The following is a 56,523-nucleotide window of genomic DNA, read 5'->3' as shown; positions in this document are numbered from 1 at the left end:
GCCAGTTGCGCAGGGTCGCGGCGGCACCAACAAGGGGGCCCATGGAAGAGCAGGCAATTGTAATCGCGCTGATTGGCGTGCTCGGAATCGGAGCGCAGTGGGTCGCCTGGCGAACGGGCTGGCCTGCGATCGTGCTGATGCTGGTGGCTGGTTTCCTGGTCGGCCCGGCACTGGGCATCATCGATCCCGAACATGCCTTCGGCGAGCTGCTTGATCCGATGATCTCGATCGGCGTCGCGCTGATCCTTTTCGAAGGCGGCCTGAGCCTCGATTTCCGCGAGCTGCGCCAGAGCGGCAGCGGGATCGGGCGGATGATCTTTCTTGGCGTACCGCTAGGGTGGTTGTTCGGGGCGCTGGCCTGCTACTATGTGGCTGGCCTTGTCTGGCCGGTGGCGATCCTGTTCGCAGGCATCCTCGTGGTGACAGGGCCTACCGTGGTCATGCCGCTGCTGCGCCAATCCGCCATCAAGCAGCGGCCCGCAACGCTTCTCAAGTGGGAAGCCATCGTCAACGATCCCATCGGCGCGTTATGCGCCGTCCTCGCTTACGAATACTTGCGCATCTCGCAGGCCGACGGCGGCCTTGCGGTCGAGGTGATCCCTCAGATCGTCTTCGCAGGCCTGCTGGCCGGCGCGCTTGGCTATGCCGCTGCCTGGCTGATCGCCTGGAGCTTCCCGCGCGGATATGTGCCCGAATTCCTCAAGGTGCCCGTGCTGCTCGTGGTCGTGATCGGCACCTTCGTCATCAGCAATTTGATCGAACACGAAGCCGGCCTCGTTGCGGTGACGGTGATGGGCGTGGCACTTGCCAATATGCAGGTTTCCAGCCTGCGCTCGATACATCCGTTCAAGCAGAACGTTGCGGTGCTGCTGGTGTCGGGTATCTTCATCCTGCTTTCGGCAGGTCTCGAGTTTTCCGACCTGAGGTTCTTCGACTGGCGCTCCGGGCTGTTCCTGCTCGCGCTGCTACTGCTGGTGCGCCCGGCAACCGTTCTCATCAGCCTGCTGTTCAGCGACGTGCCTTGGAACGAACGCCTGTTTCTGGCCTGGATTGCGCCGCGCGGTATCGTGCTGGTGGCAATCTCGGGTCTGTTTGCGCTGCGTCTCGGCGAGCTCGGCTTCGAGGATGGGTCGATCCTCATCGGGCTGAGTTTCGGTGTGGTGGTGGCCACTATCGTCACCTCGGGCTTCACCCTGAACCTCGTTGCTCGCCTGCTCAAGGTGAAGGGTGCGGAAAGGCCGGGGCTGCTGATTGTCGGTGCGACGCAGTGGACGATTGCGCTGGGCAAGATGATGCACGAGCTGAAAACGCCGGTGCTCGTGGTCGATTCGAGCTGGACCCGCCTCAAGCCCGCGCGTGCTGCGGGGCTCGACACCTACAACGGCGAAATTCTGAATGAGGCGACCGAGCACAATCTCGATCTCACCCCGTTCCAGGTGCTCGTCGCGGCGACCGACAACGAGGCATACAACGCTCTCGTGTGTTCCGAATTCGCGCCCGAAATCGGCACTGACAAGGTCTACCAGCTCGGCGACGGCGCGGATGACGAGAAGTACACCTTGCCCTCTTCTTTGCGGGGCCGCTCGCTGTTCGCCTCGGGCTATTCGGTCGAGGACGTGCATCAGCGCCAGCTGGAGGGCTGGGTGTTCCGCCGCACCAAGCTATCCGAACAGTACGACATCGATGATGCGCGCGACAATCTTCCCGATTCCGCGAATATTCTGATGTTGTTACGTCCCGATGGCGAACTGCTGTTTTTCACCCACGCCCGCACGCCCGAGCCTGCCCCGGGTGATATCGTCGTCTCGTTCTCGCCTCCGCGCGACCAGGTTGCCGACGCTGAGGCGCGTCGCAAGTCCTCGCGCAAGCCGACCCCTGCCTGAGGCCCAGCCAAGGATGCAGCCATGACCCGACCGATCAAGCCCGCCCCCGCCGCCCGCGTTGTCACAGCCGCGCTTCTGGCCTCGGCGCTGGGTGCCTGCGAGGTTCGCCGTGACGCGCCCGAAGAAGCAGAGCCGACGCCGACAGACACCACGAACCCGATCGACACGCCATCAGAAGTGCCGAGCGCGGGCGGGGCTTCGATCATTCGCGAGGAGATCGTCGAAACGGCCACGCCCACGCCCGAGCCGCCCGAGCCGCTCGATGTGGTGCTGCCTTTCCCCGACGGCACCGACATCTCACCGGATGCCGAGGAGCTGCTCGAACTTGTGCTGCAAAGCGATGCCGTTCGCGCGGGCTGGCCGATCGTTCTTGCCGGGCATACCGACAGCGTCGGCAACGATCAGGCCAATCTACGTGCATCGCGTTCGCGCGCCGAAAACGTCGCGGCCTGGTTAATCGAGCGCGGGATCGCGAACGAGCGAATCAAGGTCATCGCATTTGGCGAGCAGAACCCCCTGGTTCCCAATGCCAAGCCGGACGGTACGCCCGACGAAGTTGCCCGCCGCCGCAACCGCCGTGTGGAGCTCACGGTTGCAGCGCCTGTCGATAAGTCGCAGACGACCGCGAACGAGGGTGATACTACTAAGGAACCTTGACGAGGGCCACGTGCTGGTGGCAAGCGCATTTCTGGCCTGAGCGGGTATAGCTTAGTGGTAAAGCTCCAGCCTTCCAAGCTGGCTATGCGGGTTCGATTCCCGCTACCCGCTCCAGCCCCTTCCCTCATATTTGGACCCCTCTTCGCGTGGCTTCGTTTTTGCCGGTCCAACCGGTTGGCAGATTCACCGATAATGCCCGCACTCTTTGCGGCCAATGCTATTGCGAATTAATCTTATAAAAGTTAAGCGGCGGCAAATCTTCAGGGAGTTGCCTCATGTACCGCTATCTCGTCGGCGCGCTTGCGCTGGCACCGCTTTCGCCGGCCTTCGCGCAGAGCGTGGACGCTTCGGCAAGTGCATCTCCTGAAGAGACCAGCGATACCGCTATCGTCGTAACCGCCGCGCGCACGCAGTTGCCCGCCAGCGCACTGCCGCTCACGGTAGACGTGATCGATAGTGCCGCGCTCGACCGGCAGGTTCTTATCTCGGGGTCCACGGTCGATGCTGTTTCGGCCTTGTTGCCCTCGTTCTCGCCCACCCGCGAGAAGCTTTCTGGCGCGGGCGAAAGTCTGCGCGGCCGCGCGCCGCTCTATGCGATCAACGGCATTCCGCAGACGACACCAGTGCGCGATGGCTCGCGTGACGGCTACACCATCGACCCGTTCTTCATCGACCGCGTGGAGGTGATTTACGGCTCCAACGCATTGCAGGGGATCGGGGCCACGGGCGGCGTGCTCAATCAGGTGACGGTGGGCGCTCCGCAGCGGGACGGCCTTTCCATGCGCACCCTGTTCCAGCTTAGCTTTCCGGATGGTTTCGAAGGCGAAGGCATCGGCGCCAAGGCGGGCGCGATGGCGGGCTATCGCGATGGAGCCTTCGATGCGACAGTCGGCGGGACGTTCGAAAAGCGCGGCGCCTTCTTCGACGGCAAAGGCAACCGGGTCGGCGTAGATGGCACGCAGGGCGAAATTCAGGACAGCGACAGCTGGTCGGCATTCGGCCGCTTCGGCTACGATCTGGCTAGCGGGGCGCGCCTCGAAGTCGTGGCAAACCGTTTCGAGCTGAAGGGAAATGCCAACTACGTACAGGTCGCGGGCGACCGCGCGACCGGCGCTCCTTCCACCAGCGAGCGCGGCACAACCCCGGGCGATCCGCCCTCGAACACCGCCGAGCTGCTGTCTTTCTCGCTGACCGATCCGGATTTTGGCGCCGGCACCTTCGCCCTTCAGGGCTTCTACAGCCGGACCAGCGATGTGTACGGCGGCGGTGTCTACGGCACCTTCCAGGATCCGGCCATCGATCCCACTGGCACCCTGTTCGACCAATCGGCCAACCGCTCACGCAAGCTGGGCGGCAAGGTCAGCTACGAGCGCGAGATGCCGGGCCTCGAAGACCTGGTGCTGACCGCCGGCTTCGACGCGCTGTTCGACCGCACCGCACAGACGCTGGCGCAAACCGGCCGGGTGTGGGTGCCCGAGAGCGACTTCCGCAGCCTCGCCCCCTTCGTGCAGGGCAACCTTGCGCTGGCTGGCGGGCTGGTGCGTCTGGCCGGCGGTCTGCGCTATGAGAACGTCCAGCTCAAGGTGGACGATTTCACGACGCTGGCCAGCTATGGCGCGGTGAATGTCGCGGGCGGCTCTCCCTCGTTCGAAAACTTGCTGCTGAACGGCGGCGTTGTCGTCGAGCCGATCGACGGGCTGCGGGCCTATGGCAGCTATGCCGAGGGTTTCACCATCGCCGATGTGGGCCGCATCCTGCGCGGGATCACGCAGCCAGGCGTCGATGTTGACGATTACCTGTCGCTGGAACCTGTGATCTCCAACAACCGCGAACTCGGCCTCGAATGGAATCGCGGCGGGGTAACGGCCTCGGCCAGCTATTTCTGGTCGTCGAGCGACTTGGGATCGCTGCTGGTGTTGCGCAATGACGTGTTCGAAGTGATGCGCCAGCCGATCGAGATCGAAGGCTTCGAAGCGAGCCTCGCCTGGCAGACGCCCGTTCCCGGCCTGTCGCTCAGCGGCGGATATGCCGCGCTTGAGGGCAAGACCGATGCCGACGAAGACGGACAGATCGACGACGACCTCGACGGTGCGAACATCTCGCCCGACCGCGTCAACCTCGCGGCGGACTACAGCTCGGGCCGGTTCAGCGCGCGGGCGCAGGCGCGCATGTATCTGGAGCGGGAATTCAACGATGCGGCAACAGATACCGATTTCGAAGGCTATACCCTGCTTGACGCGTTTCTTTCCTATCGCGCCGATTTCGGCGAGATTTCGCTCGCGGCCCAGAATCTGACCGACAAGTTCTACATCAGCTATGATAGCGACACGGTGCGGGTGACCGACAACAACCGCTTCTTCTCGGGACGCGGCCGTACCTTCACCGTGAGCTTGCGCAGCGAATTCTGATGAAGGCGCTCTCGCTCCTGCACCGCTGGACAGGCGGCATCGTCGGCCTGTTGCTGGCTGTGATCGGCCTGTCCGGCACCGCGTTGTTGTGGGAGGATAGCTGGATCCTGCTCGAGGGCGCGGATGATGCTCCGATCAGCAGCCCGGCCGATCTGGGCGCGGCAGTCGAAGTGGCGATGCAGGCGGCGCCCGGCCTGTCGCGCATCACCTTCGCGGGCGAGGATATAGGGCTGCATCAGGCTGTCTATTCCGATGGCAGCGGGGCCTATATCACGCAGGACGGGACCGTGGTGGAGCGCTGGTCGGGCATGTGGGAGCGGCCCGAACTGTGGCTGTTCGACCTCCATCACTATCTGCTGCTGGGCGACAATGGGAAGACCATCACGGGCATTCTGGGCATCGTAATGCTGGTCTTCACCATTACCGGCCTGATCCTGTGGTGGCGCACCAGGAAGACCTTCCGCTTTCGCCTCTGGCCCGCGCGCTACACGGCGAGCGCGATTATCCGCCACCATCGCGACCTTGGCGTGGTCGCTTCGCCGCTGCTTCTCGTCGCGGCTGCTACTGGGACACTGATCGTCTTTCCGGAGATCTCCTCGTTTCTCTTGGCCCCTGTTTCGGGGGAGCGCGCGAAGCCTGACTTGCCGAGCGATCTTGCTCCCGTGGCCGAGACGACCGATTGGGCGCGCGTGATGGCCAATGCCCAGGCGGCCTATCCAGAGGCGGCGGCGCGGCGGTTGATGATGCCCGCCGCGCCCGGAGAACCAATTGCGATCCGCTTCCGTCAAGGCTTCGAATGGACGCCGAACGGGCGCAGCTACGTCTGGGTTGTGCCTGACACTGCGGCCGTGGCCGCCAAGGACGATCCGTCAGGGCGCGACATGGCCTCTGCCATTACCGAGAAATACTACCCGATCCATGCGGCCAAGGTTGGCGGACTGCTCTGGCGGCTCGTCATGACCTTTGCGGGCTTTGCCCTCGCCGTGCTCGGATCACTTGCCACCTGGAGCTTCTGGCGAGGCAAGGTCAGCTCGCCATCGGTAAGGGTCGTGCAGCCCAGAAGAGCGGCCAGCTAGCTTTTCCCACGCGGCAGAATGGCTACAGGCAGTTGCGGTCGCGTATACGGTCTCCATGGCGCGCAGAACCTGAAAGCCTCTCAGGCGGGGGTGGGATTCGTCGGCAGGGCGGGGTGCTCGTGCTTGGGAATAAACCGCCGAACCAGTTTGGCGGCCCGTTTGCCGATCTTCAGCACCGCCTGATCGAGCGCGCCCGTTCCCGCATGGTGCTGCCACCACAGCAGCAGCGCCACCACCAGCGCCCAGCCGGCCAGAACCAGCAGAGCCATCGGCGCCGGATTACCGCCGCTGGCGGTTTCCACCAGGCTGATCGACTTGAGGAACGAGACCAGCAACGCCAGCCCCGCGATCAGCCCGATCGGGCTCGACGAGCGCATCGGCGGGCGCGCCAGCGCATAGGCCAGCGCCGGGCTGGCCAGCGCCAGCGCCACCCACAGCAGCCGCCCATAGGCCACCGCGCGCGCGCCGGCATCCTCGGCAAACATCAGCTCCTCTAGCGGCACCTTCTTGTAGTTTGTCGTTTCGACCGGGGCAGTGGTGCTGACGCCGTCGCCGCTGAGATAGAAGGACAACTGGCTGAAGTTCAGCACTCCGCCATCGGCGCCGACGATGGTCTGGCCATCGATCAGCGTGACCTTGCCTTCGCCCTCGCGCGACAGCGATAGCGTGCCGCTGGCGGCGTTGTAGACATTCTCGCCATCCACGAAGATCAGGCCCGCCAGCAGCCCCTCGTGCTTGTCGACGCTATCGAAATAGAGCGAAAAGCCCGAGCCGAGATCGGTGAACTCACCGCTCGCGAGGCGATAGCCGAACTCGCCGCGCTCCATCTTCTGATAAATCTCGTCGAACCGTTTTTCGCCCGAAGGCAGCAGCCAGCCCTGATTGGCGAAGACGAACAGCGCCCCGAGCGCGCTCAACAGCAGCGGCATCCGCATCCAGCGCGCGGGCGAGGTGCCGGTCGCCTCGATCACCGCCAGCTCGCCGCGGGTGGAAAGCTTGCGGATCGCCATGGCGACCGCAAGATAGAGGCCCACCACCATGCCGATCCCGGCATATTCGGGCAGCAGGCCGAGGACAGTCTGGCCGAGGATATAGCCCCTTTCGCCCGATAGCCGCGTAACCTCGACCAAGCGGGGGATGTTCTCCAGCACCATCAGCGACATCAGCACCGCGATCACTCCGCCAAGCGTGCCGATGCTCAGTTCGAGCAGATAGCGATCAAGTCGGCCCAGCCGCACGGCAGCCGGGCTCAGGCTGCCACGGATGCGCGCCGCGACTGCTGCTCGTACAGCGCAAACAGTTCGCGGAAATGCACTTCCATGCTGCGCGGCACGGGCGTCGGCAGTTCGGGCCGGCTGCCTTCTGGCAGGGCCAGGATCGCGCGCACCGCATCGGCGGTGTCGGTCGGTCGGAAGCCGTATTGCGGGTGATGGCGCACGAAGTCGCTCGCGCCGCCGCCTTCTGGCGCGACCACCGGGATGCCGCTGGCATAGGCCTCGGCCGCGGCCATGCCGAAGGTTTCGGCCTCGCAGCCGTGCAGCAACGCGTCGGCGCTGGCGAGGATGGTGGCAAAATGTTTGCGGTCGTTGATCGGCCGCAGCAGGCGGATGTGCGGGTTGCCGTCGATCGCTTTCATGATCTTCTTGTGGCTGCGCCCTTCGCCGAAGATCACCAGCCCAATCGGGCGGCTGTGCCCTGCAATGGTAGCCGCCTCGACCAGCATCGGATAACGTTTTTCGGTTGCCAATCTGCCCGCACTTACGAGCAGCGTGGCGTCCTCGCCCAGATCGCAGGTGGCGAGCAGCGCGGCGCGCAGCGCTTCGGAGCGTAATTCGGGCGAAAAGCGGTCCGGCTCTATCCCCATCGGCACGGTCGCGCCCGTGGCAAGGCCGGGGCCGTTGACAACATCGCCCTTGGCCAGCCGCTCGGTGAGGCTCGAATTGGCCGAGACCACCAGATCGAACCGGCGGCCGTGGCGGCGCAGACGCTGCCAGAACCAGTCGAACGCCTTGTCGACCGAGGAAGGCTGGGCGATCCCTTCGAACCAGCGATAGGCGTGGGCGGCCAGCGGATCGGAATGCATGACCAGCGCGCGCGGAATAGCCGGGGCGTATTCGCCCACGAAATCGGCGCTTTTCCAAGGCGAGCTGGCCTCGATGAAATCGGGGCTCAGCTCGTCCAGAGCCTCATGCACCACCTCCTTGTCGACGAAGGAAAAGTACTTCTTGTCGAGCGGGAAGGGCGGCTGTTCGAGCGTGACGATGCGCGCCTGCGAGGAAATCTCACGGGTGCCCGCTTCGGCGCCCGGCGCCAGCACGGTGATGTCGTGGCCCAGCCGCTCTGCCATTTGCAGCTTCTGATCGACATAGGTGCGAATGCCGCCCCCATGCGGAGTGTAGAAGCCGCAAACGTCGACGATCCGCATGGGGCCTAGTCCAGCGGCTGCATACCGCGCAGACCGCGCAGATAGTTGAGCGTGATCGAAATGCGCGTGCGCCCGCTGCCCGCTGTGGCAACGGTCTGGTGCCATTCCGGCTGGCTCATGCCGAGGCTCGGATTGCTGGCAAAGCCCACGCCATCGCGCTGCCAGTTGAAGCGGTGGTTGGTATCGCGGTCGTGCAGCAGCACCACCGAATAGCGCCCCGGCCTGGGCACGCGGATGCACAGCTCCGGCGTTGCTCCGGCGGGAACGGGAACCTCCACCCGGCGGAAGGTCTTGCCTGCATTAAGCAGAACATTGTCGTCGGCCAGATAGTCCTGCTCGTTGGCGGGATAGACTTCGAGCTTCAGATTGCCCGTCCGGTCCTTCAGCCCAACCGCCGAAACGATGAGCGCGGGGCCTTGCTCGTTCGCGCGGCAGCGGCCCTCGGCCTTGCCCAGATCCGGGCCGGTTTGCAGCGCGCCCTGCGCGAGCAACGGCAGGATGGCGAGGCTAGTCAATAGCGTCATTGCGTGTCACTCCTTTCAGCAAGTCGTACAGCGCGAGTCCTGAACCGACGATGAGGTTCGTTGCAAGGATGAGTCCAGCCATCATCGCCAGCAGCTCGTCGATCTGCAATTCCGGGCCGACCGTCAGCGCGGCGACACCGGCGAAAACGATATCCTTGTTGGGCACGAAGGGCAGGCGGCTGATCAGCAGCCGGATCGCGGCCAGCAGCAGCCAGTAGCCGATCGGCGTATTGGGCAGCACGAAGGCCCACAGCAGGCCCGAAATCGAGGTGGTCACCACGATGCGGCCCATGTGGACCCAGAACACCATGTTCAGCTCGCTGCGGGTGAGCGAGAACAGCGACTTGCGCCAAAGCATGATAATCAGCGAAGTGCCGACCACAAAGGCAAGCGACCAGGCAACCGCATCGGTGTGCGCGCCAAGGTCGAGCATGCCGAGGAACGGCGCGGCCACGGCCATCAGCACCAGCGTCATCAGGTTGCCCGACATCGCTGATAGCACGGCCACGTCCTTCACCGCGCCGAAGGGGGCGGTGGTGATCTGGCTGTTCTTGCGCGCCCAGGCATAGAACCAGGCCTCGCCGAGGTAGCCCAGCAGCAGCTCGTTATAGATCAGCTTGCGCGTGAGCGCGCCGAGCGCGGGAAGCCCCACGCCCCACAGCCGCTTGAAGATAAAATATTCTGACAGCGGCCCCGCCATGAAGCCGAAGGCAAACAGTAGCCAGAACGCAGGCGAGACCGGCAGCATGCCGAGAATTGCGCGCGGATCGATCTCGCGCAGCGAATAGATCGAGGCGGCGATAACCAGCAGCGACAGCAGCAGGCTGATCGCCTTGGTCCAGCTGAACGACTTCTTCTGATCCTGCGGTTGCAGGGCAATCATGTCTCCGCCCACCGGAGCTAGGATCGGCTGTGGCATTGCTTGGCCTTCGTTCGGTTGGTCGTTCTCGGGCCGTTGCCGTTCGGGCCGATCCTCGGACGGGCTGCGCAGATCGGTCATGCAGCGGCCCTCCAGCTGGCGCGGGCCTGTAGCTCAGCGAGCGCTTTTCCGCAAGCAAGAGGCCCCTCAGTAGCAGCGCCCTTGCGGGCGCGCAGATGAACGCCGGGTGACTGGCCTATGCGATTTGTCATAGTCGGCCTGGGCCAGCCGCTCGGCCTAGCAACTCAGCATAGCGGCCAGCGCGGCGGCGCGCGGCGAAGGTGGCCAGCGTGGCTTCGATGCTGGAGAGAATTGAGCTCTTGGTGGTGTCACCAGGGTGGACGGCCACGCGCACCACGTCCAGCGGATGAAGCGCGGCGCGGGCCAGCGCGGCAAAGGCCAATGACGAGGCGGTCCGCATGGTCGAGCGGCTGGCCCAGGTGATCACTGGGCCGCGCGCCAGTTGGCGATTCGATCCGGGCTGCCATACGCGCATATGGTCTTCGGCCATGGCAAAGCCGCACTCGGCCAGAGCTGCCTGCGCACCCTCGCCATAGAGCCATGCCGGGGCGATGAACCCGGCCACGCCTCGTCCGATAATGTCTTCGATCAGCGCGCGCCCGTCGCGCATGCGGCGTGCGGCTTCGGCCTGACTCAGCCCGAGAAACTCGCCTTCGCCCGCGGTCATGTGCTTGGCCTTGAAGCTTGCGAGGCCCTCGTGTTGCGACTGGTCGCGGTGATACCAGCCGTGGACGAACATCTCGACGCCGCTATCCGCCCAGTCGCGCAGGCGGGTGGCAAAGGCGCTGCCCTGTGTGAGACGATGTGCGCCGTGGTGCTCGGGCACCACCAGCATGGCGAACCGCGCACTGCCGAGCTGCTTCTCGATCAGCGTGGCAAGCTGGTCCACCTGCCGTTCCGAACCCGGGCCGACATCATGGATCGAGGCGAGCAATAGCTTGCGCTCAGCCTTCACCGGGGGTTCCCGTCAGCCGCATGGATTGATGCAACGAGCGCATGGTCGCGACCATATAGGTAGCCATTTGCAATCCGTCACGGTTTGAACCGCCCGCCGCGAATATGGGTGAAGCGCGCGCCGTCATGCTCGTACCAGGCAATGGTTTCGACCACGCGGGTGTCGCCAGCTTTCGTGGGCCAGATTTCGAAGTCGGGCCAGTCGACGCGGGTGTTGAAGGTGGTGCGGCAATACATCGCGACATTCTTCGGCCCCACCATCACGCCGAGCGGCACCACCTCCTCATCGATATGCGCGGCCACCTCGCGGTAGAAATCGAGGATCGCCTCGCGGCCGACGATGCGCTTCATAGAACCGAGTTCGAACACCACGTTTTCGGCGTAGAACTGGCCGAAGCCGTCGAAGTCGTTGCCGTTGAACGCGCCAACGTAGCGCAGGAAATCGGCCTCGGTCATCGCTGTCTCTCTCCTTCGGCTGGCTCCACCGGCATATTGTCGATGAGGCGCGTGCCGCCGATCCGTGCGGCTACCAGCAGCCGGGCCGGACCCTGCGGGGTTTCTGCCAGGGGCACAAGGCTTGCGGCGTCGGCCAGTGTCACATAGTCGATAGGGCCGAAGCCCGCCTCGGCCAGCGCCGCGCGCAGCCGCATCAACGCGCCCGCCACGTTGTCGCCCGCTTCGATATCCTCGATGGCGGCACGCATCGCGCGCGGCAGGGTGACGGCGGCCTCACGCTCGGCAGGGGAGAGATAGGCGTTGCGGCTGCTCATCGCGAGCCCGTCGGCCTCGCGCACGGTGGGCACGCCGTGGATGTTGCGCGCCTCGGGCATGGCGAGATCCAGGTCGCGCGCCATGGTGCGGATGACGGCGAGCTGCTGCCAGTCCTTCTCGCCGAACAGCGCGTGATCGGGGCGAACCTGGTTGAACAGCTTGCACACCACCGTCGCCACGCCGTCGAAGTGGCCGGGCCGGCTGGCCCCGCACAGCCCCTCGCTCACGCCAGTCACCGAAACGCGAGTGGCAAAGCCTTGCGGATACATCGCCTCTACCGTGGGTGCCCACAGCAGCGCGACGCCCTCTGCCTCCAGCAAGGCGGCATCCTCGGCCAGACGGCGCGGATAGGCATCCAGATCCTCGTTCGGGCCGAACTGGGTCGGGTTGACGAAGATCGAGGCGACCACATGATCTGCGCGTTGGCGGGCCTCGCGCATCAGGGTCAGATGCCCTTCGTGCAGCGCGCCCATGGTGGGCACGAGGGCAATCGTGCCACTTTTGCGCAGGTCATCCACAGCCAAACGAAGGTCTAACAGTGTGCTGACGGTTTGCATGATCCATGGCCTAAGATACAACAAGGAGGCTGGGCCTAGCCGCCCGCAGCGATTTGAGAAAGGCTCACCGTGAGCGCACCCCACCGTATCGTCTTCGCCAACGAAAAGGGCGGCACCGGAAAATCGACCACCGCGGTCCACGTGGCCGTGGCGCTCGCCTATCGCGGGGCCAAGGTTGCCGCGCTCGATCTCGATGTGCGCCAGCGCACCTTCTATCGCTATTGCGAGAACCGCGCCGCCACGCAGGCGCGCCGCGGTGTTGCGCTGCCGGGGCCGAAGTTCGACACCTGCCACGCCAGCACGGTGGAGGAGCTGGAGGCCGAAGCGCAGGCCATTGGCGAGGGGATGGACTTCCTGATCTTCGATACGCCGGGCCGCGACGATCCCTTCGCCCGCCACGCCGCCACCCAGGCCGATACGCTGGTCACCCCGATGAACGACAGCTTCGTGGATTTCGACCTTATCGGCCAGGTCGATGCCGAAAGCTTCAAGGTCAGCCGCCTCAGCTTCTACGCAGAGGCGATCTGGGAAGCGCGGATCAAGCGCAGCCGCGCCACTATCGAACAGCAGCGCCGCGAGATGGACTGGGTGCTGGTGCGCAACCGCACCGGCTATACCGACGCGCGCAACCAGCGTCGCATCGAACAGGCGCTGACCGAGCTTTCCAAGCGGGTGGGTTTTCGCGCGGTGCAGGGGCTGTCCGAACGCGTGGTCTATCGCGAACTGTTCCCCTCGGGGCTGACCTTGCTCGACAAAGGGCACCTGGGCGATCTGGGCACAAGCCATCTGGTCGCGCGGCAGGAGCTGCGCAGCCTGCTTGCCAACCTCAACCTGCCGATTCCCCATGCCGAGGGCGACAAAACGATCGCGCCCCCCGTGACCGAAGCCGCCTGATCGCGTGACGCGCCTGCTGATCATCGCTGCGATAGGCATCATCGCCTATCGCTGGATCACCGGGCGCTGGCCGTGGCAAAAACGGATTTCGGCCCGCGCGCAGGCTGTGTTCAATGCCAGAAAAATGCTTGGCGTGAATGCAAACGCCAGTAAATCGGACATAATTGCCGCGCATAAGCGGCTGGTCGCCATGGTTCACCCGGATCGTGGCGGCTCGAGCAGCCAGGTTCACGAGGCCAATGACGCGCGCGACCTGCTGTTCGAAGAATTGCCAGACGATAGCGACCGAAGCTGAAGGAAACCCTTGATGACGTACACGTTCGATTCCACCGTTCTTCGAGAATACGACATCCGCGGGATCATCGGAGAGACCTTAGGTGCGGACGACGCGCGGGCGATTGGCAAGGGCTTCGGCACGCTGATCAAGCGTGCGGGTGGCTCGATGGTGGCGGTGGGCTACGATGGCCGTGTCAGCTCGCCGATGCTCGAACATGCGCTGGTGGAAGGGCTCACCAGCACAGGGGTTAATGTGCGCAAGGTGGGCATGGGGCCCACCCCTATGCTCTATTACGCCGAGGCCTCAGCCGAAGATGTGCATGGCGGCATCCAGATAACCGGCAGCCACAATCCCGCCAACTACAACGGCTTCAAGATGGTATTTATGGGTCGCCCGTTTTTCGGGGCGGACATCCTGAAGCTGGGCGAGATGGCTGAAGCGGGCGACTGGGACGTGGGCATCGGCGAGGTCGAGACGCTTGATGTCCTCGATGACTACATCGAGCGGATGCTGACCGCGCTCGCCGGGATCGACGAGGGCGCCCTGTCGAAGCTGCGCGTCGGCTGGGACGCGGGCAACGGCGCCGCTGGCCCCGCGCTCGAAAAGCTCGCCGCGCGTCTGCCGGGCGAACACCACCTGCTCTATACCGAAGTCGACGGGAATTTTCCGAACCATCATCCTGACCCCACTGTTGAGGCCAACCTCGAGGATCTGCGCCAGCTTGTCGCGGAGAAGAACCTCGATTTCGGAATTGCTTTCGATGGCGACGGCGACCGCATCGGCGCCATCGACGGCGAGGGCCGGGTGATCTGGGGCGATCAGCTGCTGATGATCTACGCCGAGGATCTGCTCAAAGAGCGTGCCGGGGCCACGATTATCGCCGATGTGAAGGCCAGCCGCGCGCTGTTCGACAGCGTTTCGGCCAATGGCGGCAAGCCGCTGATGTGGAAGACCGGGCACTCGCTGATCAAATCCAAAATGAAGGAAACAGGCTCTCCGCTGGCAGGCGAAATGAGCGGCCACGTGTTTTTCGCCGATACCTATTACGGGTTCGACGATGCGCTTTACGCCGGTATCCGTCTGATCGCCGCTGCGGCGCGGCTGGGCAAATCGGTCACCGAGCTGCGCGGCTCGATGCCTGACATGCTCAACACCCCCGAAATGCGCTTCCAGGTCGATGAAAGCCGCAAGTTCGCCGCGATTGACGAGGTGAAGGAGCGTCTCGCCTCTGCTTCCGGGGTCGAGGTCAACGCCACCGACGGTGTGCGCGTGAACACGCCGGACGGCTGGTGGCTGCTGCGCGCCTCCAACACGCAGGACGTGCTGGTCGCCCGCGCCGAAAGCGATACGCCCGAGGGCCTCGACCGTCTGATGGCGCAGATCGACGAGCAGCTTGCGGCCTCGGGCCTCGAACGCGGCCCGCAGGCGGGGCACTGAGGGCGAAGTCGATGAAACGTCTCGCCCTGCTCGTTGCGCTGCTTGCTGCACTGGCCATGCCTGCGCCAGCCCTGGCGCAACCTGCCGACCCCGATCTTATGGCGGAGCGGGCAGAGGAGCTGGGCGAGATGTTCCCCGTCGAGCCGCTCACTGCCGAACAGGAAGCGCGCTTGCCTGCCGCGACCGCGCTGGTCGAAAAGATCATTCCCCCCGGCACCATGGGCGAAATGATGATCGGGATGTTCGAGGGATTCTTCAGCCCGGTTCAAGCGATGGAAGGGAAAGCGGGCAAGCCGCCGCTGGCCAAGCTGCTGGGCATTTCGCGCGGCCAGCTGGTGGGCGTGAACAGCGAGGCCGCTGCCCGTGCCGCCACGATGCTCGACCCTGACTGGCAGCTGCGCAAGGAGCGCGAGGCCGAAGCTCTGCCGCGCGCCATGAACGCGATGATGAGCGCGATGGAGCCGACCATCAAATCCGCTATGGCCGAGATGTATGCGCTCCATTTCGATGCCACCGAACTGCGTGACATCGACGTGTTCTTCTCCACTGAAAGCGGCGCGGCCTATGCCCGCAAGAGCTTCATCATGACGGCGGACCCGCGCTTTGCCGGGCTCATGATGGAGGAGATGCCGGAAATGTTGGCTGGCATTGCGGATATGAGAGCCGAGCTGGAAGAGGCCACGGCTGATCTTGCCACCCCGCGCAGCTGGTACGAGCTGGATCCTGCCGAGCAGGCCAAGCTGGCCGATATGCTCGGCATGACCCGCGAAGGGCTCGAAGCGAGCATGAGCAGCTACGAGGCGGAGGGCGCATACGACTATTGATGCGAGCAAGGGGCTGCGAGGCCTTTTAGCTTATCGGGCAAGGCCCCATCTTGGCGGCATGATCTGCGCCACCTTTGCCTTTGAAGGCCTTGATCGGATTACCGGTCGAGGCTCTGCGCATCCGGGCTTTCCTACGCCGGGGGCGCTGTGCTGTGCTGCGGCCATGGCCTCCCATCTCTTCCTCACCCGCTGCTTTCATCGTTCGCGGCACGGGGCGAAATTGGGCGCGCAGGATTTTCCTCTCAGGACGGTGTCACACCTGTCACACCTTGTAGGATCGGGGGAGCGCGCTTGAGCGACCCGGCCATCCCACCCGAGATCGCCGACTGGTTCGCTGGCCGCGATTGGCGCGTACGGCGACATCAGGCCGAGATGCTCGCCGCCGCCGATAGCGGCAGGCACGCGATGCTGGTGGCCGACACCGGCGCGGGCAAGACGCTCGCCGGGTTCCTGCCCACGCTGGCGGCCTTCTGCCCCTCACGGCTCGCTGGCGCAAAGCCGCCCGAGGGGCTGCATACGCTCTACGTCTCGCCGCTGAAGGCGCTGGCGCATGACGTGCAGCGCAACCTCATCACCCCTGTCGAGGAGATGGGGCTAGAACTGCGCATCGAGACCCGCAGCGGCGACACTCCATCCGACCGCAAGAAGCGCCAGCGTGCCCGCCCGCCGCATGTGCTGCTGACCACGCCCGAAAGCCTCAGCCTGCTGCTCAGCTACCCCGACAGCTTCATGCTGTTTGAGGGGCTAAAGCGCGTGGTGATCGACGAGATCCACGCCTTCGCCACCCAGAAGCGCGGCGACCTGCTGGCGCTGGCGCTTTCGCGCTTGCAGGCGATTGCGCCCGAGATGCAGCGGGTAGGGCTCTCCGCCACGGTGGCGGACCCCGAGGGCTATCGCGGTTGGCTCGCGCCCTGGGGCGACCTCGATAGCGTCGCACTGGTGGAGGGCGAGGAGGGCGCCGATCCCGAGCTGGAGATCCTGCTGCCCGATGGCGAGCGGGTCCCCTGGGGCGGCCATGCCGCAACCTGGGCAATCCCCCAGCTCTACCGCCGGATTGCGGAGAACCGCACCACGCTGGTCTTCACCAACACCCGCTTCCTCGCCGAGTACGTGTTCCAGAACCTGTGGGATGCGAACGAGGACAATCTGCCGATCGGCATCCACCACGGCTCGCTGTCGAAGGAGGCGCGGCGCAAAGTCGAAGGCGCAATGGCGCGCGGCGAGCTGCGCGCGCTGGTCTGCACTGCGAGCCTCGACCTTGGGGTCGACTGGGGCGATGTCGATCTGGTGGTGCAGATGGGCGCGCCCAAGGGCTCGTCGCGGCTGTTGCAGCGGATCGGCCGGGCGAACCACCGGCTCGACCAACCGAGCCGCGCGCTGCTGGTGCCGGGCAACCGGTTCGAGTTTCTCGAAGCGACGGCGGCGCTCGATGCCGTTCACGAAGGCCAGCGCGACGGCGAGGACTTCCGCCCCGGCGGGCTCGACGTGCTGGCGCAGCACGTGATGGCCTGCGCCTGCGCCGCACCGTTCGACGAGGCGGCGCTGCTGGCCGAGGTCCGCTCGTGCCTCCCCTATGCCGGGATCGACGCCGAAGCATTGCGCCGCGTGCTCGAGTTCGTCGCCACCGGCGGTTACGCGCTCAAGGCCTATGACCGCTTCCGCCGGATCGTGCGTGATCGCGATGGGACATGGCGGCTCACCCACCCCGAGCAGGCGCAGCGGCACCGGCTCAACGCCGGGATCATCGTCGATAGCGAGATGCTCGATGTGCGCTTCCGCAACGGGCGCTCGCTCGGCAAGGTGGAGGAACGCTTCGCCGCTTCGCTGCGGCCCGGCGACACGTTTCAGTTCGCGGGGGTGAATGTCGAGGTTGAGTCCTTGCGCGACATGGAACTGGTGGTGCGCGCGAGCAGCAAGGCGGCGATGATCCCAAGCTATGGCGGCCTGCGTCTGCCGCTTACGACCCATCTGGCCGGCCGTGTGCGCGAACTGCTGACCGACCGCGCGGGCTGGGGCCGCTTCCCCGACGACGTGCGCGAATGGCTGGAGGTGCAGGACTGGCGCAGCCAGCTGCCGGGGCCGGATACGCTTCTGGTAGAAACCTTCCCTCATGCTGGGCAGCACTATGCGGTGTACTACACCTTCGCCGGATGGAACGCGAACCAGTCGCTGGGGATGCTGATTACCGCGCGGATGGAGGCACGCGGGCTGATGCCCGGTGGCTTCGTCGCGAACGACTACTCGCTGGCGGTCTGGGGCCTGAAGCGGGTCGACGATCCGGCGCCGCTGCTCTCGCCCGACATTCTCGCCGAGGAGTTCAGCGACTGGGTCACGCAATCGCACCTGCTACGCCGCGCCTTCCGCGAGGTGGCGGTGATCGGCGGGCTGGTAGAGCGCCAGCAGCCCGGCAAGCGCAAGAGCGGGCGGCAGGTCACTTTCTCGACCGACCTCATCTACGACGTGCTACGCAAGCACGAGCCCGACCACGTGCTGATCGAGGCGGCCTGGGCCGATGCGCGCGCGAAGATGACCGATGTGGCGCGGCTGGCCGAGGTGCTGGATACGGCGGCAGAGCGGCTTGATCATGTGGTGCTCGAGCGGGTCAGCCCGCTGGCGGTGCCGGTGATGGTGATGATCGGGCGCGAAGCCGTACCGCAAGGTGCGCAGGACGATGAACTGCTGCTTGCAGCAGAGAGCCTGGAGGGCGCGGCAATGCGGGTCGAGCCGCTGGCCTAGCAACCTGCGATTGCGCGGCCAAGTCGGGAGATCGCTCGACCTCGACAGATTGCGCCACTACGCTCGACTGCCTCCCTCTTCTTTCCACCGCCAATCGACGCAGACGTTCGGGCGTCAATTTCGATTCCAAGTTTTGGGCAAGGCATTGCTACATGCAAAAAAGGGGCCGCCGAAGCAGCCCCTTTTCCATTGTCGCTTTCGCGCTGAGGACGAGCGATCAGCCCTTACTTCAGCCCTTGCCGAACTGGCGATACTTCTCGTTGCCGACGAAGCCGAACTTGGTCACGCCGCTGGCCTTGATGATGTTCAGCACCTTGGCCGACAGATCATAGCTGGCATTGGCTTCCGGTTCGAACTGCAATTCCGGCTCAACCGCAAAACGCATCGACTGTTCCAGGTTGCGAACGAGCTCGCCCTGGTTGATCGCGGTGCCGTTCCAGAGGATCTCGCCGTTCGGGGTCAGCACGATCTTGTTCTTGATCGGATCGACCTGGTTCGGCGGCGGCGGTTCGTTGCTGGCGACCGGAAGGTCGATATTGACCGCGTGCGTTGCCACGGGGATGGTGATGATGAACATGATGAGGAGCACGAGCAAGACGTCGATCAACGGCGTCATGTTCATTTCCATCATCGGGGCGCCATCATCCTTGCCACCTGACATTGCCATAGGTTGTTACTCCTGATTCCTGCCCAGTTCCGATCAACCGTTGGGGTCGACCGGGTTGGAGATGAAGCCCACGGTCGGATAGCCGGCCGCCTGGACGTTGAAGATGGTGCCGGCCACGCAGCGCCACGGAGCGTTGACGTCACCGCGGATATGAACCTGCGGGATCAGTTCCGGGTTGGACATGATCGCATCGACGCCGCCAGCTTTCTGCACGATGTTATCGAGACGCGAGAATGCACGATCGTAGAGTTCGCTCGAATCGACCAGCGTGGTGTTGTTGAAGAACACACGGCAATCGCCGTTGCGATCGGCACCGGCATAGCTTGTGCGCAGGGTGCCGGGGGTCCGGCCCTCAGCGTCGGTGGTGGTCACCGTGATCAACAGATTCTCCACCTTGTCCTTCGATTCCTGCGAAACGAAAATCGGAACCTCGAGCTTCTCGACCGTCTGGATGGCCACGGGAACGGCAATCAGGAAGATGATCAGCAACACGAGCATCACGTCCACCAGCGGAGTGGTGTTGATGTCGGCCATCGGCTTGTCGCCGCCACCGCCTGTCGAAATAGCCATATGACTTGTCCTATCTCAAAATTGGGACGGAGGCGGCGGTCCTGTGCAAGGCGCGCAGGGCCCGCCGCCGATTTTCCGCTTTAGCTATCAGGCCTTCTTCGGGGGCACGCCACCGGCGGTGGTGGCGGGCTTGGTGGCAGCAGCCGGCTTGGCAGCGGCCACGGTCACAGCCGGCTTCACGGCGCCGTTCGACGTGATGTAGGCCTGCAGGTCGGTCGAGAAGGCGCTCATAAGTTCGCCGATCTTCTTGTTGCGGGCCTGCAGCCAGTTGTAGGCGAACACGGCCGGCACGGCGACGAGCAGACCGATCGCGGTCATGATCAGGGCCTCACCAACGGGACCGGCGACCTTGTCGATCGAGGCCGAGCCGCTCATGCCGATGTTGATCAGAGCGCGGTAGATACCGATAACCGTACCGAGCAGACCGACGAACGGAGCGGTCGCGCCGACGGTGGCGAGGAACGACAGGCCGCCGTTCAGCTTCGAAGTGATCGAATCTTCCGAGCGCATCAGCGAGCCGTGGAGCCAGTCATGTGCTTCGAGGCTGTTGGGCATCTTGTCGTGCTCGGCCTGGGCCTTCAGGCTGTCGTCGACCAGCTGGCGCCAGGCGCTGTTCTTCTCGAGCTTGCCGGCACCTTCGCTCAGCGTGTTGGCACGCCAGAAGCCCTGACGGACCGCCTTGTACTGGTTCAGGATCTTCTTCTGTTCCATGTACTTGGTGATCAGGATGTAGAACGAGCCCACCGACATGATGATCATGATGGCAAGGATCGCCCAGGCGACGGGGCCACCTTCTTCCAGGGCCTGCACGAAGCCGAATTCGGTGGCGGGCGCTGCTTCACCGGCGGCAAGAATGTTCATAAGCATGCGGATCAGTCCTCTTCGTAAGAGATAAGTTGAATCTGTTGAGTTAGCTCAGTCGGTAGACGATCGTCAGCGAATCGCTACCGGAGGTGGGGTTGCCAGCCGCATCGAGGGCGGGGTCGTAGCGGGCATACCGCTCCATGCCCTCACATGCCGCCTCGTCGAGAACGGATTCACCGCTCGAGGCAGTCACGCGGCAGGAGGTCACACGGCCTTCGCCATTGATCGTAACCGCGACACCCACGTTGCCTTCGATCTCGCGACGGATGGCGCGTGAAGGATAGGCTTCCTGAATACGGGCGGCCCAACGGTTGAAACCGTCACGCTGAGCAGCACGCGCCTGCGAAGGCGGGGGCGGCGGAGCCGGCGGCGGTGCAGCCGGAGCCGGCGGCGGAATAATGCGCGCAGGCGGAGCCGGCGGCGGAATCCGCGGCTGAGTCACGATCGGCGGGGGCGCCGGCGCGATATTGATCGGCGGCGGCGGCGCAACCGGCGGCGGCGGCGCCGTATCAGGTTCCGGCGGAGGCGGGGGCTCCTCCGACGGCTCGGGTTCGGGCTCTTCAATATCGACCGTGGTCACACGCTCGACCACCGATTTGACCGCCGAATAGGCAAGTCCGGTGACCAGCGTATAGCCAATGACGACATGAATGAGGCCAACGATGATAATCGCGAATATGCGACTACCGCTCATTTGTTGGTCAGCGTAAGCCATCCAGTCCCATCACTCCATCTCAAACACGCCATGCCCACATAGGGGCCTGGCCCTCAGGGCCAGCAACCAAGGTGTGGTATGCTGGCCACGCTCGTTTCAAAAATGTCCGGCCAAAACCGACACCACTTTCCCCTTTGCAGCAAACCTTCATGGAATGTGCAATGCTAAGGCACCAGTAATCTTATTTTGTTAGCCGGGCCGTTTGGCGAGGGTGTAACGGCGATGTTCGGCATGGGCAAACGCTTTATCCGTTCACCTGCGATTCACTCGCGCGTCATTTCATTGTGCGAAACTGGCGTGTTGCTATGCCGCTGAATCATCGCCTGGAAAGGAACGCGTCAATGCCCGCCCACCCATTGATTATCTCGAAAATTCGTATGGTTAGCGCGATCTTAACGGCTGCTCTCGCGGTCTCCGGGTGCGTGAGTTCGGGCACGCGAGGCAGCTCTGGCGAGGCCATTTCGGCCGAACTTCCGCCAGAACGCGCGCCAACCTATGCCGACCTCGTCGATCATGCGCTGGAAGCCGAGATTGTCGGGGTAGTTTTCGTTGACGATCAAGTGGTTGTGCCGGCCGAGCGGGCCCCCAATCTCGCGCCTGGGCAGGTGAGATTGTATGTCGAATCGACAATTCAGAGATTATTGAAATCCCCCGCACCTTTGGGCGAATCGTTGAACTTTCTTGTCGATAAGATGCCAAACATGGACGGAGAATTGCCGCGAATCACCCGTCAGGCGTTCGTTTTCTTCGCCGACCCGGTGCCCGGACAGCCAAGTTCGGTGCAATTGTTGTCTTCCGATTCGCTGATTCCGGCAGGCCCGATGATCGAGGCGCGGCTTGAAAAGGTTCTGAGCCAGCTTGCGGCAGGCGATACGTTGCCTGCGATTACCGGCATTAAGGATGTGATTTCGGTTGCGGGCAATCTCGCCGGCGAATCGGAGACGCAGATGTTCATCGAGACCAGCACCGGGGCGCCCGTTTCGGTCAGCGTCGTGCGCCGTCCCGAGATGGCGCCGCAATGGGGCGTGTCGTTGGGCGAGATCGTCGATCAGGACGCGCTCCCGCCCGCACCCGAAACGATTGCCTGGTATCGCTTTGCCTGCGAACTGCCCGAGCAGCTTCCTGCCGAGGGTTATCTTCAGACCGATCGCGCCTCGCGCCGGCAGGCGCAGGAAGACTATGCCTTCATCAAGCGTGAGCTTGGGCCGTGCGAACGGCGGCTTGGCTGAAAAACGGTCCACTTGCGGTGATCCGGGCCTAGCCATGGCCCGCGCCGGGCTTTAACGCGCCTGCATCAAGACGAAGGCCCGGCATCGGTGCCCGGGCCGATGGTTTTCGAAAGAGGGCACTACATGGCGGACAGCTTGCGGATCGCATTGGCAGGGCTGGGTACGGTTGGCGCGGGAGTTATCCGCGTCCTCACCGAGAACGGCGATCTTATTGCTAGGCGGGCGGGGCGTCCGATCGAGATCGTCGCCGTTAATGCGCGCGACCGCAGCAAGGATCGCGGCGTCGACCTGTCGGGCTACGACTGGGAAGACGACATGAGCGCATTTGCGACTCGCGACGATGTTGACGTGGTGGTCGAGCTGGTCGGTGGGTCGGATGGTCCGGCGCTGGCGCTGGCGCGCAAGACGCTGGCTGGCGGCAAGGGGCTGGTGACGGCCAACAAGGCGATGATCGCGCATCACGGGATGGAGCTGGCCGAAGCGGCGGAGCAGGCAGGCGTGCCGCTGCGCTATGAGGCGGCCGTGGCTGGCGGCATCCCGGCGGTGAAGGGCTTGGGCGAGGGCGCGGCGGCCAACCGGATCGAGCGCATCTACGGCATCCTCAATGGCACCTGCAATTATATCCTCTCGCAGATGGAGGGCAGCGGCGCCGACTTCGGCGACGTGCTGAAGGATGCGCAGGAGCTGGGTTACGCCGAGGCTGACCCGACCTTTGATGTCGAGGGCGTGGACGCGGCGCATAAGCTGTCGATCCTTGCCTCGCTTGCTTTCGGCACGCGGCTCGATTTCGATGCGGTCGACTGCTCGGGCATCAGCGCGATCCGCGCCGCCGATATCGCGCAAGCCGACCAGCTCGGCTTCGTGATTCGGCTGATTGGCCTTGCCGATTGCACCTACGACGAGATGGGGTGCCACCTGTTCCAGCGCGTCGCCCCTTGTCTTGTCGCGAAGGATCATGCGCTGGCCGGGCCGAAGGGGCCGACAAATGCGGTGGTGATCGAGGGCGATCACGTGGGCCAGCTGCTGCTTCAGGGCGCGGGTGCCGGCATGGGCCCGACCGCCAGCGCGGTGGTGGCCGACCTCATCGATATCGCGCGTGGCTTCAACCCGCCGCCGCTCGGCCTGCCCGCCACGATGTTGCAGCCGAGCACTCCGGCCGATCCCGCTGGCCGCCACAACCGTGCCTATATCCGCTTCACCGTGGCCGACCGCCCCGGCGTGCTGGCCGAGATCACTGCGGCGCTGCGCGATGCCGAAGTCTCGATCGAGAGCCTGATCCAGCACGGCAAGCCGGGCGAGGATGGCGAGCCGGTACTGGTGGCCATGGTTACGCACGAGGGGCCGGAAGGTTCGGTCGCAAAGGCGCTCGATCTGCTGGCGGGCAGCCCGGCGCTGACCGAGGCGCCGCTGGTGATGCGCCTGATCGACTGAGGCTGGCGCACCGATACCTTATTATATAGGCGATATGGGAAAGGGGCGGGCCACGTCGGGCCGCCCCTTTCTTTATGCCGGTAGCTGCCGTTCGTGTGCGCGGCGTGCGCCCGTTGCATCGCGGGCGGCAAATGCGCCCAGCGCTCCGCCCAGTAGCAGGAGGGAGAGGTTCACCGCCAGCGCGATGCCGGTGCCCATGCCATGCCCGGCCACGGAGGCCGCGAAGGCCAGAATCAGCGCGATGGCAGATTGCGCGAGCACGATCCGGTAATCCGCTTTCACCGTCTTCGGGCGGGCGACAAATGCGCCCAAAGCCAGCAGCCAGACCGCGAGGCAGACGGGCACGACAGCGGCCCCGAAGTCGAGCGTGGCAGTCAGCGTCGCCAGTGCCAGACCGGCGGTGAGCCCGGCAGTCATCCCGCACCAGGCAGCGCGCAGGCGCGGAACCGGGCGGCCCTGCTGCTCGCGGCGGGCGAACCAGATTTTCATGCCCGAACTCGTCACCCAGGTCAGCGCCAGCGCCATGACGAGATAGAACGCCTTGACCGGATAGCCGCCGAAGGTGCCGAAATGCAGCGGGCTGACCATGGCCAGTGCGCGGATGCCGCCGGGCGCACCTTCGCCGCCGTAGCTTTCAACGAATTCGCCCGCGTTGCGGAACATGAGGGCGCGCCGTCCGTCGAGCGTTGCATCGTCGGAGAGCCTGATCTGGGTCACGCCGCCGGCATTGGCGGGCTGGTTCACGAGCACAAAGTCGATGGGTTTGCCGCGTTCACGTGCCTCGGTGACCATTTTTGCGATCGGCGGGAAGCCGTCCAGGGTTCGCCCTTCCACCGGCTGCAGGCCCTGAATGCTGGCCAGTGCCCGCTCCTGATCGCCATCGTAGGCGACCATCGCCACTGCCCCGACGATCAGGCCTGCCAGGCCGAGAAAGCCGCCGGTGAAGGTCAGCACCAGATGGAACGGCAAACCCCAGACCGAGAGCCGATTGTGCATGTCGGTCCAGGCGATGCGGCGATTGCGGTCGATCCGCAGCTTGAACGCGTCGCGCACGATCGAGGGATGCGCGAGGATGCCCGACAGCACGAGGCTGAACATACAGACCCCCAGCAGCCCGACGAGGTAGCGGCCCCAGGGGCCAGGCAAATGCAGCGCGACGTGAAGTTCTTCGATCAGGTGCGAAAGCGGCGATGCCGCCTCGCCCAACAACTCTCCGCTGGCGGGATCGGCCATCCAGTCTGTCGTAATGAACCGATTGTCCGCGTCGCGTTGATTGAGCCTGACCATCACGGCGGGAGCAAATTCGCTCGGACCGTAGGCAACCACGTTCTGCACCTGGCCATTAGGCACGCGTTTGGCAAAGGCAGCTTCGAGAGCGGTCTGATAGGCCTGCGGGGTGGCGGCCTCGGCTGTGGGTGCGGAGCTGTTTTCCCACACTGCGATCTCGTCGGCGAACACGGTGAACGCCCCGGTCAGCGAGACGACATAGATCAGCGCCGCGAAGACGAGGCCAAGGATCGAATGCGATTCGATCATCCGCGATACGAAGCGGCCATTTGCGGACTTTTTCGCCGCCACAACTTTGTTCTGCTGGTTCATAGTGCGATGAAGATCCCGGCGAATAGGGCGATCATGAGCAGCGGCACGCCGATAACGCGTGCAATGGCGAGGTCGGCCGTCGCATGGAGGGCGCCCACCGCCCAGATCACGGGAATGATCAGGCCGCCGAACATCAGCCGGTTGACCTCGTCCCATGGCAGCTTGGTTGCCGCCACAGCCCCCACGGCCAACGCCGCCAGAAGATAGAGCGGCCCGGCGGACACGAGGCGCAGCGCCAACCCGAGCTTACCGCCCCTGTGTGCCTTCGCCGTGCTGCGCTGGCGGCGAAAACCATCCGTTCCAATATGGGAGGCTTGCGCCAGCCGTCGCAGGAAGAAGCCATAGGCGACGAGCGACGCGGTGATGAAAGCCCAGGCCAGCCCCTGCGCGGTGCCGAACTGGCCCGTCATCAAGCCCGCTGAACCCACCAGCAGCACGAAGCCAAGCCAGAACAGCAGGCGGCTGTGTCCGGATTTTTGCGCCTGTGACCAGGCTCCAATCCCGAGCACCTGCGCCCCAAAGCCTGCGATCGCGAGCATCATTTCATTCCCCGAAAGTCGATAGCGAATGCTCTAGAGGCGAACTCGAAGCTTGTAAATGATACGTAGTCGCAATAGCAGGCCCGCGAATCGGTACCACGCTACAAGGAGTCTTCATGCGAATCGAACTCGGGGGTGCATCGGCGCTCGTCATTGCCGCACTCACAGCCAGCAGCGCCGCAGCGCAAACTGCCGATGGTAGCGATAAAGGCGACATGATTATCGTCGAGGGGCAGAAGATCGATCAGTCGCTGCAGCAGGTGACGGCCAGCGTCGACGTGACGACGGCGGAGGAAATCGAGCGCGAGCCGGTGACCGATCTTTACGACATCATCACCCGCGTCCCCAATGTCACCGCCGCCTTCGGCGAGCAGGGCTTCGCGATCCGCGGGATCGACCAGCGCGGCATCGGCGGCAATGGCGCTACGCTGACCGTCTATGTCGACGATTCCCCGCTCGGCAATCAGACGACCTTCTTCGGCCCGACCGATAGCTGGGACCTTGGCCAGGTCGAGGTTTATCGCGGGCCGCAGTCGACAAACTTCGGCCGCAATGCGCTTGCCGGTGCGATCTATTTGCGCACCCGCGACCCCAGCTACGAATGGGATGTCCGCCTGCGCGGTGAAGTGGGAGACAACGGCCAGCGCCAGGTTGCCGCCGCCGTCGGCGGGCCGCTCGTCGACGATGCCATCGCCTTTCGCGCTTCGGCAAATTACCGCGAAAGCGACGGGTTCATCTACAATACCTTCCTCGACGAAAATGCCGATGCGACCGAATTGAAAACCGGCCGGTTCAAGCTGCTGCTCGAACCCACCGACAGCCTCTCGATCATTTCGACCTCGTCGTATACCGAGAATTTCGCCGGCGAAGACAGCCTCGACCCGACCAACGGCAACCCCGGCGTGCCGCTGGCGGCCGAAGATGTAAGTCGCGAGGTGGCCTACGACACCCCTGGCCGTGAAGGCACCGAGAGCTTCATCCAGTCGGTCAAGGCGACCTGGGACCTGTCCTCGCTCGTCCAAGTCCAGTCGATCACCACCTATCAGAGCACCGATTATGTCCGCCAGGAAGACTTCGATGTCACGCCTGCGCCCGTCGCAGCGCTGGACCGGACCGGGTCGGACGAGGCATGGTCGGAGGAGTTTCGCGTCAAATATCTCGGCGATCGCCTGTCGGCGGTGGCCGGGTTTTATTTCTTCACCAACGAGGATGGGGTCAGCGATAGCTTTGTCGTGCCCGCCACCATCGTGAATCCGGGCCTGCCGCCGAGCATCCTGTTTTCCCGTACTTCGCAAGCTACCAACGAAACCACCAACTTTGCCTTGTTCGGTGACGGCGAATATCGTTTGTCTGAGCGCTTCGATCTGCTGTTTGGCCTGCGCTACGACAACGAAGAGGTCCGCAACATCGCCACGGCAATCACAGATGCCGTCGATCCGTTGCCGCCCGGCTTTGAATTTCTCGCGCCGTTGCTCGGCACCGAGACCAGCACGGTTGAAGCGCAGTACGAGGCCTGGCTGCCCAAGCTGGGTCTGCGCTGGAACGCGAGCGAGGACACAAATCTCTCTTTCGTTGTCCAGCGCGCCTATCGTGCGGGCGGGGCCGAGATCAGCGTACTCGACGGCTCGGCGAACACCTTCGATCCCGAATACATGTGGAATTACGAAGTGGCGGCGCGAACCACGATGATGGACGGGCGTCTGCGCTGGAACACGAACATCTTCTACTCCGACTGGAAAGACCAGCAGGTGAGCGAGCCAGTGCCCGGCTTCTCCACCTTCTTCACCACGGTCAACGCCGGCAAATCGACGCTGTATGGCGTGGAAACCGATCTGTCCTTCGATGTTACCCGCAGCCTGCAGGTTTACGGCGGCCTCGGCTATTCGTTCACCGAGTTCGATGACTTTCCCAACGGCAATTACGATCCGAGCCTGCCGGAAGGCGAACGCAACCAGCCCAACTTCGCTGGCAACCGGTTTGCTATTGCCCCGCGCTGGTCGGGCAATTTGGGCGTCGCTTATCGCGCGGCCAGCGGGTTCTTCGGCGGCATCGATGCGAGCTATCAGTCAGCGGTTTTCAATTCGGCGGAAAACTTCGCGGTCAACGAGTGTTGCGAGCGCGTGCTGGCGAATGCCCGAATCGGCTATGCATGGGAAAATGTCAGCGTCAGCGCCTATCTGCGCAACGCGCTCGATGAAGAGTACTATGCCTTCATCAACTCTGCCGTGTCGGGCGATGAAACTGCGCGGCTGGGCGATCCGCGGACCTTTGCCGTGCGGCTCGATCTCGATTTCTAGGGCGCCGACCCGGGCATCTGTTGGGGCGCGGGCATGTCTTGTGCGCGATAGACGTGCTCGGCTTCCTCGGGGGTAAGCGCTTCGGGAATGGCGTCGAGGTCGATCACGTGGATCGGCGGCGGCGCCCAGCCTCCCCGGATACAGGCCGTCGCGTTACCGGTGACCCAGCATGGCGGTTCGCGCAGCCCGTAGAGCCGATCGATCTGCGGATCGACGGGAGCCGGCAGGACCGACATTACCTTTTGCGTTTCCTCTCGCCGCCTTTCGATTGGGCCACACACCACAATGGTATCGGGTTGCATCGCATCGGATTGGCATTCTTCCGGTCTGGCCAGATCCTGGCGCAATTGTTCGCGCTGTCGGGTTGCCAGCTCTGCTGCACTTGTCGAGCGGCGATCCTGTGCGCGCAACGGCGCATTTGCCGCAATTGCGAAACAGATCGCAGATAGTGCCACGCATCGGCTCGACATAGATTCGATCCCAACCTAAGCGATAAGTAACAAGGCCATGAGGGATGAACCCAATATGACAGACAAGACCGTCACCAGCGAAAGTGTTCTCGACCGGGTACTCGTACTCGAAATGGTCCGCGTGACCGAGGCGGCCGCCATCGCCGCCTCCAAGCTGATTGGCCGCGGCGACGAAAAGGCTGCCGATGCTGCCGCCGTCGAAGCTATGCGCGAGGCTTTCGACACCTTGTATATCGACGGCACGGTGGTGATTGGCGAGGGCGAGCGCGACGAAGCGCCGATGCTCTATATTGGCGAGAAGGTTGGTGGCGCGCCGGGCAAGGGCCCGAAGATCGATATCGCGCTCGATCCGCTGGAGGGCACCACGATCTGTGCCAAGGCCGGGCCGAACTCGCTGGCGGTCTTGGCGGCGGCGGAAGAGGGCGGCCTGCTCAACGCGCCCGACGTCTATATGCAGAAGCTGGCGGTGGGGCCTGGCTATCCCGAAGGTGTGATCAGCCTTGAAAAGAGCGTGCGCGAGAATGTCGAAGCGGTGGCTGCCGCCAAGGGCGTGCAGCCGCATGAGATTATCGTCTGCGTGCTTGATCGCCCGCGCCATGCCGAGCTGATTGGCGAGCTGCGCGAGATCGGCTGCGGTGTGGTGCTGATCGGCGATGGTGACGTGGCCGGCGTAATCGCCACCACCGACCAGGAAACCACTATCGACATGTACATGGGCTCGGGCGGGGCGCCCGAAGGTGTGCTGGCGGCAGCCGCGCTGCGCTGCGTGGGCGGGCAGTTCAACGGCAAGCTGCTGTTCCGCAACGACGACGAACGCGGCCGTGCGCGCAAGTGGGGCATTGAGGACCTCGACCGCATCTACAAGCTGGAAGACCTGGCCAGCGGTGACTGCATCTTTGCCGCGACGGGCGTGACCGAAGGTTCGCTCCTGGCGGGCGTGAAGACGCTGCGCCGCCCGGCTGGCGGCAGCGTGATGACCACCGAGAGCGTGGTTATGCGGGCCTCCTCGGGCACGGTGCGCTGGGTGAAGGGCGAGCACCGGATCGACTGAGGTCGGTCAGGATCGCGCTTTCCCCACAGCACGGCGGCGCGCGCGCATTCGAGCAAGCGATTGCGCTGTTTGAAGGGCGAGCATCTGATCGGCTATGGCCGGTCTGTGCTTTCCCCCGGCGCGCAGGCGCTCGCAGGTTGCAATCATGTGACGCACCGCTAGAGCGTCTCGCATAGGGAATCGCCTGCGCAATCTCGAGGGTTCTGCACCATGAAAATCATGTCCGGCAACGCCAATCTGCCGCTGGCACGCGCCATTGCCGGTTATCTGGAAGTGCCGCTGACCGACGCCAGCGTGCGCCGGTTCGCCGATGAAGAAATCTTCATCGAAATCCACGAAAACGTCCGCGGCGAGGACGTGTTTATCATCCAGTCGACGAGCTTCCCGGCCAACGACAACCTGATGGAACTGCTGATCGGGATCGATGCGCTGCGCCGTGCCTCGGCGCGCCGGATCACCGCAGTGCTGCCCTATTTCGGCTATGCCCGGCAGGACCGTAAGCCCGGTCCGCGTACCCCGATCTCGGCCAAGCTGGTGGCCAACCTGATCACCGAGGCAGGCGCCAACCGCGTGCTCTCGGTCGATCTGCATGCCGGCCAGATTCAGGGCTTCTTCGATATCCCGACCGACAACCTCTATGCCGCGCCGGTGATGGCCGCCGATATTCAGGCGCGTTACGGCAACGAGGATCTGATGGTGGTCTCGCCCGACGTGGGCGGCGTGGTGCGTGCGCGTGCGCTGGCCAAGCGGCTCGACAATGCGCCGCTGGCCATCGTCGACAAGCGGCGTGAGCGGCCCGGCGAATCCGAAGTGATGAACATCATCGGCAATGTCCAAGGCCGCCACTGCATCCTGATCGACGACATCATCGATTCTGGCGGCACGCTGTGCAACGCAGCATCCGCGCTGATGGACCAGGGCGCGAAGAGCGTCGCGGCCTATATTACCCACGGCGTGCTCTCGGGCGGCGCGGTGGCGCGGGTTAACGGGTCGGCGCTGAAGGAACTGGTGATCACCGATTCGATTCTGCCGACCGAGGCGAGCATGGCGTCGGAACGCATCCGCGTGCTGAGCGTCGCACCATTGGTGGGTGAAGCGATCCGCCGCATTGCCGACGAAAGCAGCGTTTCCAGCCTGTTCGACTAGGAGCAAGACGATGCCCGCAGGGATACGGACCCGTCTGAGCCTGCCGCTGCTGGCCATCGCCCTTGGTGCGTGTAGTGCCGGTTTCGCGCAGGAGCCTGCCCCGCAGGCGGGCTGGACCCCGCCTATCGGGCCCAATTCCGTGTTCGACACTGCCCTTGCCGCCGCGCCGGGGCATCGGTTGATCGTCACCGACCTCAATCTCGGCCCAGATGCGGTGGGCGATCCTCATTCGCACCCATGGGAAGAGTTCCTCTATGTCATCGCGGGCGAGGCACTGGTCGGCCTGCCCGGTGCCGAGCCGCAGGTGGTTTCGCCGGGTGAGACCTTCACCATCCCGCCGCGTGTGGTTCACACTCCGAAGGCAGGGCCTGGTGGTGTGCGCGCCATCGTGGTCCGCGTGCATCGGGCTGACGATCCGGTGACCCTGCCCTGATGCGACTCGAAGCCGAAATTGCCCTCGCGCACCGCTTGGCCGAGGCCGCTCGGGCGGAAATCCGCCCGCTGTTCCGCACCGCGCTCGATTCGGAGGCCAAGGCCGATGCCTCGCCGGTGACTATTGCCGACCGCAATGCCGAAGCTGCGATGCGCAAGCTTATCGAAGCCGAATATTCCGCCGATGGCATTCACGGCGAGGAATATGGCGTGAAGGAGGGCAAGTCGGGCCGGGTCTGGGTGCTCGACCCGATTGATGGCACGACCGCCTTCCTCGCCGGCCGCCCGATTTTTGCGACCCTGATCGCGCTCCTGGTCGATGGCTTTCCCGTACTCGGCATGATCGATCAGCCAATCACTGGCGAGCGGTGGCTCGGCGTGACGGGTAAGCCGACCACCTTCAACGGCGAGGTGGTCGCCACGCGCGCCTGCCGCGAACTGTCTCAGGCGGCCATCGCCACGACCGGACCGCACTATTTCAGCCAGGCCGAAGGCGATGTGTTTATGGCGCTTGCCGCCAAGACCAATCACAAGCGCATGGTGATGGGCGGTGACTGCTATAATTACGGCTGTCTTGCCTCGGGCCAGCTCGACATCGTGTGCGAGGCGGGCCTGAAACTGCACGACTTCGCAGCGCTTGTGCCGGTCGTCGAGGGCGCTGGCGGCATGATGTGCGACTGGGCGGGCGAGCCGCTGCACGCCGGGTCCGATGGCCAGGTGCTGGCACTGGGCGATCCGGCGCGTCTCGAAGACGTGCTCGAGGCCATGGGCGGGCACGAGGGGCACAGCCACTAAGGCTTGCACGGCCGATCGTGGCGCTTGCCTTTTATCGGCAATTGTCTAAGAGCGCCCGCTTCACCGACACGTGATTCATCTGCCTGCCTGGCGAAAAGGGCTGCCAGGGCCGGTTGGACGTGTCTCTGTTTAAAGGAGATGAAAATGCCCAAGCTGAAGACCAAGAGCGGCGTGAAAAAGCGCTTCAAGCTCACCGCCACCGGCAAGGTCAAGCATGGTGCCGTTGGCAAGCGTCACCGCCTGATCAACCACAATGCGAAGTATATTCGCCAGCACCGCGGCACTGATGTGCTGTCCGAAGCGGACGTGAAGCACATCAAGAAGTGGGCCCCTTACGGCCTCAACTAAGCCTGCGCGCTAAAGGAGATATACTATGCCTCGCATTAAACGCGGTGTAACCACCCGCGCCAAGCACAAGCGGATTTTGGATCAGGCGAAGGGCTATCGCGGCCGTCGCAAGAACACGATTCGCGTCGCCCGTCAGGCCGTCGAGAAGGCCGGCCAGTACGCCTATCGCGACCGCAAGGTGAACAAGCGCAACTTCCGCGCCCTATGGATCCAGCGTATCAACGCTGCAGTGCGCGCCGAAGGTCTGACCTATTCGCAGTTCATCCACGGCACCAAGCTGGCCGGAATCGAGCTTGACCGTAAGGTGATGGCCGACCTCGCGATGAACGAGAGCGCCGCTTTCGGCCTCATCATCAAGCAGGCCAAGGAAGCGCTGCCCGCCTGATTGGCTGGTTGCATTCTTGATCCAAGCAAAGGGGCGCGTTCGGCTTTGGCCGGGCGCGCCCCTTGCCTTTTGAGACGTGCTGCGAGCACCCAATTTGACAAAGTTTTGGTTGCCAAGCCGTTCAAATGCGGAGATTATTGGCCAAATCATGAGGGCTGCAAACGGCAGCGACTGTTGTAGCGGGGAAAATGACTGGGCACCGGCGGGCCCGGCTTACCGCGAGCGAATAGGGCCTGTGCGTTGGATCATCCTGCGATGGTGTCGTTCACTCTCGATGTGCGGTTTTTCCGCCTGTCCGATGCGCTCGCGCCCTACTTCACTGCGCTCTACAGCTTCGCGCTGACCTGCGAGGACGGCGGACTTGTCGCCGATTCGCTTCACCCTGAATGGGCCGCCATGCGGTTCACCTATGCCGGAACGCCGCCTGCGGCCCGCATTATTCCTGCTGAAATGCAACAATGCCCGCCGTTCGTGGTCAGCGGGCCGACAAGCCGAGCGATCGACTTTCGGCTGAGCACCTCGCGAATTTTCGGCCTCGGTCTCCAGCCGGCCGGGTGGGCACGCTTCGTCGATCAGCCGGCTGCCTCACTAAAGAACGTTATCGCTGACGGCGGCGAGTGCGGGTTTGGCGTGTTCGCCCCGCTGTTGCAGCTGATCGAAGCAGCGGGAGGCCAGGAAGATGCCGCTGCCGAGGCCATCAATGGCTTCCTGCTCGATCTCGATGCTCGCACGCCGTCCGTACCTTCACGCGTGCTGGCTTGTCAGGAAGCGCTGAAGGACGCCGACCTCAGCGACGTAGACGATCTGGCAGAGCGGGTCGGAACCAGCCGCCGCTCGCTCGAACGCTTGTGCAGCGAGTATTTCGGTTTCCCGCCCAAGACTTTGCTCCGCCGTCAGCGTTTCTTGCGCAGCCTTGCCCGGTTCATGCTGGAACCGCGCGGGAGCTGGAGCGAGGCGCTCGACAGGCATTATTACGATCAGCCGCATTTCGTGCGCGACTTCCGCAGCATCATGGGCATGACCCCGTCCGAATATGCGGAAATGCCGCATCCCGTACTCGACCGGATCATCGCCCAGCGCATGGTCGATCAGGGCGCCGTTGCGCAGACCGACCTGCCGACGATCCTGCGATATGGCGGCGGAAAGGCCCCGCGCAGCGTCGAGAAGGCGAAATAGGGCTTGGGGGGCGGGCGCAGGCTCGCTAACAGGCCCGGCTTATCGGCCAATAGATTGCTAGTGAGCATGTCGGAAACACAAACGATCGAACACGACGCGAAAGCGCGCATTGCCGCGGCGGCAGATCTTGCTGCCCTTGAGGCGCTGCGCGTCGAATTTCTGGGCAAGCAGGGCTCGGTCTCGGCGCTGATGAAGACGCTGGGCAAGATGAGCCCGGAAGAGCGCCAGACCAAGGGGCCCGAAATCCAGGCCCTGCGGCAGGCGGTCACCGATGCACTGGCCGCGCGCAAGGATGTGCTCGAAGCCGAGGCGCTGGAAGCGAAGCTCGCCGCCGAGACGCTTGACCTTACATTGCCCGCGCCCGCAGCCACGCGCGGGTCGGTCCACCCGGTCAGCCAGGTGATGGACGAGCTAGCCGAAATCTTCGCTGACCTCGGTTTCGCCGTCGCCACCGGCCCCGAGATCGAGGACGACTGGTATAACTTCACCGCGCTCAATATGCCCGAAAGCCACCCGGCACGGGCGATGCACGATACGTTCTATTTCCCCGACACCGCGCCCAAGGGCGGCAAGATGCTGCTCAGGACGCACACTTCACCGGTGCAGATACGCACCATGCTGGCCGAGGGCGCTCCCTTGCGTATCATCGCGCCGGGCCGCGTCTATCGCAGCGACAGCGACGCTACCCACACCCCTATGTTCCACCAGATCGAAGGTCTGGTGATCGACAAGGGCATCCACCTCGGCCACCTCAAGTGGACGCTCGAGACCTTCCTCAAGGCCTTCTTCGAGAACGAAGACATCGTAATCCGCCTGCGCCCGAGCTACTTCCCCTTCACCGAGCCTTCGGTCGAGGCCGATGTCGGCTTCGAACTGGTCGACGGCAAGCGCGTCCTGGGCGGCAGCGGCGATGCGCCAGGGCATGGCTGGATGGAGCTGCTCGGCAGCGGCATGGTCAACCGCCGGGTGATCGAAATGGGCGGGCTCGACCCTGATGAATGGCAGGGCTTTGCCTTCGGTATCGGCGTCGACCGGCTCGCCATGCTCAAATACGGGATGGACGACCTGCGCGCCTTCTTCGACGGCGATGCCCGCTGGTTGCAACACTATGGTTTCTCGGCGCTGGCTCAGCCGACGCTTTCCGCCGGTGTAGGAGAACGCGCATGAAGTTCTCGCTCGAATGGCTCAAATACTTCCTCGACACCGAGGCAAGCCTTGCCGACATCGCCGCCAAGCTCAACGAAATCGGCATTGAGGTCGAGGGGATCGAAGACCCGGCCGAGGCGCTGGCGGGCTTCCGCGTGGCCAAGGTGCTCACCGCCAAGCCGCATCCCGATGCCGACAAGTTGCAGGTGCTCACGGTCGATAACGGCACCGGCGAGGAGAAGCAGATCGTCTGCGGCGCGCCCAATGCGCGGGCAGGCCTTGTTGGTGTGCTCGGTTCGCCCGGTGCCACGGTTCCGGCCAATGGGATGGTGCTGCGCAAAGCGGCGATCCGCGGGGTCGAATCGTCGGGCATGATGTGCTCGACCCGCGAGCTGGAGCTGGGCGAGGATCACGACGGCATCATCGAATTGCCCGAAGACGCCCCCATCGGCACTGACTTTGCCGAGTACCACGGCGCATCGCCGGTGCTCGACGTGGCGATCACGCCCAATCGGCCCGATTGCATGGGTGTTTATGGCATTGCCCACGATCTGGCGGCGGCCGGCCTTGGCACGCTGAAGCCGCGCAAGAGCTTTGAAATCGAAGAGGCGTTCGACTGCCCGGTCGAGATCCGCACCGACGATCCCGAGGGCTGCCCCGCTTTCTACGCCCGCGTGGTGCGCGGCGTGACCAACGGCGCGTCGCCCGACTGGATGCAGGCGCGGCTCAAGGCGGCGGGCCAGCGGCCGATTTCGGCGCTGGTCGACATCACCAACTATATGTCGCTCGCCTTCGGGCGTCCGGCGCACGTCTATGATCTGGCCAAGCTGACCGGCCCGGTCGTTGCCCGCCGTGCCAAGGACGGCGAGCAGGTCGTGGCGCTCAACGACAAGACCTACACGCTCGATTCCACGATGACCGTGATCGCCGACGACAACAGCGTGCACGATATCGCCGGGATCATGGGCGGGCTCGACAGCTCGGTGAGCGAGAGCACCACCGACGTCCTGCTCGAAATCGCCTATTTCAACCCCGAGACCATCGGCGTGACGGGCCGTAAGCTCGGCCTTGCCAGCGATGCCCGCACCCGGTTCGAGCGCGGGGTCGATCCGGCCTGGCTTGACGAGGGGCTGCAAGGCCTGACCTCGCTGGTCCAGCGCCTGTGCGGCGGTGAGGCGAGCACGGCGGCGCGCGCCGGTTCGCCGCCGAACGAGGCCAAGGTGATCGCCTTTGATCCGGGCCTCACCGCAAGGCTGGGCGGCGTCGAGGTGGCCGAGGCCGAGCAAAAGCGCATCCTAGAAGCGCTCGACTTCGCGGTCGACGGAAGCTGGAACGTGACTGTGCCTTTGCGTCGTCACGATATCGAGGGCGCTGCCGATCTGGTCGAGGAAGTCGTGCGTATCCACGGGCTCGACAAGGTGGCCTCGGTCGCCCTGCCGCGCGCTGACGGGGTCGCCCGGCCCACTGCCACTCCGGCGCAGGCGCTGGAGCGGCGGGTGCGCCGTGCGGCGGCTGGGCGCGGGCTCAACGAGGCGGTGACCTGGTCGTTCCTCCCCGAAGCCGAGGCCGAACTGTTCGCCGAGGGCCCGCTGTGGGTGCTCGACAACCCGATCAGCGAAGACCTCAAGGCTATGCGTCCCTCGCTGCTGCCGGGGCTGATTTCGGCTGCCAAGCGCAACCTCGATCGGGGCGCGACCTCGCTGCGGTTGTTCGAGATCGGGCGGCGCTACTTGCGCGGCAAAGACGGCGCGAGCGATGAGCGACTGACGCTCGGCGTGGTGCTGGCGGGTGACAAGACTTCGCGCGGCTGGGCGACGGGCAAAGCGCAGGCCTTCGATGCTTTCGATGCCAAGGCCGAAGCGATGGCGCTGCTTGCCGAGGCGGGCGCGCCGGTCGACAAGTTGCAGGTAATGGGCGAGGCGGGGGAGCAGTTCCACCCCGGCCAGTCGGCGACCTTGCGGCTTGGCCCCAAGAACGTGCTGGCGCGCTTCGGCACGCTGCATCCGCGCACTCTGGCGGAGTTCGATGTCGATGGCCCGGTGGTCGCGGTCGAGCTGTTCCTCGATGCCATTCCGGCCAAGAAGGGCGCCCTGAGCTTCGCCAAGCCGCACTTCGCGCCGCCTGCGCTCCAGCCGGTGCTGCGCGACTTCGCCTTCCTCGTTCCCGCCGATCTGCCAGCGGGCGACCTGCTGCGCGCGGTCAAGGGCGCGGACAAAGCGAACATCGTCGATGCCCGGGTGTTCGACGTGTTCGCAGGCCAAGGCGTGCCCGAGGGCAAGAAGAGCGTCGCGGTCGAGGTAACGCTCCAGCCGGGAGAGAAGAGCTACAAGGAAGCGGACCTCAAGGCGATTGCCGATGCCATCGTGGCAGCGGCAGCCAAGCAGGGCGCTGAGCTGCGCGGATGAGCGGGCCGGTCAGGATCGCATCGGGCGATCTGGCCGCCACCATCGCCCCCTTGGGGGCCGAGCTGCAGTCGCTCACCGACAGCGCCGGGCGCGAATATATGACCGATGCCGATCCGCGCTGGTGGACCGGCCATGCACCGCTGCTGTTCCCGATCGTAGGGCGGCTCAATGGCGATGCGTTGCGTATCGACGGGCGCGAGTACGCAATGAAGCAGCACGGGTTCGCCCGGCGCATGGCGTGGGAGCTGGTCGAGCAGACTAGTGCCAGCGCCAGGTTCCGCCTTGCCGACGACGAGCAAACGCGCGCGGTCTATCCCTTCGCCTTCGCCATTGTCGCCACCTACGAACTGACCGGATCGACGCTTCTGACGACCATCACAGTCAGCAATCCGGGTGATGAGCCGCTGCCGTTCAGCTTCGGGTTTCACCCCGCTTTCGCCTGGCCGCTTCCCGGCGGCGGCGACAAGCTGGCGCACCGGATCGTGTTCGAGCAGGCGGAGCGCGCGCCGATCCGCCGTCTCGACGCCGATGGCCTGCTCGCGGTCACCGAGCCCTCTCCGGTCGAGGGCAAGCAACTTGCGCTCGCTCCCGATCTGTTCGCCGCCGACGCGATGATCTGGGATGCCCCCGCCAGCCGCCGCCTGGCCTACAGGGGCGAGAACGGGGCGGCGCTCGACATTGCCTATCCCGATCTTCCGATGCTCGGCATCTGGCAGAAGCCCGGCGCGAACTTTGTCTGCATCGAGCCGTGGGCGGGCATCGCCGACCCGGCCGGATTTGGCGGCGATTTCCGCGAGAAGCCCGGCGTGATGCAGCTTGCTGCGGGCGAGGAGTGCAGCTTTCGCATGGACGTAACCGTGCACCCGGCCTAATGCCGCGCGCCATGACTTCCAATCGCCGCACCTTCGCGATCATCTCTCACCCCGACGCCGGTAAGACCACGCTCACCGAAAAGCTGCTGTTGCAGGGCGGCGCGATTCACCTTGCCGGACAGGTCAAAGCGCGCGGCGATGCTCGGCGTGCCCGCTCCGACTGGATGAAGATCGAGCAGCAGCGCGGCATCTCGGTCACCTCGTCGGTGATGACCTTCGAGAAGGATTTCGATAGCGAGACCATCACCTTCAACCTGCTCGATACGCCCGGGCACGAGGATTTCTCGGAAGATACCTACCGCACGCTGACCGCGGTCGATTCGGCGATCATGGTGATTGATGCGGCCAAGGGCATCGAGCCGCAAACGTTGAAGCTGTTCGAGGTCTGTCGCCTGCGGTCGGTGCCGATCATTACCTTCGTCAACAAGGTCGACCGTGAGGGCCGCGATGCCTTCGAGACGCTCGATGAAGTGGCCGACAAGCTGGCGCTCGATGTCAGCCCGCAGATGTGGCCGATCGGGATGGGCGGCCTGTTCGAGGGCCTGCTCGATTTCCGTACCGGCCTGGTGGCGCGTCCCGAGGGCGGCTCGAAGGAATTTCTCGGCAAGCGCGAGGCCGATGCCGCGATCCCTGAGCAATATGCCGAGGAAATCGAACTGGCCAAGGTGGGCTATCCCGAGTTCGATCTGGAGGCCTATCGTAACGGCGACCTCACCCCGGTCTACTTCGGCTCGGCGCTGAAGAACTTCGGGGTCGAGGAGCTGATTACTGCCATTGCGGACTTCGCGCCGCCGCCGCGCCCGCAGCCTGCGGGTGAGGAGCTGATCGGCACCGATCACGGCGAGGTCACGGGCTTCATCTTCAAGGTCCAGGCCAATATGGACCCCAACCACCGCGACCGGATCGCGTTCATGCGGCAGGTCTCGGGCACCTTCAAACGCGGCATGAAGCTGACTCCGAGCGGGCTCGGCAAGCCGATTGCGGTGCATTCACCGATCCTGTTCTTCGCGCAGGACCGCGAGATCGCCGATACCGCCGAGCCGGGCGACATCATCGGCATTCCCAACCACGGCACCCTGCGCGTGGGCGATACGCTGAGCGAGACCAACAAGATCCGCTTCACCGGGCTACCCAACTTCGCGCCGGAAATCCTGCGCCGTGTGCAGCTGAAAGATCCGACCAAGACCAAGCAGCTGAGAAAAGCGCTCGACGATCTTTCGGAAGAGGGCGTGATCCAGGTGTTTTACCCGGTGATCGGCGGATCGAGCATTGTCGGCGTGGTCGGACAGCTGCAGCTCGACGTGCTGATCTCGCGGCTTTCGGCGGAATACAAGGTCGACGCCGGGCTCGAAGCCTCGCCCTTTGCCACGGCGCGCTGGATCAAGGGCAGCGACGCGGCCAAGGACACCTTCGAGAAGTTCAACCAGGGCAACATCGGGCACGACCGTGATGGCGATCTGGTGTTCCTCGCCAAATCGAGCTGGGACGTGGGCTATCAGCAGGAGAAGAATCCTGAGCTGACCTTCTCCGCCACCAAGGAACGCTGAGAAGCTGACGAAGTTGATACGGTGACATCCGCCTGATCGAGGGATTTTGGTGTGCAATCAAAAGGCTGTGCCAATCCGCCGAAGTTTACACTTGGGCGGATTGGCGCGCGCAGCGGGATGATGCAGACGTGTCAAAGAGCCCGCCGGACGTGCCATATATCTCTGCCTGTAGGAAAGTGCCCGGCCTGCGCCTATAACCCTGGCCATGGCCATGTTCTTCGACGCGCTCGACGAGAAACATATCGCGATGATCGCGCAGCAGCCGGTGTTCTTCGTGGCCACGGCGGCGGCGGATGCTCGGATCAACCTTTCGCCCAAGGGCTATGACGCCTTTCGCGTGCTTGGCCCGAATCGGGTCGCCTATCTCGATCTCGGCGGCTCGGGCAACGAGACCAACGCCCACCTGCTCGCCGACGATAACGGCAAGGGTGGCCGCATCACGATCATGTTCTGCAATTTCCAGCAGCCCGCGCAAATCCTGCGCATCTATGGCCGGGGCAACCCGGTGTTGCCGTGGGAAAGCGGCTGGAATGAGTTGGCCGACCACTTCACCCTGCTGCCCGGCACGCGCCAGATTTTCGACATAACGGTCGAAAGTGTGCAGACCAGCTGCGGCTACGGCGTGCCGCTGATGGAGCTGAAGCACGAGCGGCAGACGCTGGTGAAACATCACGCACAGGCCGATCCGGCCGAATGGGCAGGCAAGGCCCGGCGCGCGCGGACCAGCATCGACGGCTTGCCTACCCGCACCACTGACCGATTTATCGCCGGCGCATGACCGAACTCACCTTCGCCAGCTACAACGTCCACAAGGCAGTCGGCTCCGACCGGCGGCGCGATCCCGAGCGGATCCTTGCCGTGATCGACGAACTCGGCGCCGATGTAGTAGGATTGCAGGAAGTCGATCTCAGGCTCGGCCCGCGCGCCAGCGTGTTCGAGCGTGCGCGGCTCGAACATCTTGGCTGGCAACTGGCCTCGGTGCCGATGAAGCCCGCGAGCCTGGGATGGCACGGCAACATGCTGCTGGTGCGCGAGGGGCTGACGATCGACGCGGTCGACGGCGTGCATCTGCCGAGGCTCGAACCGCGCGGCGCGCTCACCGCCAGCTTGCGGGTCGACGGCCAGCCGATCGACGTGACCAGTATGCACCTCGATCTTTCGGGGCTGCGGCGCAAGGCACAGCTGGCGCAGCTGTGCGCGGCGGGCAGGGCCAGCGGAAAACCCGCGCTGATGCTGGGCGATCTCAACGCCTGGCTCTCGCGCCCCGACCGGCTGCGCGGCCTGCACAACTATTGGTCGGTGCTGACGCCGGGACGCAGCTTTCCGGCGCGCGGGCCGCTGTTGTCGCTCGACCGGATGATCGTCAGCCCGCACTGGCGCTGTGACGAGCTGGAGGTGCATCGCTCGCCGCTCGCGCGGCAGGCATCGGACCATTTGCCGATCAGGGCAAGGCTCACGCTTGATGCACAAAATTTAGGCACAGCGCCCACGCTTTAGGCAGATGGCGTGCCTCTGGCTGTGGCAGAGCCGGCAAACGATCCCCTAATCCGCCCGAAATTGAAACTGGCACGCTGCTTGCGAGGCTGTTGCCGTGGCCGGGGGCGTGCCCGGCAAGGCAACAGGGGTTTGAGATGAAGTTCATCATCGCCATAATCAAACCGTTCAAGCTCGATGAAGTGCGCGAAGCACTCGCGGGGCTGGGCGTGGCCGGGATGACGGTCTCGGAAGTGAAGGGGTTCGGTCGTCAGAAGGGGCAGACCGAAATCTACCGCGGAGCCGAGTACTCGGTGAACATGCTTCCGAAGGTGAAGCTGGAAATCGCGGTCACTACCGAGCTTATGCCGAAGGTGGTCGAGACCATCCAGCAAACCGCCAGCACCGAAAGCATCGGCGACGGCAAGATCTTCGTGCTCGATCTGGCATCGGCAACGCGGATCCGCACCGGCGAAACCGACGAAACCGCGCTTTGAGGGGGACGCATTCCATGAAGAACACTCTTTTCAAACTGGGCGCGGTTGCTGCGGCAAGCTTCGCCTTCGCCACCCCGGCGTTCGCCCAGGAGGCTGCGTCTGACGCAGTCGGCGGCGGCACCGCCTATATTCTCAACACCCTGCTGTTTCTGATCGGCGGCTTCCTCGTGATGTGGATGGCCGCTGGCTTCGCCATGCTCGAGGCTGGCCTGGTCCGCACCAAGAACGTTTCGACACAGTGCCTGAAGAACATCGGCCTCTATTCGATTGCTGGTCTGATGTTCTGGGTGATCGGTTACAACATCGCCTATCCGGGCTTTGCCGAGGGATCGCTTGGCCTGTTCGGCATTAATGGCACCGCCTATGCGATGCAGGGCGTCGGCGAGGCTGACCTCGACACCGGCTACTCGGTCGCTTCGGACTGGTTCTTCCAAATGGTCTTCTGCGCCACCACCGCCTCGATCGTTTCGGGCACCCTGGCCGAGCGTATCAAGATCGTGCCGTTCTTCATCTTCGTGACCGTGCTGACCGCCGTGATCTATCCGGTCGTGGTGAGCTGGGAATGGGGTGGCGGCTACCTCGACAGCGTCTGGGGCTTCTCCGACTTCGCCGGTTCGACCCTCGTCCACTCGACGGGCGGCTGGGCCGCTCTGGTCGGCGCGCTGATCCTCGGCCCGCGTCTGGGTCGCTACACCGCCGACGGCAGGGTCAACGTGTTCCCCGGTTCGAACATTCCGCTCGCCACGCTGGGCACCTTCATCCTGTGGCTCGGCTGGTTCGGCTTCAACGGCGCTTCGCAGCTTGCGATGGGCACTGTTGGCGACGTGTCGGACGTGTCGAAGATCTTTGTGAACACCAACATGGCCGCTTGTGCCGGTGTGGTGGTCGCGATCATCGCCACGCAGCTGCGCTACGGTAAGGCTGACGTGACCATGGCCCTGAACGGCGCGCTTGCCGGTCTGGTCGCCATTACGGCCGAGCCGCTGGCTCCCACCGTTGGCCAGTCGATCGTGATCGGCGGCATTGGCGGCATCCTGCCGGTGGTCGTGGTTCCGATCCTCGACAAGCTCAAGATCGACGACGTGGTCGGCGCGATCCCGGTTCACCTGTGCGCCGGTATCTTCGGCACGCTCGCGGTTGCCTGGGCCGGTGACGCCACCTTCGTTGGCCAGCTCGTCGGCGTGCTGCTGACCATGGTCTGGGTGTCGGTTGCCTCCGGTATCCTGTGGTTCGTGTTGAAAGCTACCGTGGGCCTGCGTCCTTCGGAAGAGATCGAGCTTGCGGGCCTCGATCTCGCCGAGGTCGGCGTGGAAGCCTACCCGGGTCTCGCCAACCAGGCCTGATCCATCACAAGTTTGGCGGGGTCAGGCTCTTCCTCCTCTCCCCCTGATCCCGCCTACCGACGTTCCTCCTGCGAACGAACACCTTTACAAGGGCCGGAGCCAAGCGCTCCGGCCCCTTTTTTTTGTCTCGCGTCCGTGCGACAGGGGGTGGCCTGCGGGGCGGCACTGTGCTGGCCCCCGCAGACAAGCGGAGGAACGAGGCGATGAAAATGGTGATTGCGGTGATCAAGCCGCACAAACTCGAACCGGTGCGCGAGGCGCTGGGCGAAATTGGCGTCGCCGGTCTCACCGCCAACGAGGTTAAGGGTTTCGGTCGCCAAAAAGGGCAGACCGAGATTTATCGCGGGGCCGAATATTCGGTGAACATGCTGCCCAAGGTGCGGCTGGAAATTGCCGTGCCCGACGATCTTGCGCCGCGGGTGGTGGAGACGATTCGCGCTGCCGCCAACACCGAGACGATTGGCGACGGCAAGATATTCGTGCTCGATCTGGGCGAGGCGGTCCGTATTCGCACCGGCGAGACTGGCGAACACGCGCTCTAGGCGCGCGCCATAGGTGCCGCGGCCTGATTCGAAGCTCGCTGCTCCTGAAGCTCGCGAAATCATGCCGTGGCTGCCTCAGGGCCTATTCTTTGCCGCGCATCGAATCGCACAGACAGGGGTGCGCAGCGATAAAAAACCTCGTAACCTGTCCGTAATCTTAAAACATTCGCGTCACGGGCTTTTCTAGGTTATACACAGCAAATGGAAGTGGCGGGGCATCGCCGTCGCTTCCGGCCGGGGGTCTTCGTCCGAATTCCACGGCATGGTTGAAGGACGGAAACTTAGGGTTTTTGGTTTAGATGGGTTACGACAGAGGACGTCGCGGACGGGGACGCGACAAGCGCGACAACATTGGCGAGGAAGGCTTCGATCCCTTCTTTGAGGGTGGACCGCCTTCGGACGGCGGCTGGCGCGGTGGCGACAGCGGCGGCCGTGGTGGTTTTGGCGGCGGCGGTGGTGATCGCTTCGGCGGCGGCAACCGGTTCGACAACGATCGCGGCCCGCGCGGCGGCGGTTTCGGCGGCGGCGGCGGCGGTGGTCCGCGCGGCGGCGGCGGTGGCGGCATGCCTCCGCAGGTCGTCGGCAGCGGCACCGGCAAGGTCAAATTCTTCAATTCGCAGAAGGGCTTCGGCTTCATTCAGCGCGATGAAGGCGGCGAGGATGTGTTCGTGCACATCAGCCAGGTCGAACGCGCCGGGCTCGAAGGTCTGGCCGAAGGGCAGGAGCTTGCCTTCAACCTCGTGGATCGCGGCGGCAAGGTGTCGGCGGCCGATTTGCAGGTCGTGGGCGATGTGATTCAGGTCGAGGCCAAGGCCCCGCAGCGGGAGCTGACGGGCGAAAAGGCCGTGGGCACGGTGAAGTTCTTCAACGCTATGAAGGGCTTCGGCTTCATCACCCGCGACGATGGCAAGGAAGACGCTTTCGTACACATCAGCGCGGTGGAGCGTTCGGGCCTGCAGGGCATCGCCGAAGGCGACCGTTTCGAGTTCGACCTCGAGGTCGATCGACGAGGCAAGTACTCGGCCGTAAATCTCGTTCCGGCAGGCTAAGTCCAGCCGGATTGCGGGGCGGCCGAGCGTTTGACCGGCCGCCCGCAGCATCATACTACACGAGCAGCAGGCGGCTATCCGATCCCAAGTGATCGGGCCGCCCTTTTGTGTTTTGATGTGAAGGAATCCCAATGGCCATTTCAGCGCTTATGCCTGTTTACCCACGGTGCGGCGTGCGTCCGGTCCGTGGCGATCATTGCCACCTGATTGACGAGGATGGCACCCGCTACCTCGATTTCGCCGCGGGCATCGCGGTCAATCTGCTCGGCCACTCGCACGAAGGCCTGATCGGCGCGATCCAGCGTCAGGCCGCCGAGCTGATGCATGTGTCCAACCTCTATGGCAGCCCGCAGGGCGAGCATCTGGCGCAGCGGCTGGTCGATCTGACATTCGCCGACACGGTGTTCTTCACCAATTCGGGCGCTGAGGCGGTCGAATGCGCAATCAAGACGGCGCGCGCCTATCATCAACATGCCGGCAACGAAGAACGCTTCGAGCTGATCACCTTCAACAACGCCTTCCACGGGCGGACGATGGCCACGATCAGCGCCTCCAATCAGGAGAAGATGCATAAGGGCTTCGCCCCGCTGCTGCCGGGCTTCAAATATGTCGACTTTGGCGATCTGGCCGGGGTCGAGGCCGCGATCGGTCCGCACACGGCCGGCTTCCTGGTCGAGCCGGTGCAGGGCGAGGGCGGCATCCGCGTCGGCAGTCAGGAGTTCATCAAGGGCCTGCGCGCGCTGGCGGACAAGCACGATTTGATGCTGGTGTTCGACGAGGTGCAGACCGGCGTAGCGCGCACGGGCACTTTCTATGCCTACGAACAGTATGGCCTGGAGCCGGACATTCTCGCCACGGCCAAGGGCCTCGGCGGTGGCTTTCCGCTCGGTGCCTGCATGGCGACCGAGAAGGCCGCGCGCGGAATGACCTTCGGCACCCACGGTTCCACCTATGGCGGCAATCCGCTGGCGATGGCCGCCTCTGAAGCGGTGCTCGATGCCGTGGGCAACGAGGAGTTCCTCGCGCAGGTGCGCGCTACCGGCGAACGGCTGCGCGGCCGGCTCGAACAGTTCATCGGCAACTATCCCGAGCTGTTCGAAGAGGTGCGCGGGCTCGGTCTGATGCTCGGGATCAAGATGAAGGTCGAACCGCGTCCCTTCATGCAGCACCTGCGTGACAAGCATCAGCTGCTCACCGTAGCGGCGGGCGATTCGACGCTGCGGCTGCTGCCGCCGCTGGTGATCGGCGATGCCGAGATCGACGAGTTCTTCGAGAAGCTTTCGGCGGGCGCGGCGGATTACGAACCGGAGACTGCGGGATGACGACGCACCATTTCCTCGACCTAGCCGATGCCGGTGGCGATGCGATCGCCGCGATGATCAACGACGCGCAAAGCCGCAAGGCCGCGCGCAAGGATTGGCCCAAGGGCAAGCCCGATGCCGATGCGCCGCTGGCTGGCCGCGTGCTGGCGATGGTGTTCGAGAAGAACTCGACCCGTACACGCGTCAGCTTCGACATGGCGATGCGCCAGCTTGGCGGCTCGGCGCTGATCCTCGATTCGGGCACCTCGCAACTCGGCCGCGGCGAAAGCGTGGCTGATACCGCGCGTGTGCTGAGCCGGATGGCCGATGCGATCATGGTCCGCACCGACGATCACGCCAAGGTCGAGGAAATGGCCCGCTACGCCACCGTTCCGGTGATCAACGGACTGACCGACCAGTCGCACCCGTGCCAGATCGTGGCTGACCTTGTGACAATGGTCGAGCATGGCAAGGCGCTTCCGGGGTTGGAGGTCGCCTGGCTGGGCGATTGCAACAATGTGCTGAACTCGGTGCTGGAAGCGGCGGGGTTGATGAAGTTCAACCTGCGCATCGGTACACCAGCCGAAATAGAGCCCGATGCGAGCTATGTCGCCAAGGCCCGTGCCGGCGGCGCGCGCGTAGATGTCACCAGCGATGCCGGCGAGGCCGCGCGCGGAGCGGACGTGATCGTCACCGACACGTGGATCTCGATGGGGCAGGATCACGCCGAAGAAAAGCTGGCCCAGCTCGCGCCCTATCAGGTCGACGATGCGCTGATGGCCAATGCCAAGCCCGATGCGATCTTCCTTCACTGCCTGCCTGCGCATGTCGGCGAGGAAGTGACCGAGAGTGTGTTCGAAAGCGCGCAATCGGTCGTTTTCGACGAGGCGGAAAACCGAATTCACGCGCAAAAGTCTGTTTTGCTGTGGTGTTTCGGCCAGTTGGGCGCAGGCGCTTAACATCGCGCCCGGCTATTCCCATCTATAGCCGATGACTGACACGACTGCCGCTGAAACAGAGACCGGTTTCGACACCGTGCTGCGCTTCATCCTGCCCGACCGCGATTGCCGCGGCCGGCTGGTACGGCTCGGACCGGTGCTGGACGAGATCCTCTCGGCGCACGACTATCCGCCGCCGGTGAAGCACTGCCTCGCCGAAGCCTTGGTGCTGACTGCTTTGATGGGCTCGATGCTCAAGGACGAGCAGGACCAGATGACGATCCAGGCGCGCTCGGAAGAGGGCCTGATCCGCCTGCTGGTGTGCGATTATCGCGATGGCGCGCTGCGCGGCTATGCCGAGGTAGCGCCCGATGTGCCCACGCAGGTGGGTGCGAACCCACGGCTCGAAACGCTGTTCGGCAGGGGCCACCTCGCCGTGACGTTCGACCTGGCCAGCACCGGGCAACGCTATCAGGGGATCGTGCCGCTTGAAGGTGAGAACCTGAGCCAAGCGATCGAAACCTATTTCGCGCAGAGCGAACAGCTGCCCACCCGGGTGAGCACGGCGATGGCTTTCGGGCAGGATGGCGGGATCGCTGGTGGGATGCTGGTGCAGCATCTGGCCGATGGCGAGGAAGGGCGCGAACGTCTGCACGTGCGCTTCGATCATCCCGAGTGGGAGCATGTCTCGATCCTCGCCGACACCATTTCGTATGGCGAGCTGGTGGATCAGGCGTTGTCGATGGAGGCGCTGGTCTGGCGACTATTCAACGAGGAGCGCGAACTGCGAACCGACGGCGTGGCCCATTTGCGCAAGGGGTGCCGTTGCTCGATCGAGCATTACGCAACGATCCTTGGCCGCTTCGGCGAGGCAGAGCGGGCGGAAATGGTGAACGAGGAGGGCGATATCGTGGTCGACTGCGCCTTTTGTTCGCGTCAATTCGCCATTCCCGCATCGCTGGATGACGTATCATGACATATTGCGGTATAGCGTTTTTGTTCAGCTTGGGCAGGGTATAGGTACGGCATGCGTAAGGTCTTGAAACTTTTTGCGATGATGTCCGCAGGGGCGGCGGTGGGCTTGCCTGCCGCAGCACAGGGGCCCGAGCTGGCCGTGCTCGGCACGCTCGACAAGGGTGCGTGGACCGTGCGGGTAAGGCCCGATGGGCCGACCACGCGGATCTGTGTGCGCACGGGGCAGGAGTTCATCCAGCTGCGCCATCGCCAGCTCAATTGCGATCGTTTCGTGGTCGACGATCAGCCCGGTGAGACCACTGTCCAGTATACCTGCCGGGGGCACGGCTATGGCCGCACCAGCGTCAGGCGCGAGGGCAACCGGCTCGTGCAGCTGCGCAGTCAGGGGACGGAAGATGGCAAGCCGTTCTCGGTCGACGCCGAGGCCCGTTACGCCGGAGCCTGTTGAACGAAGGGGGCTTGCTCCGGCGCGGGCACGGGCCTAGCTCGGCGGCATGACCTCCACGACGGTAAACACAGGCCAGAAGCACGCCATTGTGCTGCTTTCGGGCGGGCTCGATTCGAGCCTGTCTGCAGCGCTGGCCAAGGAACAGGGCTTCGCGATCAACGCCCTAACCATCGACTATAACCAGCGCCATCGCCGCGAACTTGATGCCGCGCGGGCCGTGGCGCAGTCGCTGGGGGCGCAGCGGCATATCATCCTCCCGCTCGACCTGTCGCAATTCGGCGGCTCTGCGCTCACCGCCGATATCGATGTGCCCAAGGGCGGCGTGGCGGAAGAGGGGATTCCGATCACCTATGTCCCCGCGCGTAATCTGGTTTTCCTGTCGCTGACTTTGGCCTGGGCCGAGGTGGTGGGGGCGAACGACATCTTCATCGGGGTGAACGCGCTCGACTATTCGGGGTACCCCGATTGCCGCCCCGAATTCATCGCCAGCTTCGAAGAGACGGCAAGGCTGGCCACGCGAGAGGGGCAGGAGGGCGAAGGCTTCCGCATCCAGGCCCCGCTCCAGCATTGGGACAAGGCGCGGATCGTCAGCGAAGCCTTGCGCGTCGGGCTCGATCTGTCGCTGACTTGGTCGTGTTATGACCCGCAGCCTGATGGCACGCCTTGCGGTTTGTGCGACAGTTGTCGGCTGAGGGCCAAGGGTTTTGCCGAGGCAGGCGCTCTCGATCCGGTTGCTGGCCTTGACGCGGGATGACAGCCGCCCAGCCGGAGCAGCGGGAGCGGGTACCGGTCTATAACTGGTATGCGCTTGGTGTGCTGGCCCTGGTCTATTGCACCAATTTCATCGACCGGCAGATCCTGTCGATCCTCGCCAACGACATCAAGGCGGATCTGGCGATCGACGATGCCCAGCTGGGCTTTCTCTATGGCACGGCCTTTGCGGTGTTTTACGCGCTGCTGGGTATTCCGCTCGGGCGGCTGGCCGATAGCACGCACCGCCTGCGTTTCCTGAGCTTCGGGCTGGCCTTGTGGTCGGCGATGACCATGCTCTCGGGCCTTGCGAAAAACTATGCGCAGCTGGCCCTGGCGCGGGTCGGGGTCGGTGTGGGTGAGGCTTCGGCCAACCCTTGCGCCTATTCTCTGATCGCCGACTGGTTTCCCGCCCATATGCGCGCGCGGGCCATCGCGATCTACTCGGCGGGGCTGTTTGTCGGCAGCGGTTTGTCGCTGTGGCTAGGCGGCTATATCGTCGAGGGCTGGAATGCGGCCTTTCCAGCCGATCCGCCGCTGGGCCTGAGAGGCTGGCAAGCGGCCTTTATCCTCGTTGGCACGCCGGGACTGGTGCTGGCCGTGTGGCTCCTCACCCTGCGCGAGCCGGAGCGGGGCAAGACGGCTGAATGCGCCAGACCCTTCAGGACGTTTCTTGCCCAATGTGCGCTGATTATCCCGCCTTTCGCCGCGATTGGCGCGGCACGCGAAGGCGGCAGGGCACTGGCGGTCAATCTGGCGGGCGCGGCCCTCATCGCGCTCATCAGCGCGGCGCTGGCGCTGCTGCTCGGCAATGTGGAGCAGTTCGTGCTGATCGGTATTGCCTACTATGCCGTGTTCAGCTGGGTGAGCCACACCCGCCGCGCCGACCCGGAATGTCACGCGCAGACCTGGGGCAGCGGCGCATTTCGCGCCATCGTCGGCGTCTATGCCTGCACGTCCTACGTCGGCTATTCGGTGACTTACTGGGCCGCGCCCTATGCCGAGCGGACCTTCGCGCTGGGCAAGGCCGAGCTTGGCCTGTTGATCGGTGCGCCCAACGCGCTGGGCGGGTTTCTCGGCATTCTGGCAGGCGGATGGGCTGCCGACGCCCTGCTGCGCTATACGGTGAATGGGCGGGTGCTGGTCGCCAGCGCAGCAGTTGTGCTGCCCGTGCCGCTGGTCCTGATCGGCTACACCACCGACAGTCAGACGCTGTTCCTCTTCTGCAATGTCCTCACCCAGTTGGTCACGGCCTCGGCGCTGGGGGCCTGCGCTTCGGCCAGTCAGGCGCTGGTTGATCAGCACATGCGCGGACGGGCCTCGGCGCTGTTCCTGCTGGGGCCGACGCTGGTCGGCCTGTGCTTCGGCCCCTTCGCGGTCGGCCTTGTGTCTGAGCGGACCGGTGATCTCGGCCTCGGGGTGATGATGAGCCTGCTGGCGGCGATCCCGGCGGGCCTGTGTCTGCTCGCCGGTCTGCGGCTCTATCCCGCTGCCCTTGCGCGGATCAGCCGCTAGGCCAGTATCCCCGTCGCGACGAGCGCCGCGACGAGCCCCGCAATCGCGGTGCGCGCTTCGCTGTCCTGCGTGGCGCCGCCGCTGGGCAGGGCGATGTCCGAGGCGCGGCTCCAGCCATCGTCGAACAGGGCCTGCTGCCCCGCCGACTTGTCGTAAACGCGCATTCCGGCCAGCGGCGGCTGGAACAGCCAGTTGCCGGCCTGCCGACAGGCGATCTCGCCCGCATGGCCCGTCCATTCATCGGTGGGCGTGTCCCCGACAAGCCAGGCCTCGCCATCGACCGGCGCGGCGGGCGGCGCATCGGCCGTGCCCTCGACCGCGAGGTGCAGCAGCGCATCGAGCCGCGCGAGCGCTTCGTTGACGGTAAACTCCTTCTGCGCCTGCGCGGTGAACAGGAACGGGAGGCCAAGGCGCGCGCTCGCGCTGGTGAACGTGATGGGATCGGGCATAGGTCACCTCAAGCAAGGGTTGTGAGATAGAGCGGATCGGAGCGGGCGCTGTTGCCGATCTGGCGCACCCACAGCGCTTTGCCGGGATGCTCGGCGCGCAGGGCGGCCCAATCGGGGGCGGAGAATTGCAACGTGGGCGCGGTCACTTCCCACTGGGCCTCGGGCAGCTCGGTATCGCCAAGGCCGACCGCATAGCGTTCGAACTCCTCGGCGAGCGGTGGTTCGACCGTGCCGCTCCAGCTCCAGGCCCCGCGCGCGCGGCGGGTCCAGCTCAGTGTGGCGCTGCCGTCGGCGGCCAGGGTCAGGCGTGGGTGGACCGGGACCAGCGGCCTCAGGGTCAGCCCGGCATTGGCGATCGTCGCCTCGGCGGGCACGTCGTCGGCGAGCCCGATGGCGGCGATCGCCTCAGCCGTGCCAAGGTCGGCGGCGTCAAGCCGGATCGGCCGTTCATCGAGCAGGACCACATTCGCCCCCGCCGCCGTGCCTGTGAGCGCCGCCGCTTCGGTGCCGCCGCGCCCGCGCAGCAGCCCGGACAGCCGCCAGACAGATCCGCCGATGCTTTCGGCATGGGCAAATTGCAGCAGCTCCGCCCCGACCAGCAACCGGTTGGCCCCCGCCGCCAGGCTTTCGAGCGGGCGCGAGGCCAGTTCGAAATCGGGGGAGGCGAGGGTGACGTCGACAGCAGCCGTCCGGTCGATAATGGCCGGGTCGGCGGGTGGGAGCAGGCTTGAGAGCGTGCCGACAACCGCGCGTTGCCGCCTGGTGCCCCGGAGCGGTGACAGGCTGCCGCCGTGGTCGGCATAGAGCATGGCTCCGGTCCAGCCGCTGGTGCTCGAACTGGCGGCGGCGATCACCTGCCGTTCGTCGCGCGTGCCGAGCCCGTCCCACGGCAGCTCGCTTGCCATCAGCACGGTGGGCGTGGCCACTTCGTCGGGAGTTTCGAGATTGCGGCCCGGATCTCCGATCGCCGGGGGGAGCGCTGCGCCCGGTTCGCGGGTCAGTTCGAGCTCGACGCCGGTGTCGCGCCATTCCCAGCTTTCCACCCGCCACTTGCCGGGGCGACCGGGCACGGCGACCAGAGCGCCGGGGGCAATCCGCGCGTCCAGCTCGGCCATGCGCCATTGCAGGCGGTCGCCCGCCACGCCTTCGCGTGTGGCCATGGCCTCGATCAGGCGCAGCGCGGTGCCCGCCTGCAAGGCACCGGGAAAGTCGATGACGGTGCTTTGGCCCGCAGGGGCCTGCCCGCCAGCGCGTTGCAGACCGGGCTGATAGTCGCGCGCGACATCGTAGTAGCGCATGGCCGAGGGCAGCTTGCTGTGATCGGTGCGGCGGGTGGACATCTGGCCGTAGGCCCCGCCAAAACTCTCGTTGGCGGGGTCGACCACGGCCTCGGGCAGGGTCGCGGCGGGCGCGGCGGCAGGATCGCGCGGGTGGATCGCCAGCGGCCCCGCGCCGACATCGCAGGCCAGCGGATAGACCCGGTCGAGCAGTTCGAGCGATGCCAGCACCGGCCCGCCTTCATCCGAAAAACCGCCCAGCCCCTCAAGCCCGCGCGTGATTGCCGCATCGGCCTCCAGCGGCTCCAGCAGTTCGACGAGGCTTACCTCGCCGTCGTCGCTGGTGATCTCGAAGGCGAGTGTGGGGATGCGGTTGCCGAACTCGGCCAGTTGCAGGCTTTCGAACACGCAGTAGGCGAGGCCCCGGAAAGCAGGGCAAAGCGCACCCTCGGCGCTGGCGAGCAGCGGATCGGGCTGCTGGTCGCCATAGCCCTGATGCACGCGCAGCATGCCGCCGACCTTGAGATCGCCCGCCGCGCCGCGCAGCAGGCGGCCATCGGCCCAGATCCGGCCCAGGCGAGCAATCGGGCGGCTCGCCAGCGCCACCGCGAAGCTGCACGAATAGCTGTAGGTCTTGACCGAGGGGCTGCTCTTGCCGCCGCCGGTGGTCTCGCTGGTTTCGACGAGGTCGGTCGCCCAGATCACGCTGCCTGCTGCGCGCATGGTGCCGAAATAGCGCGGGATCGGCGTGCCGTAGCTCGAACTGGTGACGGCCAGCTCCTTGAGGCGCGGGCCTACGCGGCCGCCGGGCTTGAACACCGCGCGGTCGATCTGGTTGCCGAGCAGCGAACCGAGCGCGCCGCCAATCGGCCCGCCGAGCGCGGTGCCGACCGTGGTGAGGATAAGGGTGGCCATGGTCAGTCTCCGCTTGGGGCCAGCCGCCAGCTACGCAGCAGCGGCCATTCGACCGGGCGCGGGCCGTGGACGACCCGGCGCAGACCGGCATGGGCATGGACGAGGGTGCCGCCCTCGCCCGCGATGGCGAGGTGCAGCTGCGAGGGCGATGGACGCAGCGCGAGCACGTCGCCGGGCTGGAGAGCCTCTGCCACGTCGCGCAGGCCCGAGCGGGCGAGCGCCGGAGCAAAGCCGGTGAGCGAGGTCTGATGCAGGCGATAGGGCGGCAGCGGCCCGGCATCGCGGCCCACGGTGCGCAGGGCCAGCACCACCAGCCCCACGCAGTCTACGCCGCCTTCGCGGGACATGCCGCCGAGATGGAAAGGCACGCCGACCAGCGCCCGTGCAGCTTCGAGGAGTTGTTGCCCGCCGGCCATTATGCGCCCCCTGTGCCGTAGCGGGTGAGCAGGTCGTTACCGGGCATGAACGGCTCGCCGCGAAAGTTCGCAGCATTGCCGAAGCGGGCGGCGCAGGTGGCAATGGTGTGGTCGCACGATTCGGTCACCTCCGCGCGGTCTCCTGCCGCCAGTCCGGCAACGAGATCGCGGTCAAGCGTGAGTTCGGAGCCCGAGGCGGCCATGATCCGCATCGCGACGCCCGCCTGCGGCCCGTCGATCCAGCGCAGTCGCCCGCCGACAATCATGTCGGCTGCGGGCAGGCCCGAAAAGCTGATCGAGCCGGTTTCGCTATTGATCGCCGTCACGCGAACCAGATGGGTGAAGCGTGCGGGGCTCAGCCCGCAGTCCCGGTCGCAGAAGCGGGCGCGGCAGGTGGGGCTGGTGCGCGGCACGAGGTCGCGTTCGAACAGCGTCTTGGCCGATTGCAGGCTCGCCTCGAAGCTCTCGCCGTTTTCGGTGACGCTGGCGACCTCGCCCGCAAATAGGGCCGTGTGCTCAAGGCTTTCCCAGTCGACCACACCCACCTCGATCACGGCACCGTCATAGCGGCCCATCCTGAGGTCGGCGGGCGTGATCGCTGAATGCGAGAGGATGCCCTCCATCTCGACCAGCTCGCTCGACAGGTCGGCCGAGCGGCGGATCGACGAGGGGACCATCCCCGGCGCGGCCAGATGCGCGATGCCCGCAAACATGAGGTCGCGGTTGTGGCTGGTGAAGCCGAGCGTCACCCCGTCGCGGCGCATGATCCGCCAGTAGGTGGCTACGGTTTCGAGCGGCTGGGCGAAGAAGGTCCGGCTCATGACGCCTCCCGGATCTCGATCAGCGGCACCGAGGGCGCTTCCCCGGCGGCGAAGTTGCTGGCGGAAATATCGAGCCGGTCCTCGGCGAAGCGGACCGGCACGTCGAACAGGAAGCCCGCGCGGACCTCGACGCCCTCGGGCGCAGCGGCGGACAGCGTGATCCAGCCGCCCTCGTCATAGGTCCAGGCGCTGGTCGGGACATGATCGAGGCTGACCACGATCGAGGCAAGGCGCGGACGGGTGATCGGGCGGACCTGCGGGTCTGCCCCCGCGCCATAGCGCTTGGCAAGCTGGAAGCGGACCGTCTCGCCATCGCCCAGGCCGAGCAGCTGGTCGCTGGCCGTGGGGGTGCCGGTCTGGCCGTGGGAGCTGAAGTCGAACGGGTCGGCGAGGCGAAAACCGCGCGCCGCCCCGCGCCGGGCGCGGAAGAATTCGAGCAGCACGCCAAGCTCTGCTTCCGAGCGGATGCCGGGGCCGACATCGTAGCGCAGGCGCGCGTCGCTCCAGTGACTGTTGCGCCGCTCGAAGCCCGAGGCGGTGAGCGCCACTGAGGTCGAGAATTCCGGGCTCACTGCGAGATCGCGGCCCGGCGCGAGTGGATAGAGTAGGTCGTCGAAGGCTTGCATGGAGGTGTCCTCGCTGGAGGGAAGGCGGGTGTATCCGTCGCGCGTGACCTGCGGCAGCGCCCAGACGAACAGGCGCTCGACGCCCCGCGCGCGAGCCTCGTCGAGGCCCCGGTCGATGCGCTGCCAGTAGCTTTCGGCATCGGCGGGGCTGAGCACGAAACCGGCCAGATAGTCCTGCACGTCGAGCGGGTAGTGCAGGCGGCCCTGCACGGCGGCGTAGGCGGCGCGGCGGGCGCCCTCGGCCCCGGCGGTGAGCCAGTCGTAGTCCTCGACCTGGAGCCGGTCGTAGGCGGGCCAGGCCCAGCCCTCGGGCAGGCTGGCGCGGCGCAGTTCGGGGCGGGCCGGGTCAAGCAGCGTGGGGGTGAACACGAGCAGATAGACCGTCGCCGCGCCGCCCGCCGCAGTGCGGACATGGTCGCGTAGCGCGGCGGTGGAGGCGGCCAGCGTGGCCCCGGCCCAGTCGAGCAGGTCGAGCTGGGCGGCATCGAGCGAGGCGGTGAGGTCGGGGATTTCGGGGGCCGATCCGCGCGCGGCGATCACGGCGTCGTCATAGAGGCAGATGTGGCCATCGAAGGTGAGCCACCACCACGGTTCGCCGATCTGGAAGTGGACCGGCAAGCCCTCGGCCACCACCAGCGCGGTGAAGGCCCCGGCGACCGTGCGCAGGTAAGCCATGGCCGTGTCGTTCGCTGGCGAGAGCAGAGTGGAAGGCGGCTCCCATCCGGTCAGCGCGCGCGAACCGTCGTAAGCGCGCTGGCTCCATTCCGGTGGGCAGTGCTCGGCGAACAGCTCGTAAGAGAGCGAGACAATCGGCTGGTAATCGAGCCGCGCGCATTCGGCGAGGAAGGCGCGGTGCCACGCCTCGCACGGGGTGCAAAGCTGTGCCGGCTCTTCCACCAGCAGCGCGCCGCTGGGCTGGCGGGCGAGCCGGTAGAAGTGGCTCATTCCGACATAGTGGACGATGGCCCCGCGATAGCCGAGGCCGAGCACATTGCGCAGCACCCGCGCTGGGGTGAGGTTATAGCTGTCGTCGTAGGCTGTCGCCATGCCGACATCGTGCGGGGGCACCACTACGTCGCCCAGCTTGACCATCGCGCGGTGGCCCTCGCAGGCGATGCCGGTCAGCTCGACCCAGCCATTG

General features: G+C 65.0%; 54 protein-coding genes and 1 tRNA gene (1 of these 55 running past the window's edge). 36 read left to right on the top strand and 19 right to left on the bottom strand.

Annotated features, from left to right (window positions below; translation table 11 throughout):
- Positions 1-41 precede the first annotated feature (41 nt).
- From E0473_RS08280 to E0473_RS08260, 5 genes are all read left to right on the top strand, one after another.
- A complete protein-coding gene (locus tag E0473_RS08280) occupies positions 42-1,883 on the top strand; it encodes a cation:proton antiporter (protein ID WP_137680398.1) in 1,842 nt (613 codons plus the stop codon).
- 21 nt (positions 1,884-1,904) lie between these two features.
- Positions 1,905-2,540 (top strand): OmpA family protein, encoded by a 636-nt coding sequence (locus E0473_RS08275; RefSeq protein ID WP_137680397.1) that lies wholly within the window; start codon positions 1,905-1,907, stop codon positions 2,538-2,540.
- Between the two features lie 40 nt (positions 2,541-2,580).
- A tRNA-Gly gene (locus tag E0473_RS08270) sits at positions 2,581-2,654 on the top strand.
- 161 nt (positions 2,655-2,815) lie between these two features.
- Entirely contained in the window at positions 2,816-4,948 is a 2,133-nt protein-coding gene (locus E0473_RS08265) for a TonB-dependent receptor (protein ID WP_137680396.1), read from the top strand.
- Positions 4,948-6,024, top strand: a complete 1,077-nt coding sequence (locus E0473_RS08260) for a PepSY-associated TM helix domain-containing protein (protein WP_137680395.1) — start codon at positions 4,948-4,950, stop codon at positions 6,022-6,024. Before E0473_RS08265 ends, E0473_RS08260 begins: the two co-directional genes overlap by 1 nt.
- Before the next feature lie 80 nt (positions 6,025-6,104).
- On the opposite strand, the gene E0473_RS08255 is transcribed toward E0473_RS08260, so the two are convergent.
- From E0473_RS08255 to panC, 7 genes are all read right to left on the bottom strand, one after another.
- Positions 6,105-7,262 carry an LptF/LptG family permease gene (locus E0473_RS08255; RefSeq protein ID WP_161981548.1) on the bottom strand — a complete coding sequence of 386 codons (1,158 nt, stop codon included), beginning with the start codon at positions 7,260-7,262 and terminating at the stop codon, positions 6,105-6,107.
- An 11-nt stretch (positions 7,263-7,273) separates the two neighbouring features.
- A complete protein-coding gene (locus tag E0473_RS08250; protein WP_137680394.1) occupies positions 7,274-8,449 on the bottom strand; it encodes a glycosyltransferase in 1,176 nt (391 codons plus the stop codon).
- Between the two features lie 5 nt (positions 8,450-8,454).
- Positions 8,455-8,973 carry a DUF2141 domain-containing protein gene (locus E0473_RS08245; protein ID WP_137680393.1) on the bottom strand — a complete coding sequence of 173 codons (519 nt, stop codon included), beginning with the start codon at positions 8,971-8,973 and terminating at the stop codon, positions 8,455-8,457.
- Positions 8,957-9,973, bottom strand: a complete 1,017-nt coding sequence (locus E0473_RS08240; protein WP_241657403.1) for a hypothetical protein — start codon at positions 9,971-9,973, stop codon at positions 8,957-8,959. The genes E0473_RS08245 and E0473_RS08240 overlap by 17 nt, the downstream gene beginning before the upstream one ends.
- A gap of 127 nt (positions 9,974-10,100) precedes the next feature.
- On the bottom strand, positions 10,101-10,868 hold the full coding sequence (locus tag E0473_RS08235; protein WP_137680392.1) for a polysaccharide deacetylase family protein: 768 nt from the start codon (positions 10,866-10,868) through the stop codon (positions 10,101-10,103).
- A 77-nt stretch (positions 10,869-10,945) separates the two neighbouring features.
- Positions 10,946-11,323, bottom strand: coding sequence for a nuclear transport factor 2 family protein (locus E0473_RS08230; RefSeq protein ID WP_137680391.1), 378 nt, complete (start codon positions 11,321-11,323; stop codon positions 10,946-10,948).
- Positions 11,320-12,195 (bottom strand): pantoate--beta-alanine ligase, encoded by an 876-nt coding sequence (gene panC / locus E0473_RS08225; protein ID WP_137680390.1) that lies wholly within the window; start codon positions 12,193-12,195, stop codon positions 11,320-11,322. The genes E0473_RS08230 and panC overlap by 4 nt, the downstream gene beginning before the upstream one ends.
- A gap of 69 nt (positions 12,196-12,264) precedes the next feature.
- Between panC and E0473_RS08220 the strand changes: the two genes are divergently transcribed.
- The 5 genes from E0473_RS08220 to E0473_RS08200 all read left to right on the top strand — a co-directional run bounded on the left by E0473_RS08220 (position 12,265) and on the right by E0473_RS08200 (position 18,363).
- Complete coding sequence (locus E0473_RS08220) at positions 12,265-13,089, top strand: division plane positioning ATPase MipZ (protein ID WP_137680389.1); 825 nt, start codon at positions 12,265-12,267, stop codon at positions 13,087-13,089.
- A 4-nt stretch (positions 13,090-13,093) separates the two neighbouring features.
- Positions 13,094-13,384 carry a J domain-containing protein gene (locus E0473_RS08215; RefSeq protein WP_137680388.1) on the top strand — a complete coding sequence of 97 codons (291 nt, stop codon included), beginning with the start codon at positions 13,094-13,096 and terminating at the stop codon, positions 13,382-13,384.
- 12 nt (positions 13,385-13,396) lie between these two features.
- Positions 13,397-14,803, top strand: a complete 1,407-nt coding sequence (pgmG, locus tag E0473_RS08210) for a phosphoglucomutase/phosphomannomutase PgmG (protein ID WP_137680387.1) — start codon at positions 13,397-13,399, stop codon at positions 14,801-14,803.
- Positions 14,804-14,814: 11 nt separating this feature from the next.
- Complete coding sequence (locus E0473_RS08205) at positions 14,815-15,627, top strand: hypothetical protein (protein WP_137680386.1); 813 nt, start codon at positions 14,815-14,817, stop codon at positions 15,625-15,627.
- A 291-nt stretch (positions 15,628-15,918) separates the two neighbouring features.
- Positions 15,919-18,363, top strand: a complete 2,445-nt coding sequence (locus E0473_RS08200) for a ligase-associated DNA damage response DEXH box helicase (protein WP_137680385.1) — start codon at positions 15,919-15,921, stop codon at positions 18,361-18,363.
- Between the two features lie 229 nt (positions 18,364-18,592).
- Here E0473_RS08200 and E0473_RS08195 read toward each other — a convergent pair whose 3' ends face one another.
- The 4 genes from E0473_RS08195 to E0473_RS08180 all read right to left on the bottom strand — a co-directional run bounded on the left by E0473_RS08195 (position 18,593) and on the right by E0473_RS08180 (position 21,158).
- The gene (locus E0473_RS08195; protein ID WP_137680384.1) at positions 18,593-19,030 is read right to left on the bottom strand and encodes an ExbD/TolR family protein; all 438 of its coding nucleotides are present in this window, start codon (positions 19,028-19,030) and stop codon (positions 18,593-18,595) included.
- 33 nt (positions 19,031-19,063) lie between these two features.
- A complete protein-coding gene (locus E0473_RS08190) occupies positions 19,064-19,600 on the bottom strand; it encodes an ExbD/TolR family protein (RefSeq protein WP_170308133.1) in 537 nt (178 codons plus the stop codon).
- Between the two features lie 87 nt (positions 19,601-19,687).
- A complete protein-coding gene (locus E0473_RS08185; protein WP_137680383.1) occupies positions 19,688-20,467 on the bottom strand; it encodes a MotA/TolQ/ExbB proton channel family protein in 780 nt (259 codons plus the stop codon).
- A 43-nt stretch (positions 20,468-20,510) separates the two neighbouring features.
- Positions 20,511-21,158 (bottom strand): energy transducer TonB, encoded by a 648-nt coding sequence (locus E0473_RS08180; RefSeq protein WP_241657402.1) that lies wholly within the window; start codon positions 21,156-21,158, stop codon positions 20,511-20,513.
- Between the two features lie 443 nt (positions 21,159-21,601).
- Here E0473_RS08180 and E0473_RS08175 point away from each other — a divergent pair, with 443 nt between their 5' ends.
- Entirely contained in the window at positions 21,602-22,408 is an 807-nt protein-coding gene (locus tag E0473_RS08175) for a hypothetical protein (protein ID WP_137680381.1), read from the top strand.
- A gap of 123 nt (positions 22,409-22,531) precedes the next feature.
- Positions 22,532-23,839, top strand: coding sequence for a homoserine dehydrogenase (locus E0473_RS08170; protein WP_137680380.1), 1,308 nt, complete (start codon positions 22,532-22,534; stop codon positions 23,837-23,839).
- A gap of 72 nt (positions 23,840-23,911) precedes the next feature.
- Here E0473_RS08170 and E0473_RS08165 read toward each other — a convergent pair whose 3' ends face one another.
- Positions 23,912-25,438: a PepSY-associated TM helix domain-containing protein gene (locus tag E0473_RS08165; protein WP_241657401.1), complete on the bottom strand. Its 1,527-nt coding sequence runs from the start codon at positions 25,436-25,438 to the stop codon at positions 23,912-23,914.
- Positions 25,435-25,980, bottom strand: coding sequence for a hypothetical protein (locus tag E0473_RS08160; RefSeq protein WP_241657400.1), 546 nt, complete (start codon positions 25,978-25,980; stop codon positions 25,435-25,437). Before E0473_RS08160 ends, E0473_RS08165 begins: the two co-directional genes overlap by 4 nt.
- A 113-nt stretch (positions 25,981-26,093) precedes the next feature.
- Between E0473_RS08160 and E0473_RS08155 the strand changes: the two genes are divergently transcribed.
- Positions 26,094-28,274: a TonB-dependent receptor gene (locus tag E0473_RS08155; protein ID WP_137680379.1), complete on the top strand. Its 2,181-nt coding sequence runs from the start codon at positions 26,094-26,096 to the stop codon at positions 28,272-28,274.
- Here the strand turns inward: E0473_RS08155 and E0473_RS08150 are convergent.
- Positions 28,271-28,576, bottom strand: a complete 306-nt coding sequence (locus E0473_RS08150) for a hypothetical protein (RefSeq protein WP_137680378.1) — start codon at positions 28,574-28,576, stop codon at positions 28,271-28,273. The genes E0473_RS08155 and E0473_RS08150 overlap by 4 nt on opposite strands.
- A 223-nt stretch (positions 28,577-28,799) precedes the next feature.
- Here E0473_RS08150 and glpX point away from each other — a divergent pair, with 223 nt between their 5' ends.
- The 23 genes from glpX (at position 28,800) to E0473_RS08035 (ending at position 50,878) form a co-directional block, all read left to right on the top strand.
- Positions 28,800-29,795, top strand: coding sequence for a class II fructose-bisphosphatase (gene glpX, locus E0473_RS08145; RefSeq protein ID WP_137680377.1), 996 nt, complete (start codon positions 28,800-28,802; stop codon positions 29,793-29,795).
- Positions 29,796-30,005: 210 nt separating this feature from the next.
- Positions 30,006-30,941, top strand: coding sequence for a ribose-phosphate pyrophosphokinase (locus E0473_RS08140; protein ID WP_137680376.1), 936 nt, complete (start codon positions 30,006-30,008; stop codon positions 30,939-30,941).
- 10 nt (positions 30,942-30,951) lie between these two features.
- Positions 30,952-31,374: a cupin domain-containing protein gene (locus tag E0473_RS08135; protein WP_137680375.1), complete on the top strand. Its 423-nt coding sequence runs from the start codon at positions 30,952-30,954 to the stop codon at positions 31,372-31,374.
- Positions 31,374-32,168 (top strand): inositol monophosphatase family protein, encoded by a 795-nt coding sequence (locus tag E0473_RS08130; RefSeq protein WP_137680374.1) that lies wholly within the window; start codon positions 31,374-31,376, stop codon positions 32,166-32,168. The genes E0473_RS08135 and E0473_RS08130 overlap by 1 nt, the downstream gene beginning before the upstream one ends.
- 144 nt (positions 32,169-32,312) lie before the next feature.
- Entirely contained in the window at positions 32,313-32,516 is a 204-nt protein-coding gene (gene rpmI, locus E0473_RS08125; RefSeq protein WP_137680373.1) for a 50S ribosomal protein L35, read from the top strand.
- 25 nt (positions 32,517-32,541) lie between these two features.
- Complete coding sequence (gene rplT, locus E0473_RS08120; protein ID WP_119591578.1) at positions 32,542-32,901, top strand: 50S ribosomal protein L20; 360 nt, start codon at positions 32,542-32,544, stop codon at positions 32,899-32,901.
- Positions 32,902-33,156: 255 nt separating this feature from the next.
- On the top strand, positions 33,157-34,077 hold the full coding sequence (locus tag E0473_RS08115; protein ID WP_137680372.1) for a helix-turn-helix domain-containing protein: 921 nt from the start codon (positions 33,157-33,159) through the stop codon (positions 34,075-34,077).
- A gap of 66 nt (positions 34,078-34,143) precedes the next feature.
- Positions 34,144-35,244, top strand: coding sequence for a phenylalanine--tRNA ligase subunit alpha (pheS, locus tag E0473_RS08110; RefSeq protein ID WP_137680371.1), 1,101 nt, complete (start codon positions 34,144-34,146; stop codon positions 35,242-35,244).
- Complete coding sequence (gene pheT / locus E0473_RS08105; RefSeq protein WP_137680370.1) at positions 35,241-37,628, top strand: phenylalanine--tRNA ligase subunit beta; 2,388 nt, start codon at positions 35,241-35,243, stop codon at positions 37,626-37,628. The genes pheS and pheT overlap by 4 nt, the downstream gene beginning before the upstream one ends.
- The gene (locus tag E0473_RS08100; protein ID WP_137680369.1) at positions 37,625-38,500 is read left to right on the top strand and encodes an aldose 1-epimerase family protein; all 876 of its coding nucleotides are present in this window, start codon (positions 37,625-37,627) and stop codon (positions 38,498-38,500) included. Before pheT ends, E0473_RS08100 begins: the two co-directional genes overlap by 4 nt.
- Positions 38,501-38,511: 11 nt before the next feature.
- Positions 38,512-40,047, top strand: a complete 1,536-nt coding sequence (locus tag E0473_RS08095; RefSeq protein ID WP_137680368.1) for a peptide chain release factor 3 — start codon at positions 38,512-38,514, stop codon at positions 40,045-40,047.
- 205 nt (positions 40,048-40,252) lie between these two features.
- Entirely contained in the window at positions 40,253-40,825 is a 573-nt protein-coding gene (locus tag E0473_RS08090) for a pyridoxamine 5'-phosphate oxidase family protein (protein ID WP_137680367.1), read from the top strand.
- Positions 40,822-41,544, top strand: coding sequence for an endonuclease/exonuclease/phosphatase family protein (locus E0473_RS08085; RefSeq protein ID WP_137680366.1), 723 nt, complete (start codon positions 40,822-40,824; stop codon positions 41,542-41,544). Before E0473_RS08090 ends, E0473_RS08085 begins: the two co-directional genes overlap by 4 nt.
- Positions 41,545-41,678: 134 nt before the next feature.
- Positions 41,679-42,017, top strand: a complete 339-nt coding sequence (locus E0473_RS08080) for a P-II family nitrogen regulator (protein ID WP_119591572.1) — start codon at positions 41,679-41,681, stop codon at positions 42,015-42,017.
- 14 nt (positions 42,018-42,031) lie between these two features.
- On the top strand, positions 42,032-43,360 hold the full coding sequence (locus tag E0473_RS08075) for an ammonium transporter family protein (protein ID WP_137680365.1): 1,329 nt from the start codon (positions 42,032-42,034) through the stop codon (positions 43,358-43,360).
- A 203-nt stretch (positions 43,361-43,563) separates the two neighbouring features.
- Positions 43,564-43,902, top strand: a complete 339-nt coding sequence (locus E0473_RS08070) for a P-II family nitrogen regulator (protein ID WP_137680364.1) — start codon at positions 43,564-43,566, stop codon at positions 43,900-43,902.
- A gap of 299 nt (positions 43,903-44,201) precedes the next feature.
- A complete protein-coding gene (locus E0473_RS15725; RefSeq protein WP_137680363.1) occupies positions 44,202-44,951 on the top strand; it encodes a cold-shock protein in 750 nt (249 codons plus the stop codon).
- Positions 44,952-45,082: 131 nt separating this feature from the next.
- Positions 45,083-46,273 carry an aspartate aminotransferase family protein gene (locus tag E0473_RS08060; protein WP_137680362.1) on the top strand — a complete coding sequence of 397 codons (1,191 nt, stop codon included), beginning with the start codon at positions 45,083-45,085 and terminating at the stop codon, positions 46,271-46,273.
- Positions 46,270-47,211 (top strand): ornithine carbamoyltransferase, encoded by a 942-nt coding sequence (gene argF / locus E0473_RS08055; RefSeq protein WP_137680361.1) that lies wholly within the window; start codon positions 46,270-46,272, stop codon positions 47,209-47,211. The genes E0473_RS08060 and argF overlap by 4 nt, the downstream gene beginning before the upstream one ends.
- A 31-nt stretch (positions 47,212-47,242) precedes the next feature.
- The gene (gene hslO, locus E0473_RS08050; protein WP_137680360.1) at positions 47,243-48,166 is read left to right on the top strand and encodes an Hsp33 family molecular chaperone HslO; all 924 of its coding nucleotides are present in this window, start codon (positions 47,243-47,245) and stop codon (positions 48,164-48,166) included.
- 78 nt (positions 48,167-48,244) lie between these two features.
- A complete protein-coding gene (locus E0473_RS08045; protein ID WP_241657399.1) occupies positions 48,245-48,613 on the top strand; it encodes a hypothetical protein in 369 nt (122 codons plus the stop codon).
- A gap of 46 nt (positions 48,614-48,659) precedes the next feature.
- Entirely contained in the window at positions 48,660-49,367 is a 708-nt protein-coding gene (queC, locus tag E0473_RS08040) for a 7-cyano-7-deazaguanine synthase QueC (RefSeq protein ID WP_137680358.1), read from the top strand.
- Complete coding sequence (locus tag E0473_RS08035) at positions 49,364-50,878, top strand: MFS transporter (RefSeq protein WP_137680357.1); 1,515 nt, start codon at positions 49,364-49,366, stop codon at positions 50,876-50,878. The genes queC and E0473_RS08035 overlap by 4 nt, the downstream gene beginning before the upstream one ends.
- On the opposite strand, the gene E0473_RS08030 is transcribed toward E0473_RS08035, so the two are convergent.
- The 5 genes in view from E0473_RS08030 to E0473_RS08010 are tightly spaced (at most 8 nt apart) and all read right to left on the bottom strand, a layout consistent with a single transcriptional unit that may run on beyond the window.
- Positions 50,875-51,327: a DUF2793 domain-containing protein gene (locus E0473_RS08030; RefSeq protein WP_137680356.1), complete on the bottom strand. Its 453-nt coding sequence runs from the start codon at positions 51,325-51,327 to the stop codon at positions 50,875-50,877. The two genes, E0473_RS08035 and E0473_RS08030, sit on opposite strands and share 4 nt — an antisense overlap.
- Before the next feature lie 8 nt (positions 51,328-51,335).
- Positions 51,336-53,519, bottom strand: coding sequence for a phage tail protein (locus tag E0473_RS08025; protein WP_137680355.1), 2,184 nt, complete (start codon positions 53,517-53,519; stop codon positions 51,336-51,338).
- A 2-nt stretch (positions 53,520-53,521) separates the two neighbouring features.
- The gene (locus tag E0473_RS08020) at positions 53,522-53,935 is read right to left on the bottom strand and encodes an NlpC/P60 family protein (protein ID WP_137680354.1); all 414 of its coding nucleotides are present in this window, start codon (positions 53,933-53,935) and stop codon (positions 53,522-53,524) included.
- Positions 53,935-54,756, bottom strand: coding sequence for a DUF2163 domain-containing protein (locus E0473_RS08015; protein ID WP_137680353.1), 822 nt, complete (start codon positions 54,754-54,756; stop codon positions 53,935-53,937). The genes E0473_RS08020 and E0473_RS08015 overlap by 1 nt, the downstream gene beginning before the upstream one ends.
- Positions 54,753-56,523: the 3' portion of a DUF2460 domain-containing protein gene (locus E0473_RS08010; protein WP_137680352.1), read on the bottom strand. It continues 551 nt past the right edge of the window; 1,771 of the gene's 2,322 nt are visible here — the last part of the coding sequence; its start codon lies off the right edge, out of view — the gene reads right to left on this strand; it ends in the stop codon at positions 54,753-54,755. The genes E0473_RS08015 and E0473_RS08010 overlap by 4 nt, the downstream gene beginning before the upstream one ends.

It is taken from the genome of Aurantiacibacter suaedae (genome assembly GCF_005434915.1).
GTDB lineage: Bacteria > Pseudomonadota > Alphaproteobacteria > Sphingomonadales > Sphingomonadaceae > Alteraurantiacibacter > Alteraurantiacibacter suaedae.
The sequence above is the reverse complement of the archived record's forward strand: the minus strand, read 5'-3'. Positions and strand labels throughout refer to the sequence as shown.

Coding starts and splice junctions, on each gene's coding strand:
- E0473_RS08115 (WP_137680372.1), top strand. CDS start 33,157: ATGGTGTCGTTCACTCTCGATGTGCGGTTTTTCCGCCTGTCCGATGCG.
- E0473_RS08020 (WP_137680354.1), bottom strand. CDS start 53,935: ATGGCCGGCGGGCAACAACTCCTCGAAGCTGCACGGGCGCTGGTCGGC.
- E0473_RS08135 (WP_137680375.1), top strand. CDS start 30,952: ATGCCCGCAGGGATACGGACCCGTCTGAGCCTGCCGCTGCTGGCCATC.
- E0473_RS08170 (WP_137680380.1), top strand. CDS start 22,532: ATGGCGGACAGCTTGCGGATCGCATTGGCAGGGCTGGGTACGGTTGGC.
- E0473_RS08035 (WP_137680357.1), top strand. CDS start 49,364: ATGACAGCCGCCCAGCCGGAGCAGCGGGAGCGGGTACCGGTCTATAAC.
- E0473_RS08085 (WP_137680366.1), top strand. CDS start 40,822: ATGACCGAACTCACCTTCGCCAGCTACAACGTCCACAAGGCAGTCGGC.
- E0473_RS08265 (WP_137680396.1), top strand. CDS start 2,816: ATGTACCGCTATCTCGTCGGCGCGCTTGCGCTGGCACCGCTTTCGCCG.
- panC (WP_137680390.1), bottom strand. CDS start 12,195: ATGCAAACCGTCAGCACACTGTTAGACCTTCGTTTGGCTGTGGATGAC.
- E0473_RS08190 (WP_170308133.1), bottom strand. CDS start 19,600: ATGGCTATTTCGACAGGCGGTGGCGGCGACAAGCCGATGGCCGACATC.
- E0473_RS08195 (WP_137680384.1), bottom strand. CDS start 19,030: ATGGCAATGTCAGGTGGCAAGGATGATGGCGCCCCGATGATGGAAATG.
- E0473_RS08180 (WP_241657402.1), bottom strand. CDS start 21,158: ATGAGCGGTAGTCGCATATTCGCGATTATCATCGTTGGCCTCATTCAT.
- E0473_RS08075 (WP_137680365.1), top strand. CDS start 42,032: ATGAAGAACACTCTTTTCAAACTGGGCGCGGTTGCTGCGGCAAGCTTC.
- E0473_RS08150 (WP_137680378.1), bottom strand. CDS start 28,576: ATGCAACCCGATACCATTGTGGTGTGTGGCCCAATCGAAAGGCGGCGA.
- E0473_RS08080 (WP_119591572.1), top strand. CDS start 41,679: ATGAAGTTCATCATCGCCATAATCAAACCGTTCAAGCTCGATGAAGTG.
- E0473_RS08155 (WP_137680379.1), top strand. CDS start 26,094: ATGCGAATCGAACTCGGGGGTGCATCGGCGCTCGTCATTGCCGCACTC.
- E0473_RS08260 (WP_137680395.1), top strand. CDS start 4,948: ATGAAGGCGCTCTCGCTCCTGCACCGCTGGACAGGCGGCATCGTCGGC.
- E0473_RS08060 (WP_137680362.1), top strand. CDS start 45,083: ATGGCCATTTCAGCGCTTATGCCTGTTTACCCACGGTGCGGCGTGCGT.
- E0473_RS08090 (WP_137680367.1), top strand. CDS start 40,253: ATGGCCATGTTCTTCGACGCGCTCGACGAGAAACATATCGCGATGATC.
- rpmI (WP_137680373.1), top strand. CDS start 32,313: ATGCCCAAGCTGAAGACCAAGAGCGGCGTGAAAAAGCGCTTCAAGCTC.
- hslO (WP_137680360.1), top strand. CDS start 47,243: ATGACTGACACGACTGCCGCTGAAACAGAGACCGGTTTCGACACCGTG.
- pheS (WP_137680371.1), top strand. CDS start 34,144: ATGTCGGAAACACAAACGATCGAACACGACGCGAAAGCGCGCATTGCC.
- pheT (WP_137680370.1), top strand. CDS start 35,241: ATGAAGTTCTCGCTCGAATGGCTCAAATACTTCCTCGACACCGAGGCA.
- E0473_RS08185 (WP_137680383.1), bottom strand. CDS start 20,467: ATGCTTATGAACATTCTTGCCGCCGGTGAAGCAGCGCCCGCCACCGAA.
- E0473_RS08095 (WP_137680368.1), top strand. CDS start 38,512: ATGACTTCCAATCGCCGCACCTTCGCGATCATCTCTCACCCCGACGCC.
- E0473_RS08160 (WP_241657400.1), bottom strand. CDS start 25,980: ATGATGCTCGCGATCGCAGGCTTTGGGGCGCAGGTGCTCGGGATTGGA.
- E0473_RS08100 (WP_137680369.1), top strand. CDS start 37,625: ATGAGCGGGCCGGTCAGGATCGCATCGGGCGATCTGGCCGCCACCATC.
- E0473_RS08245 (WP_137680393.1), bottom strand. CDS start 8,973: ATGACGCTATTGACTAGCCTCGCCATCCTGCCGTTGCTCGCGCAGGGC.
- E0473_RS08025 (WP_137680355.1), bottom strand. CDS start 53,519: ATGGCCACCCTTATCCTCACCACGGTCGGCACCGCGCTCGGCGGGCCG.
- queC (WP_137680358.1), top strand. CDS start 48,660: ATGACCTCCACGACGGTAAACACAGGCCAGAAGCACGCCATTGTGCTG.
- E0473_RS15725 (WP_137680363.1), top strand. CDS start 44,202: ATGGGTTACGACAGAGGACGTCGCGGACGGGGACGCGACAAGCGCGAC.
- E0473_RS08130 (WP_137680374.1), top strand. CDS start 31,374: ATGCGACTCGAAGCCGAAATTGCCCTCGCGCACCGCTTGGCCGAGGCC.
- E0473_RS08070 (WP_137680364.1), top strand. CDS start 43,564: ATGAAAATGGTGATTGCGGTGATCAAGCCGCACAAACTCGAACCGGTG.
- E0473_RS08165 (WP_241657401.1), bottom strand. CDS start 25,438: ATGAACCAGCAGAACAAAGTTGTGGCGGCGAAAAAGTCCGCAAATGGC.
- E0473_RS08230 (WP_137680391.1), bottom strand. CDS start 11,323: ATGACCGAGGCCGATTTCCTGCGCTACGTTGGCGCGTTCAACGGCAAC.
- E0473_RS08030 (WP_137680356.1), bottom strand. CDS start 51,327: ATGCCCGATCCCATCACGTTCACCAGCGCGAGCGCGCGCCTTGGCCTC.
- E0473_RS08280 (WP_137680398.1), top strand. CDS start 42: ATGGAAGAGCAGGCAATTGTAATCGCGCTGATTGGCGTGCTCGGAATC.
- E0473_RS08045 (WP_241657399.1), top strand. CDS start 48,245: ATGATGTCCGCAGGGGCGGCGGTGGGCTTGCCTGCCGCAGCACAGGGG.
- E0473_RS08140 (WP_137680376.1), top strand. CDS start 30,006: ATGAAAATCATGTCCGGCAACGCCAATCTGCCGCTGGCACGCGCCATT.
- glpX (WP_137680377.1), top strand. CDS start 28,800: ATGACAGACAAGACCGTCACCAGCGAAAGTGTTCTCGACCGGGTACTC.
- E0473_RS08240 (WP_241657403.1), bottom strand. CDS start 9,973: ATGACCGATCTGCGCAGCCCGTCCGAGGATCGGCCCGAACGGCAACGG.
- E0473_RS08250 (WP_137680394.1), bottom strand. CDS start 8,449: ATGCGGATCGTCGACGTTTGCGGCTTCTACACTCCGCATGGGGGCGGC.
- E0473_RS08015 (WP_137680353.1), bottom strand. CDS start 54,756: ATGAGCCGGACCTTCTTCGCCCAGCCGCTCGAAACCGTAGCCACCTAC.
- rplT (WP_119591578.1), top strand. CDS start 32,542: ATGCCTCGCATTAAACGCGGTGTAACCACCCGCGCCAAGCACAAGCGG.
- E0473_RS08275 (WP_137680397.1), top strand. CDS start 1,905: ATGACCCGACCGATCAAGCCCGCCCCCGCCGCCCGCGTTGTCACAGCC.
- pgmG (WP_137680387.1), top strand. CDS start 13,397: ATGACGTACACGTTCGATTCCACCGTTCTTCGAGAATACGACATCCGC.
- argF (WP_137680361.1), top strand. CDS start 46,270: ATGACGACGCACCATTTCCTCGACCTAGCCGATGCCGGTGGCGATGCG.
- E0473_RS08205 (WP_137680386.1), top strand. CDS start 14,815: ATGAAACGTCTCGCCCTGCTCGTTGCGCTGCTTGCTGCACTGGCCATG.